The sequence below is a fragment of the Stenotrophomonas sp. 86428_Sma genome (assembly GCF_056481585.1).
The window spans coordinates 2,698,485-2,755,716 of sequence record NZ_CM151156.1 but is presented as its reverse complement, the minus strand read 5'-3'; the positions used below and the strand labels follow the sequence as shown (position 1 = coordinate 2,755,716).

The following is a 57,232-nucleotide window of genomic DNA, read 5'->3' as shown; positions in this document are numbered from 1 at the left end:
ACCGAGCCGATGCGCTACGACGCGTCCACCGATCATTACGTTCCGTACAGCTGGGACGAGGCGTTTGCCTTGATCGGCCGTCATCTGCAGGCGCTGGACAGCCCGCACCAGGCCGAGTTCTACACCTCCGGCCGTACACCCAACGAAGCCGCGTTCCTGTATTCGATCTTCGTGCGCGAGTTCGGCACCAACAATTTCCCGGACTGCTCGAACATGTGCCACGAGCCGACCAGCCGCGGCCTGCCGCCGGCCATCGGCGTGGGCAAGGGCACCATCGTGCTGCAGGATTTCGAGCACGCCGAGGCGATCTTCGTGATCGGCCAGAACACCGGCACCAATTCGCCGCGGATGATGAGCAACCTGGTCGAGGCGCGCAAACGCGGCATCCCGATCGTGGCGGTCAACCCGATGCCCGAGCGCGCGCTGATCCGTTTCGCCGAACCGCAGGACATGGTGCAGATGGCCACGTTCGGTTCGACCGAGATCACCAGCGAGTTCGTGCACATCCGCATCGGCGGCGACCTGGCCCTGATCAAGGGCATGATGAAGGTGATGTTCGAGCGCGAGGCGCAGGGTGAGCGCGTGCTCGACCATGAGTTCCTGTCAGAACACACGGTGGGCCTGGAGGCGCTACGCGAAGACGTGCTGGCGCAGGACTGGGACGAGATCGTGGAGGTCTCCGGCATCACCCAGGCGCAGATCCGCCGCTGCGCCGAGATCTACATCCGCTCCAAGGCCACGGTGATCTGCTATGGCATGGGCCTGACCCAGCATCAGTACGGTTCGACCCTGCTGCAGCAGGTGGCCAACCTGCTGTTGCTGCGTGGCAACTTCGGCAAGCCCGGCGCAGGCATCGGACCGATCCGTGGCCATTCCAACGTGCAGGGCGACCGTACCGTCGGCATCGACGAGAAACCCAAACCGGCCTATCTGGACCGCGTGCAGCAGGTGTTCGGCTTCGATCCGCCGCGCGAGCACGGTCATCACGTGGTCGAATCGATCGAGGCGATGCTGGACGGCAGCGCCAAGGTGTTCATCGGTATGGGTGGCAACTTCATCCACGCCGTGCCCGATACACCGCGCGCGTACGAGGCCATGCGTGGCCTGGAGCTGACGGTCGGCATCGCCACCAAGCTCAATCGGGGTCACCTGGTGCATGGTCGCGATGCGCTGATCCTGCCGGTGGTCGCGCGCTCGGAGCGCATCGTTACGCCTGCCGGCGAGCAGTTCGTCACCATCGAAGACGCGATGTCGAACGTGACCGCTTCGCGCGGCGTGCTCGAGCCGGTCAGCACGGACGTGCTCCCGGAGGTCGAGATCGTCTGCCGCATGGCGATGGCAACATTGCCGCACAGCAAGGTCGACTGGGCGGGGTGCATGCATGACTACGCTCCCATCCGCGAGCTGATCGCGGCGGTGTACCCGGAGATCTACACCGGCTTCAACGAGCGCATCCAGCAGCCGCACGGCTTCCATCTGGACATTCCACCGCGCCGTCGGGTGTGGCCCACGCCCAACGGCAAGGCCAACATCCTGGTGATGCCGGGCCTGGACGTGGACGCGCCGGTGGACGACCCCGAGATGCTGCGGTTGGCCACAGTGCGCTCGCACGACCAGTACAACACCACCATCTACAGCTACAACGACCGCTACCGCGGCGTGTACAACGATCGCATGGTGCTGTTCATGAACATCGAGGATCGGCTGGCGCGCGGGCTGGAGAAGGAAGCGCTGGTCAGCCTGGAGACGATCAGTGGCGACGGCGTGAACCGGCGCATCGAGGGCCTGACCGTGCTGGACTACCCGATGCCGCGCGGCGCGCTGGCCGGTTACTACCCCGAGTTGAACCCGCTGCTGCCGCTGGACTATTACGACCGGGTCAGCGGCACGCCGGCGGCCAAGTCGATTCCGGTGCGGATGCGGGCGATGGCCGAGGCAATTGCGTGATGCGTTCATCGGCTATCATCGTCCGGTGAACCTGCCTGGCCTGCTGCTGCGATGGATGCTCCTCCTTGCCCTGGTGCTGAACGCACCGGCGCTTGCGATTGCCTCATCCTCGTACGCGGCGCAGTCCAGCGCGGACCATTGCGCCGCACCGCATTCGGCGGCCATGGCCGGATGCTGCGACGAGGCAGCATCAACGGTCTGCCAGAGCAATGAGTGCGAATGCCCGCCGGCCAGCGTCGGCATGCTGGCCACCCTGAGCGGATCGCCGGCGTCACCCTGGCGTGAGGCACCTTTACCAGCCAGCGCCCAGCAACGCGCACCGCCGCCGTTGCCGGACCCGCTACGGCCTCCCATCGTGTGATTCCCTGCAGGCCTGAAGCGCCTGCCGTAGCTGCTCGTCTTACTTACGACCCTGCCTGCGCCTTCGATGCGTGGGCGGCGGGCCGCATTGCCCGCATCTGCAAAGGAATCAACACCATGAACCGTTCTCTCTCCCTCGGCCTGCTGCTGGGCACCGTGCTGGCCACCACCGCCTGCGCACGTGCTGCCGAAGAATCCGCCGCAGCACCGGTCGCCAGCGAGGCACCGGCCGCGCCCATCAAGGCCAGCCCGGCCAGGCTGGACCCGGCACTGCCCATCGCCATCGTGCACAAGACTGCCAGCTGCGGCTGCTGTGGCATCTGGGTGGACCACCTCAAGGCCGAAGGCTTCCAGGTGGATGTACGCGATACCGATGACATGAACCCGATCAAGGTCCGGCTGGGTGTGCCGGTTGGCAAGGCGTCCTGCCACACCGCCGAGATCGGTGGTTACGTGGTTGAAGGCCATATCCCGGCCGAAGACATCAAGCGACTGCTGGCCGAACGTCCGGCGGCGCGTGGGCTGGTGCTGCCCGGCATGCCGGCCGGTTCGCCGGGCATGGAAATGCCGGACGGCTACGTGCAGCCGTACACCGTTGAACTGGTGCGCACCGATGGCACCACCGAGCCGTTTGCCCAGCACGGCCAGGGCGGCTGACAGGCGGCGGTGCCGGCCGTCCTGACCGGCACCCTTCGGAGAGCCGAGCCCACCCTCGGCGTGCTCTTTGTAGAGTCGAGCCATGCTCGACTTGCCCCTTGCAGAGTCGAGCCACGCTCGGCTTGCCCTTTGTAGAGTCGAGCAAGCTCGACGCTACAGAATCAGCGGGCGCGGGCTGTTTCCTTGGCCAGCTGTGCGTCGAACTTCTGTTCGGCCGCATCCGCGTAGGCCTTGCAGGTCAGTGCCTTGGCGCTGGCCTTGCTGCCGGAGGCGTAGTCCCAGTTGCTGGCACCCGGATGAGGGGTCAGCAACACGTCACAGGGCAACGCCCGCACCGTCGCGAAGCTGCGTTTGTAGTCATCGACCAGGCGCGGATAGCGCGCATTGCCCTGCAGCTGGTAGCCCGGTGCACTCAGGCTGTCGGCATAGGCGATGCGCACCGGCTTGCCCTCGCGGGTATCGCTCCAGGTCCACGCGGTGCTGCCCGGGGTGTGCCCGGGCATGAAGTGCGCTGTGAATTCGATGCCGCCCACCTCGACCACCTCGCCATCCATCACGATGCGGTCTGCACTGGCAGGCGGGTAGGTGATGCCATCGCCGAAGTGCAGATCGTCGCTGCCACCGCGCGCCAGCAGCACCGCCGATTCGGCGTTGGCCGCTACTTTGGCGCCCGTACGGCGCTTCAGCTCCGCCACCGGCCCGGCATGGTCGGCGTGTGCGTGGCTGAGCAGGATCAACCGCAGGTCCTGCGGGGCCACGCCGCGCGCCTTCATGTTGTCCAGCAGGTGGCCGGCCATCTGTGGCATGCCACCGTCCAGCAGCACGGCGCCCTCGGAGGTCTGCACCAGCAATGCGGTCAGGTTCTCGGTGCCGATCTGCCAGGTGTGGTCGGCAATCTGCAGCGGTGCCATCGGCTGCAGCCAGGAAGCATCCACGGTGTAGGCCCGCAGCTGCGGCAGTGGTGTCTCGGCGCCACTGGCGTGCGCGATCGGGAGAGCAGTGACCAGGGCGAAGGCGAGCGGGGAAAAACGCATGGTTCACGTCCGTTTGAAGGAGGCCCAGAAACTAGCATGGGCCTCCTTCATCGCGTCGCGCATAGATTTCATGGCTCCCATAAGGGCGCCATGGATCAGTACCGGTACTGCCACCCCAGCGTCACCACCCGGCCACGGCCCGAGAAATAGCTCGGGTTCGACGGCGTGGTCTGCGAGTAGTAGCTGATGTACTGCTTGTTCGCCAGGTTCTGCACGCCCAGCGTGAAGGCGTGCTTGTCCAGCGTGTAGCGTGCGACCAGGTCCACCGTGGTGTAACCCTTGAACTCCGCCACCCGCGCGCCACGCAGGTCGAAGTCGCGGTCGAAGGCGTGGCTGGCCTGCAGGCGGGTGCTCAGCTGCGGCGTCCAGTTCTGTTCCCAGAATGCCGTCAGCCGGTTTGGCGCGATGTTGACGCCAGCCAGGTCGCTGTCGAGACGCCCATCGACGTTGGCGTCGTAGCGGCCGTTGGCGCGCGCGTAGCCCAGGCCCAGCCGGCTGTCGCTCAGGCGCAGGCGCAGGTTGCTTTCGAAGCCCTCCACGCGCGTGGCCTGGCGCTGCACCGCATAGGCATCGATGCCCGGATCGTAGATCAGCACCGAGCCGAGCTTGGATTCGGACGTGTAGTAGGCGATGTCGCCGCTGAAGCAGCCATCGTCGTACTCCAGGCCGATCTCGCGGTTGTCGGACACCACCGGTGACAGGTCGATGAGATTGTCGACGCGTTGGCCGTCGCGATTGATTGCACGCAGCACACGGCCGACGTCGGCCACGGTGTAGCCTTCCGAATACGAGGCGTAGGCGTTGAGGCGGTCATTGATGTACCAGACCGCGCCGAAGTTTGGCAGGGTCTCGCTCATGGTCGGCTTGCCGCCAGCCACCTTGCGTGCGCCGTAGCGGGGCAGGGTGGTGTAGTCGCCTACTTCCAGCTCGCCCTTTTCGTAGCGCAGGCCGCCGGACAGCATCAGGTGGTCGGTCGGCCACCAGTGCAGCTGCAGCAGCGGCGACAGGCTCTGGTAGGTGGTCTGCGGCACCCAGTTCATGCCGCTGGCCAGCAGCACCTGGTGGGTGCGGTCGCGCAGGCCGTCCAGGCCCAGGGTCACGTCCAGCGTGGTGTCGGCGATGCGGGCCCAGCTCTGGGTCAGCTTGAAGCCGCGCTTGTCCGATTCGTTCTGGGTCTGGTCCCAGGCGGCGTTGGCGCCGGTGTTGCCCCACGGGTCCCACTGGCTGGCGCCATAGCGGCCTTCGAAGTCCACCGCGAAGGCCTGCGCCTGGAAGCGGCCACCGAGCAGATCGGCGGCGCTGTAGTCCAGCGTCAACGAACGCGAGCGGTTCATCGGCGGCTCCAACGGGGTATCGCCGGGCACCGAAATGGTCGGGCGACCGGTGCGGTAATCACCGTTCACCGCAAGGTAGTTGTCCAGCCCGCGCAGCTCGTAGCGGTTGGCCATCAGCTGCAGGCGGTGGCCCTCGGCAATGTTCCAGCCCAGCTTGGCGAACACGTTCGACGAGGTCGAATCCATCAGTTCGCCCTGGGCGTTGGTACCGATCGAACGGCCCTCGCCGTCGTGGTACAGGCCCTGCTTCTCATAGGCCAGGCCGGCCACCAGATCGAACTGCTCGCCGCGCACGCCGACCAGTGCCGAGCCGCGCTGGCCGTTGTCATCACGGCGGCTGGGCAGCGCCGAGCTGTAGCTGACGTTGGTGTCGAGCAGGAAGGCGCCCGGCTCGCTGGGCGCGCTGCGGGTGATGATGTTGACGATGCCACCGGTACCGCCGATGCCCTGCAGTGCGTTGGCACCGTGGATGACCTCGATGCGTTCGATCATCGCCGGATCGATGGTGTGCGAATCACGTGAGCCATCGCGCAGCGGCGTCGACTGCGGCACGCCGTCGACCATGTACAGGATGCCGCGGCCACGCATGGTTTCGCCGTAGTTGGACATCTTCTCGCGCGCCGGGGCAAATGCCGGGATCTGCGCCGACAGCACGCGCGAGACATCCGAGCCCAGCGCCAGCTGCTGCGCGATGTCCTCGCGGGTCAGCACGGTGATGGTGTTGGGCATCGCGGTCTCGCCCTGCGGCATGCGCGCGGTCGAGGCCGATACCGTGACGCGCGCCAGCGAGGTGGTCGTGGCCGGGGACGCTGCCGATGACGCGGCCCGGGCCGGAGCGCGGGGCTTGGGGGGTGCCGGCGCGGCACTCACCACGAACACCCCCGGCGAGCGCTCCTGCATCGCCAGGCCTTGCCCGGCCAGCAGGCGCTGCAGGGCGTCGTGCGGGGTGTAGCGGCCGTCGAGGGCGGGCGCGTTGCGGCCGCTCACGCTGTCGGCCGCGAACAGCAGCTGGATGCCACTCTGGCGCGCCAGCGAGTTGAGCGAAGCCTGCAGCGGGCCGCCCGGCAGGTGCAGTTCGACAGGTGCGGACGCAGCGGTCTGCGCGGTGGCGGGCAGCGCCGCACACAGGCAGGCGGCGAGCAGGGTGGGGGCCAGCCGACGCAGCGCGGCGGGCGGAACAGGGCGGGTCATGCGGGGGTCCTTCGGAAGGGTTCAAGCACTTGCCGGATGGGACGGCGCGCAACCCACCCTCGGCGTGGCAATCAATCGCGGGCGCGCAGATGCAGGCTGCCGTCGGCGGCGGTATGCACCTGGACCGGCAGGATCTCCGGCAACAGCGCGACCGCCGTCTCGGCACGATCGGCATCGAACACACCCGACACCTGCAGCGGACCCAGTGCTGGGTCGTCCAGCACGATCGGACGGTCGTGATAGCGCTGCAGGATGCGCAGCACCTCGCTCAGTGGCATGCGGTCGAACTGCAGCCGGCCGGTGGTCCAGTCGGCCCGGTCCGGATCCACGGCTTCCGGCGGAGACAGCGACCCCGGCTGGGCCAGCAGGCGCTGCCCCGGTTTCAGCCGCTGCTCGGTGCCGCCGCCATTCACGCTGACACCGACCTCGCCGCGCCACAGCGTGACCTCGCTGAGATCGCCCTGGCGGTCAACATCGAACACCGTGCCGTAGTTGCGTACCTGTACCTGCCCGGCATCGACCTGGAAGCGGCGCCACGCCGAATGCTGCACCTCGAAGCGCGCATGGCCCTGCGCCAGCAGCACCTGCCGCGAACGCAGATGGCGACGTACCTGCAGGTGGGTTCCCGCGTCGAGCAGCACGCGGCTGCCGTCCGGCAGCTCGATGTCGCGGCGCTCGCCGACGGCGGTCTGGTAGTCACGCACCTGCCAGGCCGGGTCGGCCAGCAGCAGCGCGGCAGCCGCCAGCAACAGCACCGGCAGTACCCGTTTCGCGCCAGATCCGCCGCGGCGCCGCTGCAACTGCTCCGGGCCTGGCAACGGGAAACGCTCCTTCAGTGCCTCCCGGTGTTGGTCGAGCATGTCCTCGGCGGACGGTTCGGCGGGCGCCGACGGCGGTGCCGGATCGGGTGATGCAGGGCTCACCGCAGCGCACCGTGCAGCCGGCAGTCGGCCATGGCCAGGCGCAGATGACGTTCCACCGCCTTCAGGCCGATGCCCATCCGCTGCGCCACCTCGGCCTGGGGCAGCTCGTGGATCTTGTGCAGGATGAACACCTGCTGCCGACGGCAGGGCATGCGCTCGATGCTGGCGGTCAGCCGCTGCAGCGCCTGCTGGCCCTGAGCCTGGCGCTCGGGTCCGGGGCGCTCACAGGCGCCTTCGGGAAGCTCGGCGCGGGGCTCTACCCAGTGCCGGCGCAGGTCCTCGGCGCGGCAGCGGTCGACCGCCGCATCGTGGGCGATCCTGCGCAGCAGCGCGATCGGTTGGCGGGCGTCATGCGCGGCCGGGCGTTCCAGCAGGCGCACACAGATATCGTGCACCACTTCGCGGGCCAGCCCGGGCGAGCGGAACCGGCGATGCAGGTAGTCCACCAGTTCCTCGTAGTGGCGCACCAGCGAGGTCACCAGCGGCAGCGCAGGTGGGCGGGGAAGTGTCGGCTGGGACATCCGGACGGGCAGCAAGGGTGAAAGGCGGGTGCCGGGAGGTCATCCCTGCGTAATGACGCAATACTAATGGGAACTGTTCTCGTTTGCCATGCCGCGATCGCCAGGGCGATTGTTCGCCGCGTCTGGAAAGTGAATCCACGATCATCGGCTGGAGCGCAGAATCGCCCACGGCTAGCCTGCCTGCAGGCTCAAGGAGGTGGACCATGCATGTGCTTCTGGTGATGGTGGGCGGCATTGTGCTGTTGGGAGTGTTCCTGTTGTTCGGACGGCTGTGGAGCGTAGGCACCTCACAGCTGCCCACGGCCCTGATCGCGTTCATTGCCACCTGGCTGTTGGTGACGGTGGCCAACCTGTGGGTGGGCGTCAGCAAGGCCGGCTACGGGATGCGCGAAGAACTGCCGATCCTGCTGCTGGTGTTCGCGGTGCCGGCCCTGCTGGCCGGTCTGCTCTACTGGCGCCTGGCGCGCTGAAGGAAAGCCATGAGTACACGACTGCGATTGCCGGCCCTGCGCCAGCGCGACGGCCACCATGCGCGCGTGACCTACGAAGAGCTGTTCTTCGACCTGGTCTACGTGTTCGCGGTCACCCAGCTCAGCCACCATCTGCTGCATCACCTGGATCTGGCCGGCGTGCTGCAGACCCTGGTGCTGTGGTTTGCGGTGTGGCTGGGCTGGCAGTACGCCTGCTGGGTCAGCAACTGGTTCGATCCGGAAGCGCCGCGCATCCGCGGACTGCTGTTCGCCACCATGCTGCTGGCCTTGTTGATGTCCTCGTCCATACCCGAGGCGTTCGCTGACCGCGCCTGGGTGTTTGCCGGGGCCTACGCCACCATGCAGGTCGGGCGCACCGCCTTCGTGTTGCTGGAGGTCGGTCGCACGCATCCACTGGCACCGAACTTCCGTCGCATGCTGGCCTGGGTGAGCGTGTCGGCCTGCTTCTGGCTGGCAGGTGCGGCAGCCGAGGGCAATACGCGGTTGGCGCTGTGGGCGGTGGCGGTGGCGTGCGAATACGTTTCACCGATGTTCGGCTTCGCGTTCCCGGGGCTGGGCCGCTCGCACACCCGTGAGTGGACCATCGAAGGCGGGCACCTGGCCGAGCGCTGCCAGCTGTTCGTCATCGTCGCACTGGGCGAGACGTTGCTGGCCACCGGTGGCGTGCTCAGCGAGGTCGAACAGTGGAGTGGGGCGGTGGTGTCCGCAGTGCTTGCCACCTTCGCCGGCACGATCGCCATGTGGTGGCTGTACTTCGGCATCTCCAGCCGCGACGCCACCGAGGCCATCAGCCATGCCGAAGACCCGGGCCGGATGGGCGCCAACTTCCACTATGTGCACGCGTTGCTGATCGCAGGGATCATCGCTACGGCGGTGGGCAATGACCTGGTCATGGACCACCCGCATGCTGTGGTGACGCCGGTGTATGCGGCCGTGCTGGTGGCCGGCCCGTTGATCTACCTGCTGGGCAGCGCGCTGTACAAGCGGGTGGTATACGGGTGCGCACCGTACTCGCATCTGATCGGCGCGGTGGCGCTGGGCGTGCTGGGCGTGGTGTTGCCGCAGACCCATCTGTTGGCCGCTGGCTGGTTGACCAGTGCGGTGCTGCTGGCGGTGGGGTTGATGGATACGCGGTTGAAGCACCGTCTGCAACGGGCGTGATCAGCCCTCTGCCGGGCAGAGCCGAATGTTGGTCGACTGCTCTTCCACAAGGTTGTGGAAAATCCCGCGCTGCGCGCGATAGTCGACTGACAGTCGACTCTACCGCCGCCCTCTACCGCCTGAGGTGGCTTGGCCGAGCGCGGCGGCCATTGCCGCAAGCTTGCCGACCGTGTTGAGGTTGCGGGCGGTGCCTTGCTGGGTATAGGGAATCCGCAGGCGTGAGTCGGCCATGCCGTCGCCATAGTGGACGAAGATCTCGCGGGTACCCAGCGCCAGCTGCTCATCGCGCAGGCCGGTCACCCCGGTCAAGGGATCAGTGGGCAGTGCCTCATCCACGAACAGCGCGACCACGCGATTGCCGGCGGCGTGCGGGAACGGATTGCCGGCGGCAACCGCCGCGATCTCGGCTGCCGAGCGCACCAGCACACCCACCGGTTTTCCTGCATAGGCCTGCAGCCGTTGGCCAAGGGCTTTCCGCACGCCGGCTTCGTCAAGTCCGCTGCGGAACACCACGTTGCCGCTGGCGATATAGGTGCGGACGTCGGTGAAGCCCGCGTCCTCGCACATCGCCACCAGTTCAACCATCGGCAGCTTACCGGTACCTCCGACATTGACTGCTCGCAGCAGTGCGACATGCACGCTCATGGGGAACCTGCCTGCAGGCGGTCGTACATGCGTACCAGATCGACCAGCGTACGCGCGCCCATCTTGCGCATCACCTGCGCGCGGCGCACCTTCACCGTGATCTCGCTGACCCCGAGGTCGCCGGCGATCTGCTTGTTGAGGCGGCCGCGCACCACGCCGTCGACCACCTCGCGCTCGCCGGCGTTGAGGGTGTTCCAGCGCTGCTGCAGGGCGTCCAGCGCCTCGCCGTCACGGCGGCGCTGGCGGTCGATCTCAATGCCCTTGTGGATCGCATCCAGCAGTTCCTGGTCACGGAACGGCTTGGTCAGGAACTCGATGGCACCGTCCTTGATCGCATTGACGCCCATCGCGATATCGCCGTGGCCGGTGATGAACACCACCGGCAGCTGCAGGCCGTGGCTGCCCATCGTGCGATGGAACTCCAGCCCGCTCTGGCCGGGCATGCGCACGTCCAGCACCAGGCAGGCCGGTGCATCTTCCAGTTCGTGTTCGAGGAACGCCTGGGTGGAAGCGAAGGCCCGTACCTGCAGGCCCATCGAGGCGAGCAGGTCTTCCAGCGCGGCGCGCACCGACGGATCGTCGTCGATCACGTAGACGATGGGCGCTGGATCGGCGGCGGGTGCAGCGGGCTTACGCATGACGGCGTTCCGTGGCAACGGGCAGGTCAAACACAAAGCAGGCACCTCCGCCGCTGGGGCGCTCGGCTCGGATCCTGCCTTCGTTGGCCTCGATCATCGACCTGCTCAGGCTCAATCCCAGCCCCAGCCCGTGTGATTTGGTGGTCCAGAACGCATCGAACACACGCTCGGGATGATCGGCGGGCAGGCCGACACCGCGGTCACGCACGCTGAGGCTGATCCGCTGTCCGTCGCGTTGGGTCAACAGGGACAGGCGGCGGTCAGCAGCCGGCACTGCTTCCATCGCGTCCACCGCATTGAGGATCAGGTTGCCGATCACCTGCTGCACCTGCACGCGATCGGCCTGCACCAGCGGCAGGTCGGCATCGAGCAGCAGGGCCACGGCCACGCCGTGTTGGTCCAGCTCGCTGCGCGACAGCGCCAGCATTTCCTCCACCGCCTGGTTCAGGTCGAACGCGCGTCGTTCCGGCGCTGCACCCTGGGTCAGGCCGCGGATGCGGGCGATCACGTCACCGGCGCGATGCGCATCGGCCAGGATGCGGGCCACGGTCTGGCGGGCCTTGTCCACGTTCGGTGGGTCCTGTGCCAGCCAGCGCTGGCAGGCTTCGGCGCTGCTGGCGATCGCCGCCAGCGGCTGGTTCACTTCATGTGCGATGGAGGTGGTCAGCTCGCCCACGGTCGATGCGCGCGCCACTCGCAGCAGGCGGCCCTGTGCTTCCTGCACTGCGGCCTTGGCCGCTTCCATCTTCAACGCGAGGTAGGTGGTGATGCCGATCACCAGCATGCCGATCACCGAGTTGACCAGGCCGATGCGGTAGGTGCCGAAGCGGGTGAGGAAGAAGCTCAGGGCGGTGAGTGCGATGCAGGCGATGGCCAGGCTGATCAGCCCGCGTGCGGCGAGTACGCGCGATGCGGCGAGGATGACCGCTGCGTAGAAGCAGGCCGCCGCCACGGCGTAATCGGTGACGGTGTCGACCAGGAAGATCGCCGCCATTACGACGATCAGGGCCAGCAGCACCAGCGGGCGGCGGGGCGACAGCGATGGCATCGGAACGGCTCCCTGGCGTGGGGGGAAAGGATAGCAAAGCCGCCTCTGGCAGGTGCCGACCGTGCTTGGCGTGCTCCTGTGCTGTCGGCACCCACCAAAGCGATGCCTGGTAGTGCCGGCCGCTGGCCGGCAGCTGCAGGATCGTCCCGGAGTTCATGAGGTTGCCGGCCAGCGGCCGGCACTACCCAGGTCTGTGCCGACCCAGGTCGGCACCTACCAATGTGGTGCATGCGGGCTGTTGGTAGATGCCGACCTTGGTCGGCAGGCTCTGGCAGCAGTCGTGGCATCTGAGGGTTCTGTGCCGACCAAGGTCGGCACCTACAAAGCGGTGCACGATGTTGCCGGCCAGCGGCCGGCACTACTCCTCCAGGCTGGCGTTCCAGAACCCCTGCAGCACGCCGGGGGTGGTCGCCAGCGTGGCCAATACCGCATCCAGTTCACCGGCATCCACCGTGGTGGCATACAGCACCGCCTCGATCTCCACGTCGCGTTCGCCGAACGGGCGCTGGTCCACCGCGCGCACCGGGTAGTGCGCCTGTTCCAGCAGCAGCAACAGCTGGTCCAGCACCTCGGCCTGCTGCTCACGCTGGCAGACCACGTTGATCGCATAGGTCGCCTCGCTGAACGCCTCCGGCAACGGCTGCCGCTGGATGCGGTTCACCACCGGCCGCAGCAGGGTGTTGGCGGCCAGCACGAACACGGCCGCCAGCACCGCCTCCGGCAGCAGCTTGATACCCGCACAGGCGCCAACCGCTGCCGAGCCCCACAGGGTGGCGGCGGTATTGAGGCCAGACACCTGTGCGCCGTCCTTCATGATCGCGCCGGCGCCGAGGAAGCCGACACCGGAGATCACATAGGCCACCACATGCAGCGGTGAAGGTGGGCCGCCGTACAGGTCGTGGAAGCGCACGGCCAGGTCCACGAACACCGCCGCACCCACCGCCACCAGCGTATTGGTGCGCAGGCCGGCGGTGCGTTGGCGCAGCTGCCGTTCCAGGCCGATGGCCGTGCCCAGCACGAACGCCACCGACAGGCTGATCAGCGAGCTCAGGGTCGCGCCGGCGTTGAACGCCGGCAGGTTCGGATTGATGTCCATTGTGTTTCTCCCTGGACCAAGCGGCGGGCGCTTACTGCCAGCCGTAACGACGGATGTAGATCTTCTTCAGCAAGGTCGTCAGCACCGCGTAGCCGAACAGGATCGCCACCAGGAACGGCCAGTAGCCGGTCGGCAGGGCCTGCAGCTTGAAGTAACCAGCCAGCGGGCTCATCGGCAGGGCCACGCCAATGGCCATGATCAGGCCGGTCATCACCAGCAGCGGCGGCGCGGCGATGCTCTGCAGGAACGGCACCTTTGGTGTACGGATCATATGCACGATCAGGGTCTGGGTCAGCAGGCCCACCACGAACCAGCCGGACTGGAACAGGCCCTGGTCGGCCGGCGTGCGTGCATCGAACATGTACCACATCAAGGCAAAGCAGGTCAGGTCGAAGATCGAGCTGATCGGCCCGAAGAACACCATGAAGCGGCCGATGTCCGCCGGGTTCCACTTCAGCGGCCTGCGCACCAGCTCCTCGTCCACGTTGTCGAACGGAATGGCGATCTGCGAGATGTCGTACAGCAGGTTCTGTACCAGCAGCTGCAGTGGCAGCATCGGCAGGAACGGCAGGAAGGCCGACGCCACCAGTACCGAGAAAACGTTGCCGAAGTTGGAGCTGGCGGTCATGCGGATGTACTTCAGCATGTTGTTGAACGTGCGCCGGCCCTGGATGACGCCTTCCTCCAGCACCATCAGGTTCTTTTCCAGCAGGATGATGTCGGCCGCCTCCTTGGCGATGTCCACCGCGCTGTCCACGCTGATGCCGATGTCCGCCGCACGCAGCGCCGGTGCATCGTTGATGCCATCGCCGAGGAAACCGACCACCTTGCCCTGTGCGCGTAGCTCGCGTACGAGGCGCTCCTTGTGTAGCGGGGTCAGGCGGGCGAACACGCGGTGGTGGTGCAGCGCCCGTGACAGCGCACCGTCATCCATGCGCTCGATCTGCGGGCCGGTCAGGATGGTGTCCGCGTCCAGCCCGACCTGGGCACAGACGCGGGCGGTCACCAGCTCGTTGTCGCCAGTGAAGACCTTCACTTCCACGCCATGCGCGGCCAGCGCCTGCAGCGCCTGCGCAGCCGATTCCTTCGGCGGGTCGAGGAAGGCCACGTAGCCGACCAGGGTCAGGCCGCACTCGTCAGCCTGCGAATACACGGTCTGGCTGGCGGCGGTTTCCTTCATCGCCACTGCCACCACGCGCAGGCCCTGTTCGTTCAGTTCTTCCGTGGTCTGCCGCACGCGCGCCAGCCGCTGCTCATCCAACGGCTTGTCCTCGCCGTTCTCGCGCACGGTGCTGCACACCGCCAGCATCTCCTCCACTGCGCCCTTGCAGATCAGCTCATGGTGGTCCTCGCGCTCGGACACCACCACCGACATGCGGCGGCGTTCGAAGTCGAACGGGATCTCATCCACCTTATGGTAGTCCTGCGACAGCCGCAGCGAACTCTGCAGCTCGACATGCTCCAGCACTGCGCGGTCAAGCAGGTTGATCAGGCCGGTCTGGAAGTGGCTGTTGAGGTAGGCGAACTTCAGCACGTCCTCCGAATCGTGGCCGAACACATCGGTATGCCGCTCCAGGGCGATCTTGTCCTGGGTGAGGGTGCCGGTCTTGTCGGTGCACAACACCTCCATCGCGCCGAAGTTCTGGATCGCATCCAGGCGCTTGACGATCACCTTGCGCCGTGACAGCAGCACCGCGCCCTTGGCCAGGGTGGAGGTGACGATCATCGGCAGCATTTCCGGGGTCAGGCCTACCGCCACCGACAGTGCAAACAGGAATGCCTCGGTCCAGTCGCCCTTGGTCCAGCCGTTGATCAGCAGCACGAACGGCACCATCACCAGCGCGAAGCGGATCAGTAGCCAGCTGACACTGTTGACGCCGGCCTGGAACGCGGTGGGCGCACGGTCGGTGGCGGTGCTGCGCTGGGCCAGCGTGCCGAAGTAGGTGCGGTTGCCGGTGGCCAGCACCACGGCGGTCGCAGTACCGGACACCACGTTGGTGCCCATGAACAGCAGGTTGTGCTGCTCCAGCAGGCCGGCCAGGCCATCGCCCGGGTGCGCGAACTTCTCTACCGGCAGCGATTCGCCGGTCATCGCGGCCTGGGCGACGAACAGGTCCTTGGCGGTCAGCACGCGGCAATCGGCCGGAATCATGTCGCCTGCCGACAGTACGATGTGGTCGCCGGGCACCAGCTCGCGGATCGGCAGGTCCAGCAGGCGCGCCGGGCGCCGGCTGTGCAGGTGTGCGCCGAAGTACTGGTCGGCCACATCCGCAGCCTCGGTGCCGGGATTGCGGCGAAGCACGCGTGCGGTGTTGCCGACCAGCGCCTTCAGCCGTTCGGCGGCACGGTTCGAGCGGCCTTCCTGCACGAAGCGGATCAGCGTGGACAGCAGCACCATGGCGCCGATCACGATAGTAGCCTTGATGTCCTCGGTCAGCCAGGACACCGCCGCCAGTACGGTCAGCAGCAGGTTGAACGGATTGCGGTAGCACTGCCACAGGTGGCGCCACCACGGCAGCGGCTTTTCGTGATCCACCTCGTTGGGGCCGAGCGTAGCCAGCCGCTCCTCGGCCTCATGCGGGCTGAGGCCATCGGCATGCGACTCCAGTGTGGTCAGCAGTTCGGCTTCCTCCTGCTGGGCGAGGGTGACCAAGCCGGTGGTGAGCGCGAACGGCGCTGCTTCGGCGCTACCCCGGCCGAACCCGGCCTCGGGCATCGCACGGCGGCGGAACAGGTTGCCTGCGCGACGGCTGCGCAGGAAGGCGTTGAACCAGGCGTTGAGCAGGCTCATGGGACTCTCCTCGAATGTCAGAGCCGGCCGCGGCCGGAACACGAACGGAACGGATGGAACAGGTCAGGCGTGGCGCATCGCCAGCACCGCGGGCGACCACGGCTGCATGTGCAGGCGCTGGCTGCCACCGATGCACAGCGGCTTCATCGCATCGCGCAGCGGGTAGGGCAGGTGGCGCAGCACATTGATGCGCTCGCTGATCGGCAGCAGCGACAGCGCGTCGGCCACTACGCGTGGCGAGCCGAGCGACAGCGAACGGGCAAACGTGATCGGGCCATGCTGCAGCAGCTGGCTGCGCAGCGCGGCAACATCGCGCTCGCCGATCAGGCGGCGCAGGGTGATGTAGAGGATCTTGTAGGACATGGGGGCGATCTCCAGGCAGGCGGCACCTGGCGATCCCCCGTCACTCAGGCAGGCAGGGACCGGCTGGCAGGCGCCAGGAACAGGCAACAAGCGGGCATCCGGGGCGCGGTGCGCCCGGCAGGGTCAGGGTCCATCTGCGTCTCCATGAGGGGAGGGGGCCAGCCAGGGTTGCCCTGGCCAATGGCGCTATTGTCCGCCCCTGAATGGGGCAGGCCTAGAGGCCCGTGGGTTAGCCTGGCTATACCTTGGTATAGCCGGGCATGCGTCGCGCCAATCGATGGCGCATCACGGGATCAATGCGCGGTGCTGGTCTGCTTGCACACGTCGTACTCGCCTGGGCTCAGTTTCTTGTCGCGATCGGTATCGCAGGCGTGCAGGCGCTCGGCCCAGTCGGGTGCCACGGCATCCACTTCGGCCAGGGTGACGATGCCGTCCTTGTCCTTGTCCAGCGACTCGTAGGACGGAATCAGCTTCACTTCGGTCACGTCCTCGGCGGCAGTGGCCTTGCTGGCCTCCTGCGGCTTGGAGCAGGCCCCCAGCAGCAGGCCGGCGACAACGACGAGGGCGGCGGGAAGGTAGCGGAAACCGGTCATGGCGTGCTCCTGTAGAGGATTGGGTTCGCCACCGTGGCGCCCATGGCCGGATCATCGGCAGCGGTCTGTAAGGGAGGTGCGAAGAATGCAGGTGATCCTGCGGGCGGGTGGGGCGCCGTTCACGGGCCGCCTGCCGCTGCGCCAGCTGACGAAATTGTCAGGCAGGCGACAGCAGGGCGCCGGAACCCACCGGTAAGGAGGGCACCAGGCCCGCGCAGGTCCCGCGCCGGGTGCGTTGTCACGGATTGGTGTCAAACACCACCGTCATGTTGCCTTCCCAATGCGAGCCGGGTGACTTCAGCATCTCGTCCACCGCGTCTTTTTCGGCGATGAATCGAAGCGTTGAGCGACGCTGGACCATGTATGCATCAGGCGTAAGGCGAGGCGCGCGCACGTCACCCGGCGGAAGACGCATTCCCTGTACTGGCATGCCATCGCCCCGGTTGCGCATACCCGGAATGGTGACATCCACCGCAACGGGAACGACATCGTTACTGCGCGCATTACGGATCCCACATTGATTGTCCAGTTCGTGCTCACAGCGCAGCTTGAGGCTGAAATCCATGGACGACGTGAGGTAGAACGGCAGCTCCTGCGACATGCTGGGCGGACGGATGCCATGTTCGACCCAGGCACGCCAGCCCCCTTCCGGCACCAGGGTCACCCGTGGCGCCTCAGAAGGGAACAGCACTTCAAGGTCGTGGGCAACCTCAAACACAAAGTTCATGCGGATCATCTTGACCCCTGTGATGTTGTCCCCGAGGTCGATGTCGGCCTCTGCGCCGCCCGTAGTCCAGTCCTGCTGTGCAACGTAGCGGCCGTTCTTCAGGGTAATCGCATCCGGCAGTTCGACCTGGATGCCAATCCCCACGTTCTGATAGGAGTAGGTTCGTCCGTTGCGGCGCTGCGTGCTGAAGCATTCCCGGGGATTGGAGGGATCACGCACGCCCCATCCGCCAAACGACCATCCCACACCACCTGCGCCACGTATTGCGGCACAACCACCAGTGACACCGTAGTACCACGGATCCGCCCCATTCTTGAAGTTCAGCCGCAGCGAGATGGCAACAAAGCTGACGCGCGCCTGTGCAGTCTCCCCCGTCATCTCATCTCGAAGCATGAACGCACGCGGGGCCGGAAATCGAACGTAGGTGGTGTCGCGCGCGGACTCGTTATCGCCATCACCGGTCTTCTGCCAGAACTCTCCGGCCCCGATGTCGAAGATGTAAGCTCCCGCCTTGTCGCACTCTGTTGGTCGCCAGTTGCAGAACGCGCCTCGAGGCGTGGTGTTCACAAATGCGGTGTTTCCGGGATTGGCGGCGTTCGGTCGAAATTCACCGGTAACGGTGGTTTCAATGACCTGGGCCGCGGCAGGCGCCGGCGATATCCAGAGAGCTGCCAGCAACAGGTACAGACCACGAATCATCGGCGCTCCTCACTATTTTTCAGCCTGGATGCGATGGGATGCGCGCAACTCACGCCGCCCACCATCATTACATCTCCTTCCCGGACATAGCGTCCCTCTTCCATCGTCAGCGTGCAGCTGATCCTGTTCGGATAGCGCAGCTCGACCACTGGCGCACGAGCGCTCAGTTCCAGGGTAAAGAACCCTTCTTCCTGACTGACACTGCGGCCAGCGTGATTGATCACCTGAACACCGCGCACGCCATTGCCGTCGGCATCGAGCACCTGGCCCATCACGGTGAAGGTGCGCAGCACATCAACGGTGGCGTGCATCACGCCCCCTTTGTTGAGGTGGTAGCTGACGGCGGACGGCTGCAGGGTGGCAGCCGGTGCGTGCCGGCCCTGGAAATCGAACTGCACGTGCCCTGCCCGATAGGCCGTTACGGGTACGAAGTTGCGTCCCGCCTTCAGCTGTACGCCGCCGCCCTGGCTGTCGTCTGCGCGCAGCGCTACTCCAGGGTAGTCACTGCGCACCTCGACGATGATGCCGGTATCCACGCTGCCGCTGCGGCCTTGGCCGATGACCGCAGCATGGCCGCCACCCACCACCAGCGTACTGTCCAGATTGGCAGTGCCACTGACGTGCCTCGAAGCCGTGCTGCGGTACAGCTGCACGTCACCCTCCAACAGTGAACCCTGCAGGTAGGCACCCACGCCGCCGCCGACGCCGCTTCGCTCGGCACTGATCATGCCATTCACACTCTGCAGCAGCTTGCCATCCACGCGTTGCGTCGCTGCCGCGCTGACATAGGTATCGCGCTGCCCGGCCTCGCCAGTACGACTGCCCAGGCTGCCGCTGTAGCTGCGGCGCTCGCTGCCCAGCGACACGCTGACGGTCAGGTCGATGCCGCGTTGCCTTCGGTAGTGGGTGAAACGGCTGCCGGGGCGGTCGTAGGCGGAAACACGCCAGTTCACATCATGCTTGCCGAACAGGGTCTCGCGACGACCGTAAGACACATCAATGCCAGTGCCCTTGGTAAAGCCCGTGCTGCGCGCCAACCGCAGGCTGGCGTTGTCGCGGTGGCTGAAACGATGGGTAATCGAGACGGCAGTGGTGTCCTGCCAGCCGCCGCGGGTTTCCCAGCGCGGCGCCGAACCGTTGCCTGGCAGCACGCGGTGACGTTGCTCGGCCCAGCTGCGGGCGTGGTTGGCCACCACCGAACCTGCGCGATACCGGTACAGGCCCTGCAGGTCAATGCCGCGCCCGGCATCACTGGATGTATAGATATTGGTGTAGGTGCTGAAGCTGTCACTGGCCTGCCAGTCCATCGACAGGCCTGCCGCGTGGCGCGTACCGATCTGCTGCACCGTGGCACCGGCCACGGCACGTGGGTGCAGCAGGTAATTGACCACCGCGCCGGCCGCGACCTTGCCCCCCTGGCTTGGGCTGCCACTGTCGAGCAGGCCACGCTGCTGGCCGGCAAACACGCTGTAGCGCCAACGCCGGGAGGGGTCCCTCCAGCGGCTGGGTTTGTGGATTGATGCGGTTTCGCGCGAGGCTTCGCGGCCGTCTTCGATGACGCGCAGTTCCACATCGTAGATGCCACCCGGCAGCCGCCGCGTGTCGATCTCCTGGATGCCGGGCGTGACCGCCTGCGTGGACAGCAGGTTGCCGTCACGCAGGATCTCCACCACGCCCTCGCGGCTGGCAGTGACATAGACCGGGTACACACTGGGGCTGCGGGTGTCAGCCAGCAGCACGTCCGACGAGCCGAGCATGAAGCCCAGCGCGGTATCGTTCTGCGTGCCGGGTGCACGCGGCTGGCGGATGATGCCCTCGAAGGTGGGCAGGAAGTAGCCGGCACGCACGAAGTGATCGCCCAGTTCGCGCTGTGCATATAGCGCGCTGAGATAGTGCTCGCGACTGCCCGGCTGGGCGTAGTACTGGTAGCTGCCGACCGTGCTCCAACGGCCGACACTGCCGCGCAGTTCGGCGCTGTAGCGCGCCGTCGCCTGCTGATCCTGGCCGCCATGCATGGCCAGGCTGTTGCGCACGATCAGGCCATGGCTGCCCGCATCGGGCAACGCGACGTGGCGCTCTTCCTTGTGCGCTCCGCCTGGGGTCAGCAGGCTGAGCAATGAGCTTGACAGGCTGTAGTGCAGCGCGGCCAGGCCGCGGCACTGCTTGCTGCACACTCCCAGCGCCATCGGCTCGGCCAGTGCCTCGGCCCAGCGCGTGCGTTCGGTCTGCGGCCAGGGGCTGTCGTGGCTTTCACCGAAGCCGACCAGTTGCACGCGATTGTCTTCGTGCAGCAGCACCTCGGCATCACCCAGGTAGCGTCCGTCCAGCTCCACGCGCACGGTGAGCGGATTGCCGAACAGGTGCGCGCGGAACTCGGCGGGCATACGCTCGCGCTGCTCCAGCAGGCTGGGCAGGTCATCCAGGGTGAGACCGGCTGCCTGGCTGGATGCAGCAAAGACAGCGGCACCGATAGCGGCGGCCAACTGCGCCAGCGGCAGGCGGGTAGGAGATCGTAAGGAGCGCATGGAGGCGATTCCGGCCTGCCTGCGGCGCGCGTGGCGCCACAGGCAGAACGCGGCTTACGGAATGTCGCTTTCGAAGATCATGTGGAACTGGCCGCCGTAGCTGCCCTGCTTATAACCATCGGCCGGCACGGTCGGAGAGATGGCAAACGCCAGCGACTTGCCCGCTGCGGCCTGTGCGGCGTTGGCCACTTCGATCTTCGCCGCCGAGGTGGCCGGCACAACGACGTTGTCGATCTTCACGTCGAGATTCACCACATGCGCCGCCGATGCCATCTGCGCCGGCGCCGTCAGATAGGCACTGACCGCAGCCGGCGACTTGACATTGATGACGCGGCCCGTCAGTTCGCTCAGGGTCTGGCGGGCCGTATCCCACGGCAGGTTCTGCGGCAGGCCTTCCCAGCCGTCCGGGGTGGACACCTGCAGGCCGGCGCTGTTCGGCACGTCGGCGGTGACATTGATGGTGATCGACTTGGTCTCGGTGGCGGCCAGGGCAACGGCCGGGGTGATCAGCAGGGCGGTGGCCGCTGCCAGTAAGGTGGTCTTCAGGGACATGGATGCACTCCAGGTTCAAGGGTGGAAATCAAGGTGCCAGGCAAGGGCAAAGCAATCCCAGCGGGCGCCCGGCAGGCCCGTTCGGGATAGATCCATGGATAGGGCCGTTGCCTAGCGGCGCGAGTCGATGCTGCGTTGGCTGTCGCCCTCGCGAAGCTCGAAACGCAGGAACTGGTGCTCGGCGGCCTGCAGCGCATAGCTGTTGCCGGGACGCACATGGGCGATGATTCCCGGCGTGCAGGTATCAGGACGGTCGCGCTCGCACTGGCGCAGGTTGTCCAGCACCACGGTGGCGTTGCCGCGATTGCGCACCTGCTGTTGCTCAATGAGCGTGTCGTAGTGCGGGTTCTCCGGCGCGACGAAGAAGATCGTGCCGTAACCGGTGAATACGCGGATGGCAGAGGTGAGCTCCACTGCCTCCCGGGCCTGGTCTTCGCTGAGCGAGAATTCCTCGGCTGTCGGCGCCACCGGGATGAAGCGCAGCCGGTAGTAGCGCTCCTGGTCACGCGCACCGCGATACACCAGGCGTGTGGCCTGCTGCCCATTGCCTGCGATGATCAGGCGGCTGGGACTGGCGATGACGCCTTGCGTGTCCGGTGCATTACGGACCAGCGCGGCGGTATCCACTGGTGTTTCGCTGGCCTTGCCCTCCGCATCGAAGTGCATCTGGGTAACTTCAACCCGTACGTAGGCCGTGGCGTCACCGGTGTTGCGGATGCGCTTGAGCAGATTGCTGCGCGTGGGTTGCAGGTAGTCGAACAGTACGCCGACGTTGATCTGCGGGGTGGATGCGTGCGCGCTACCACACAGGATGACCGACAGAATCAAGGACAGAAGACGATGCATGGCGAGCCCGGAGGGGGATGGCAAGCGGGAATTCTCACGGCTTCATCACAACCCCGAAATACAAGAAGTTGCAAAAGTCGGACTTGTCCTACAGGTTTGAAGCGATTCCTATGCGTCAGCCGCAGGATGTATCCGCTGGCGATTCAATGCCGGTCAGCCCACTGGTCGGCGAACGCGGCCATGGCACGCACCCGCGCATCAGCCATCACCTTCATGTTTCGAACCGGTCTGATGGAAGCATGCCGCAGTCGCGACGACGATGCGGGCTACCTCATCAACCATCAGACGAATGTCCACATCTCCGCATCGCACCTTGTTGGCCATTTCCGTGGCCAGCGCGCTCTTCGCAGCAGGTCCGGCCATCGCGGGCCAGCTGATCGCCGATGGCACCGTGGAAACGCCAACCGCCACGGCATACGAAACGACCCTGGACAATGAGCACGCCTTCCATGCGCGCAATCGTGGTCAGATCATCGCAACAGGGGAGCTCGAACTATCGACGTCGGGCGATGGCGCGGCAGGCGTGTTCCTGGAGGGAATGAGTCACGTCTCGATGCTTGGGGCGGAAGGCAAGCGCATGTCCGTGCGCACCACGGGTCTCAACGCTGCAGGCATCCATATCAATGACGGCACGCTTACCGAGGCCAGCTACCTGGACATCCAGACCGAGGGAGATGGTTCTGCTGGGATGGAAGTAGAGCATGGCCAGATGCTGATACGGGACAGCACCATCAAAACCCTGGGTGAGGCCGCGCACGGAATCCTCAAACAGGGGGTTGGATCGGGTACGGTGGAACGCGTCCTGATCACCACCGGGGGGGATCACGCGATTGGCATGAAGGTGGTCTCCAGCCTGGTCAACGTCAATGACGGTACCCGCATCGAAACTGCTGGCGAGCAGGCGCACGGGCTGGTGATCGAAGGGGTAGGGAAGGTCAATCTGTGGAACAGCCAGGTCATTGCCAACGGTTTGGACGCCTGGGGGGCTGTGGTCGACGACGCGGGAAGCCTCGCGCTTGACGGCGCCCTCATTGAAAGCTCGTTGGCTGGGCGCGGGGGAGTGCGTGTACGTGGTGGCGCTGATTCCCGCCTTGCATTGGCCAGAGGTTCTCGCATTGCCGGGTTGAACAACATCGCCGTCTCGCTCGATGCTGCCGTGTCCGGGCGATTTGCTCTTGATCTGGCAGGTTCCTACCTGGAAGGCGACATTGTGCATACCCGTGAGGACCTTGAGGCCGGGCGGGTTTCGACAGCGAAAGTTCACGTATCGCTCACCGGCAATTCGGTGTGGACCGGCGCCTCCACGCTGCTTGAAAGTGTGTCGCTGACGGACAGCTGGTGGGTGATGGGCCGCGGGTCAGCAGTGGGCGAACTGCAGGTAAGGGACGGTCTTGTTGCTCTCATGACCCCTGCGCATGCGGAGAACACGGTACTCAGCGTGACCAGCGATCTGCACGCCAGCAACGCTGTCTTCCATTTTTCAGGCGCGCTCGACGGCGACGACTCACGGATCGGTCGCATTCACGTGCAGGGTGATGCGTTTGGCGATGGCAGGGTCTCGGTGGACAATATCGGCGGGTTGGGTGCGGAGACCATCACCGGCATCCCGTTGTTCCAGATCGATGGAGCATCCCTTGCGGATTTCACGTTGAATGGGCGTGTGGTTGCCGGCCTGTATGAGTACTTCCTGCACAAAGGCGGCGTGCCGGGCGGAGAAGGCAACTGGTACCTTCGTTCGGAGATTCCTGCGCCTCCTGTGGACCCGTGTGAGTCTGATCCCACGGTACCGGGGTGCCCGGTCGATCCGATGGATCCGGGCGAACCGACAGCCCCGGGGAATCCTGGCGGCCCCGGGATTCCAGGCGCGCCCGGCGACCCGCAGGACCCCAATGACCCGACCGGGCCCTGGACACCGGGTGACCCGATTGGCCGCCCAGGGCCGCTGCTGCGATCGGAAGCGGGCGCGTATCTTGCCAACCAGCAGGCCGCGCTGAACATGTTCGTTCACCGCCTGGCCGAGCGCCGTGGCGGCATGCGGGCCGAGGACGACCGCACGGTCTGGGCACGGCTTGACAGCCAGCAGGCCGACTTTGATGCATTGGGGGGTCAGTTGTTGGTGGACGGTGGATCGTCGGTGCTGCAGGTCGGCAGCGACCTGCTGCGCGCTGGCAATGCGATCTACGGCGTGATGCTCGGCGTTGGTAATGCCAACAGCACCGTTGTATCGGAGCGGACCGGATACAGCGCGAAGGGACAGGTACGTGGCAGTGCGATCGGCGTGTACGGCACGTGGCAGCAGGACGCGGGAGGGGATCAGGGCTTCTACGCAGATGGCAGCCTGCAGCATGGGCGGTTCAAGAACCGCGTGCAGGGTATGGGGCTGCATCGCGAGTCCTATGATTCGCGGGCGATCATCGGTGCCTTGGAGGGCGGCTACATTGCTCCGGTCTGGCGAGGGGCATCGGCGACGCTGTTCGTACAGCCGCAGGTGCAGCTCATCTACAGCCGGTTCCACGCAGGGCAGCATGTGGAACGAAACGGGACGACGGTGGGCAATGCCAAGGCGGGGGGGGTGGCTGGGCGCATCGGTGCGCGCGTGTTCGGTCACTCGATGGCACTGGGCAACCGCGTGCAGCCCTATCTGGGCGTGAACTGGTTGCGCGGCCCAGCGACCAATGCGCTGGATTTCAACGGTCAGACTCTTGCGGTCGGCATGCCGCGCGATCGCGTTGAAGTGCAGGGCGGCGCCGAACTGGAGCTGGGGGAACGCGTAGGTGCCTGGGGTGGAGTAAGCCTGCAGCGCGCCGACCAGAACTATCGGAACATCATTGGGCAGGTCGGCATCAGGGTGGCCTGGTAAGGAATGGCGGAGCAGGGCGGCGGAGAGGCCGCCCTGTCCACTAGCGACGGTATGCCGGCCAGCGGCCGGCACTACCTCATGTTTCAGAACCCTTCCGCAAACGCATCCGTGGCCCGCACCAGCGCGTCCACTGTCGCCGGCTCATTCGCACTGTGGCCGGAGGTCACCATCTCCAGCCTGGCTTCCGGCCAGGCCTTGGCCAGGTCCCAGGCGCTGCGCGGCGGGCAGATGATGTCGTAGCGGCCCTGCACGATCACGCCGGGCAGGTGGCGGATGCGGTCGATGTCGCGCAGCAGCTGGTCTGGCTCCAGGAAGATACCGTTGCGGAAGTAGTGCGCTTCGATGCGGGCCTTGGCGAGCGTGTCCAGCGGGTCATCCGTGGAAACAGCATCCACATCGTGCTGCAGGGTCGCCGCATTGTCTTCCCAGCCCAGCCAGGCCTGCGCAGCTTCGATGCGGGTCGCCTCATCCGGGCCGTCCATGCGCGCCCAGTAGGCTGCGATCATGTCGCCACGCTCGGCCTCCGGGATGTAGGCCTCATAGCGGTCCCAGCGCTCTGGGAAAATCCAGCGCGCACCGCCGTTGGCCTCGGCGAACCAGCGGTTCTCGACCTCACGACCGAGGAAAACGCCGCGCACGATCAGGCCGGTGGCGCGTTCGGGATGTGCCTGCGCGTAGGCCAGCGACAGGGTTGAGCCCCAGGAGCCGCCATAGACCAGCCAGCGCTCGATACCCAGGTGCTCGCGCACCTTCTCGATGTCGGCCACCAGGTCCTGCGTGGTGTTGTCGCGCAGTTCGCCGAACGGCGTGGAGCGGCCGCTGCCGCGCTGGTCGATCAACACGATGCGGTAACGCGCCGGGTCGAAGAAGCGGCGATGGGTGGGCGAGATACCGGCGCCGGGGCCGCCATGCAGGTACACCACCGGGATGCCCTCGGGCGTGCCGCACTCTTCGATGTGCAGCGTGTGCAGATCGCTCACCTTCAGGGTGAACTCGCGGTAGGGCTCGATGGCGGGGTAAAGGGTACGCATGGGGGCGCTCACAAACAGGGGCGGCCAGCATAGCGCCGCAGCCCGATGCCTGCAGTGGCACATGCTTTCGCGGTGCTGGAAATGGGCTGGCCGATGCGCATAAGCTGCCGCGATGCAATCGACCACGACAGGGATGTCCACGCCCGATCCCAGCCTCAGCAGTGGCGCACGCGAGCTGCTGAAGTGGATCGCGCTGCTGACCATGACCGGCGACCACGTGGCAAAAGTGGTCTACGGCGGCTACCTGCCGGTCGTAAGCGAACTGGGCCGCATCGCGTTCCCGCTGTTCGCGCTGGTGATGGCCTGCAACCTCGCCCAGCCGGGCGCGGACCTGCGCAAGTCGATCCGTCGCCTGGTCGCATGGGGCGTGATCGCGCAGCCGTTGCATGCACTGGCCTTCGGTTCCTGGCTGCCGCTCAACATCCTGCTCACCTTCGCCTTGGCGGCAGCGGCGGTGCATGCGCTGGCGAACAATCGGCCGCTGCTGTTGCTGCTGGCGGCGGGCATGGCGCCGATGCTGGTGGACTACCAATGGGCGGGCGTCGGCTTCGTGCTGCTCGGGTGGCTGGCGTTCCGCCATGGTGCGTGGTGGCTGCTGCTGATCGGGTTTGCTGCAGTGTGCTGGGCCAACCACAATGGTTGGGCGCTGCTGACCATTCCCGTGGTGCTGGCGGTGGCGCGCGTGCGTTGGCGGCTGCCGAGGTGGCGCTGGACGTTCTATGGCTATTACATCGGGCACCTGGCGCTACTGGCGTTGTACGTACAGCTGCGCGGTCAAGGGTGATGGCCGCAGCGGGGCCGCGCTATCGTCGCTGTCCGATGGAAGCGGCGCTCATCGCCCGGGAGGATGGTTGGGTGGCGGAACGTACCGCCACTCCACTCAGTCAACCGACCGGAGCAACCCATGAGCATCGAATCGATCCTGTACTCGGCCCAGGCTACGGCTGTCGGCGGCCGTGAAGGCCGCGCCACTTCGTCCGACAAGACCCTGGACATCGCCCTGTCCACCCCGGCCGAACTCGGTGGCACCGGCGGCACCGGCACCAACCCGGAGCAGCTGTTTGCCGCTGGCTATTCGGCCTGCTTCCTCGGCGCCCTGAAGTATGTCGCCGGGCAGGACAACATCGCCATCGCAGACGATGCCGCGGTCACCGGCCGCGTCGGTATCGGTGCGGTCAGCACCGGCTTCGCCATCGATGTGGCACTGACCATCTCGCTGCCGGGCGTGCCCACCGCGCAGGCCGAGGAGCTGGTGCGCAAGGCGCATGTCGTCTGCCCGTATTCGCATGCCACCCGCAACAACATCAACGTGGCACTGGTCATCGCATGATGCCATCGGCCGCAGCCGGCGGCTGCCTGCTGCGGCCTCTGCGTTCTGCCTAGCGGTCCAGGTCATGCCAGTCATGCGGTGCCGCCGCCAGGAACGCGTGGGCGGCGGCATACAGCGCAGTTGCGCCCTCGGCCAGCGACTCGGCACTGAACTCACCCAGCACGGACAGGGTGCCGGCCTCGCTGCCATCGCGCCGGTGACCCAGTACCAGCACCGGTACGTTTGCCAAACGGGCCAGGCGCAGCGGTGCAGGTTCTCTGGTCACGCCGGTTTCCCGCCACGGGCAGGGGTCCAGCAGGGCCACCACCGTCGCTCCGCGGCGCAGCTGCCGCCAGGCCTCGCCCCGCTGCTGCGCACGGCCGATCTCCAGGCGATGCCCTTGGCGCTTCAGCGCCAGTAGTGTGCGCAGTTCGGGCGAATCGTCGCGGTGATGGGTGTTGACGAAGTAGTGCGCGGGCGCGCCCGGACGATCGAGCACGGCGGCCAGCGCCAGCTCGACATCGCCAGTGGGCAGCAGGCAGACAACACGGCGCCGCCCAGCCGCCGCCGCCCACAGCGCACCCGGGTCCTGCCAGGCCATGCCACGCAGTACGTGTTGCAGGGCGCTGAAGGGCAGGGACTGCAGGCGTTGGAAATGGGCCTGACGCAACCACCGCCCGGCCAGGAAACGGGCGCTCAGTTCCGCCGCAGCCGAGGGCGCGTGGCCCAACCGCTGCAGGGTGTCGAAGGCGCGGCCATGGCGTTCTGCCTGCAGTAGTGGCCCGAGTGCGGAGGCCGCACCCTCGGTTAGAGAGACCCGCGCAGGTGCCGGCAGCAGTGGCAGCAGGACCGCGCCGAGCCGCAGGCTTGCACGGTGGCAGGCTTGCCGGGCCATCAGACGGAGTGCCCACAGGCGCTCGCGGCCTCTTGATGCTGTCATCGTGATGTCCTCGTCAACGGGGAGCGCCCAGCCTCGCCAGCCTTGAGCAGCCCGGAAACCGGACAAGTTCGAAATGTGGACAGAACTGTCTATACGGGCAAATGCGTCACGCATGGCCATCTTTTTGGACTTTGTCCTACATCGACGGCGGCGACCGCCACGCATGCTGGCGCTCCCATGTTCTTCACGCCGAGCGCTCGACGCCGCCCGATGCCATGCCGTCCGCCGCCCCTTCCATTGCCGATTCGCTGCGCCGCCTGCACTCCGCTGCCGGGCCGGCGCCTGCTGGTGCGGGCGAGCTGCAGGCGCTGCGGCGGTATCCGCGACGGCTGATGCTGGCGTGTGGGGCGGTGCTGAGCCTGCTCTCGCTGAGCGTGCTGATCACCCTCATCGTGGTCCAGGTCAACGGCTACGAGGCGCGTCGCATTGCCGAATTCCGCCGTGCGCACACGGCGCTGCAGTTCCAGCTGGCACGCCAGGACGCCGCCTACGCGCGGTTGGCCAACATGGCCGAGTACGCCTGGGATCGCGACGTCCAGCTGGGTGACGCCAGCGCCGAAGCCATGCGCAACGCCTACCTGCAGGGCGGCCAGCGGCTGGTGGTGGCCGCCGATGCAAGCAGCCGGCCGCAGATGGCGCTGGGCCTGGAGACAGCGCAGTGGCGCCCGCAGGAGCTGCAGCGTTATCTGCAGCTGACCACGGCGGTGTCGCTCATCCAGCGCCTGAGCGGAACCGCAGACGATGCCGAGCCCGCCGGTGCATCCTATTTCTTCGATCCCAGCGGGCAGTACCTGTCGCTGGACAAGGGTTTGACCGAGCGCAGCCTGATCACCGCGCTCGCGGCGAATTCACGTAGCGATGTATTCGAACACCTGCGTGCGCCGGCGCAGCTGCTGGCACCGGCCTCCGGCCACGACCAGGTGCCGCTGCTGGAAAGCGTGGAGCGCAGCGACAGCCCGCGGCGGACGTTCGGTCGCCACCCGATCACCGGCGAGCCCTCGCTGGTGTCGGTGTTCCAGGCCAGTGCGGGGGCGACGCCCATCGCCACCTTCGTGGCCTACGAGCCGATGGCACGCCTGCAGGCACTGCTGCGCCATAACAGCAAAGGCCACATCGCATTGCTGGACCGCGACGGCCTGCGCGTGCTGGCCTCGGACGGCGCCGATGCCACGGCCATGCGTACGTCCGCCGACACCGATTGGGTGCTGCTGGGCGACGCCACGCGTGCGCGCTTCCACAACGGCCGATTCACCCTGGCCCTGGCCGTGGCCGGTACGCCCTGGACGCTGGTGGAGACCTACTGCTGGCGGGATATCCTGCGCGGCATCGCACCGATGCTGCTCAGCGGCATTGCCTGTGTGCTGGTGGCACTGGCACTGCTCTGGTTCCTGTTGCTGTGGCTGCATCGGCGCATGTACACGCCGGCGTTCCGGCAGGTGAAAGCCATCTATGCCCGTGACCGCCGTCTGCGCCTGCTGCTCGATCACGTGCCCGTTGGCGTGGCACTGCTGGAAGCCAGCACCGGCCACGTACAGGACTGGAATGGTTCCTTGCAGCGCATGGATCGTGCTGCCGGTGCGCGACTGATGCCACAGCTGCGCGAGGCGATGATGCAGGCCGATACCCGCCATGGTGCGGTGAAGGTGGAGGGCGACATCGCACTGGCAGGCGATCCAAAGCAGCGCCTGTTCCATCGTACGCATATGCATTCAGGTGGTGATGCCTGGCCGGGCGGTGTGCTGCTGATGGTGGAGGACATCAGCCACGATATGCGTGAGCTCGTGGCGGAGCAGAAGCGGACTGCGGAAGCAGAAGCCTGCAGCCGCGCAAAATCCAACTTCGTGGCGGCGATGAGCCACGAAATCCGCACGCCGCTGCACGGCATCATTGGCCACCTGGAGCTGCTCGCACGCAGCCCGTTGCAGGCCGAGCCTGCCGAGCGTGTGCTGCGCCTGCGCCAGTCTGCCGATTCATTGATGGACATCATCACCGATGTTCTGGATCTGTCGCGCATCGAGTCCGGGCAGTGGACGCTCACCCCCGAACGGTTCGCCCCTTCGGCGCTGCTGGAGCGTGTTGCCGTGCTGTACGCCCCGGTAGCACAGGCGAAGGGCCTTCAACTGGATTGCGTGGTGGATGCCGATGTGCCGGCCGCAGCCGTGGCGCCGATGGCGGCCATCGAGCGGGTGCTGCGCAACCTGGCCAGCAATGCGCTGAAGTTCACCGCCTCGGGCCGGGTGCAGCTGCGGGTGTCCTGCCAGCGCGGTGATGAGGGCTGCTACCTGCGCCTTGAAGCCACTGATTCCGGCATTGGCCTGAGCGCTGTCGAGTGCCAGCGGTTGTTCCAGCCGTTTGTGCAGGCCGCGCCCAGCATCGTTGCGCGCTTCGGCGGCTCCGGCCTGGGTCTGGCGCTGTGCCAGCAGCTGTGCGAACGCATGGGGGGGCGCATATGGGTGGAAAGCACCGCCGGCGTTGGCAGCCGTTTCGTCTTCGAGGTGCCGCTGTTGACCTCGATCGCCATCCCGGTGCCGCTGCCGCTGACCGGGCAGCGGATCAATCTGCTGGCTGCGCCTGGCCCGTGGCACGGGGAGCTGGAACGGCGGCTGCAGAAGTGGGGGGCACAGGTGCAGCTGGTACGTGGCCCGGCGGTGGAGGGCGCGTGCGGGGGCGCGTGGGTCCTGTTCGAGGCGCCTGGCGAAGACGTCCGCTGGGTACGGCAGAGTGGCCAGCCGTGGGTCCAGGTCTCCCGCGAGGGGCCGCTGCGCCCACAGCCAGAACAGGGTGGCTGGACGGTGTCCTGCTATGCCAGCGAGGCCTTGTCCCAGGCAGTGCTGCAGGCGCTGGCTTCGGCTGGGCCAGATATGCCAGCTATTGACGCAATCGGATAAATTGCATGGGTACCCACCTCAGGATCACTGTCATGGCAGGCACCGAAGCAGTGCAGGGAACGGACGGCAGGGCCGTCGCCGCGCGCCTGGACGACCTGCGCCGGCTGCGTCGCCGCCTGCTGCTGGGAGGCGGTGCGCTGATCACGTTGCTGGTGCTGCTGACGGCCATTGTCAGCTCCATTGCCGATGTGGAAGAGTTCCACGCCCGCGAACGCCAGTCCTTCCTTGAAGCACGTGCCGCGCTGGACTATTTCCTCTACCAGCGTGACCGGGCCTATGCCACCTCGGTCAATGGCAACGACGTGCTGTGGCGTGACCAGCGGCCGGCCCTGCAGGCGGTCGGTGCGCCGCTGGCCGAGCGCTTCCATGCCCAGGGCGAGGAGGTGGTGGTCCGCGCTGAAGGGCGCACTGCCGTGCCATGGCTGGTGCTGGGTGCCCGCGACAATCCCTTGCCGCCCGGGGAGCTGAAGGCCTACCTCGGCATGATCGACATCTACTCGGCCTATACCGCCGATTCGATTACCTCGCAGGACGTGCCCGGCCCGGTGGCGATGTTCGCCTATGAGCCACAGGGGCGACTGCTGGCCGTGTCCAACGTCCGCGACGAGGCTCAGCTGCTGCAGACCCTGGGCGTGGCCACCCGCCAGCAGGCCTTTGCCCGCCTGCTGCGTGATGAGCCGGAGGTGCGCAAAGTGCCGCCGCGTCCTGGCCCCATCCGTGCCGCGTCTCGTGAGGGCAGGCTGCTGTCGCGCTTTGCAACCAACCCGCTCAATGGGCAGTCGTCGCTGGTGGGTGTGGTCACGATGGCCGAGGGCACCACGCCGTACTTCCGGCGCGTCGTCTTCGAGTCGGTCGACAACATCAAGTCCCGGCTGGAAGCGCGTGAAGAGGGGCGCTATCTGGTGCTGTCGTCCAAGCACGAGGTGGTGCTCAGCAGCGGCGGGCTGAGCAGCCAGGAGCAGGGCCTGCTGCTGCAGGCCTTGCCGGCTCGCATGGGCACCAAGCCTTCGCGGCAGTACGCGCAGGGTCGCTTCATCATCAGTTGCAGCCTGCCGGGCGTGGACTGGACGCTCAGCCATGTCTACGACTGGTCCGATATCTGGGCGGCGCAGGGGCCCTACCTGCTGGCACGCAGCCTCAGCGCGCTGCTGATCATCGGCCTGCTGTGGTGGCTGCTGCTGCGCATCGACCGCCGTGTATTCAAGCCGGCATTGGCCGATGCCTCGCGGGTCTACGAGAGCGAAGCGCTGAGCCGGGCCATCATCGGCACCGCACCGATTGGGCTGGCACTGCTGGCGCGCGACAGTGGCATGCCGCTGTTGCAGAACGAGACCGCACGAGCCCTGGTCGGCGAGGGCGCCGAGGAAGGCAGCGATGCGATCGCACCGCTGTACGTGAGGCTGGCCGAGCTGGGGCGCAGCAGCCATGGCGACGAAGCGCTGGAGCTGCAGTGGTCGCCCGACGACGAGGGTTGCGACACGCAGCTGCAGATCAGCATGGCACTGGCCACGTATCACGACCAAGCGGTCTGGGTCTGTGCCCTGCGCGATGTGACCGCCCAGGTGGAGCTGGAAGACACGCTGCGCCGTGCCCGCGAGGATGCCGAGGCCGCACGCCAGGCCGCAGAGGCTGCAACGCGTGCCAAGTCCGCGTTCGTCGCGACGATGAGCCATGAGATTCGCACGCCGCTCAATGGTGTGCTGGGCCACCTCGAGCTGCTGGCCCGTTCGCCGCTGCAGCCCGGCCAGCGCGAGCGGCTGGATCGCATCCGATTCTCTGCCGATGCGTTGATGCGGATCATCAGTGATGTGCTGGATTTTTCCAAGATCGAAGCCGGGCAGCTGGATGTGGAGCCCGCTCCCTTTGCGCTGCGCCCTCTTATCGAAAGCGTGGCACTGCTCTACGCTCCCGATGCGCTGCGCAAAGGCGTGCGCCTGTTCTTCGCCGTGGAGGCGCCGCTGGGCCAGGACTGCATTGGCGATGCACATCGCATCCGCCAGATCCTCAACAACCTGGTCAGCAACGCGGTCAAGTTCACCGAATCGGGTCGCATCATCCTGCGTGCCGAAGTGCAGGATGTGGATGGCATGGGCACCCAGCTACGCATGCAGGTGATCGATTCCGGCATCGGCATGAGCCTGCAGCAGGCAGGACAGCTGTTCCAGCCGTTCCAGCAGGCCGATGCCAGCGTCTCGCGCCGGTACGGCGGCAGTGGCCTGGGCCTGGCCTTGTGCCAACAACTGGCGCAGGCGATGGGTGGCCAGGTGGCGGTGGAGAGTACCGAAGGCGTGGGCAGCAGTTTCACCCTGCTGCTGCCGGTACGCCTGCAGCCTGCAGCGCTGCCTGCAGCGCAGCCCTTGGCGGGCCAGCGCATCACTGTGCTGTCATCCACGCCTGAGTGGCGAAATGAGGTTGGGCGTCTGATGGCGGAATGGGGCGCGCAAGCCCTGCTGTTGGATGCACCGCAAGCCGATGCCAGCGGCGAGGTGCTGCTGATCGCAGGCGATCACCGCCCATGGGGCCATGACGAGGAGCGGCAGTTGGCGGCTGCCCATCAGCGCACCGTATTCGCGCATGCACAAGGCCCGTTGACGCCGGAATTGCGCGGTGATCGTACCGAAGTGACCTGCTACGCGAGTGAAGCGTTGCTGGCGGCCATTGGCGCGCCGCAGCAAGGTCCAGCGCCCAGCGCTCAAGCCGAGCGGGCCGCCGCGCAATCACGTGGGCGCGTATTGCTGGTGGAAGACAATGCGGTGAACCGTGAGTTGATCCAGCAGCAGCTGGAAGAACTGGGTTTCGCGGTGGAGGCTGCAGAAGACGGTGCCGCCGCATTGGCGTTATGGCGCAATGACACCTATCTGGCAGTGCTGACCGACATCAACATGCCGGTGATGGATGGCTACGCCCTGGCGCGTGAGCTGCGCCAGCGCGGGCAGTCGCTGCCGATCCTGGCGATCACCGCCACCGCACTGGCCAGCGAGCGTGAGCGCTGCCTCGCGGCGGGCATCGATGATCTGCTGCTGAAGCCCTTGAATCTCGAACGCCTTGAGGCTGGATTGAACAGAACCAGTCGGCGCCCGGCCGCTGGGGCCATCGCAACCGCCAGCGTAAGCCGGCCATCCGCCGCCATCCGCCGCCTGTTCGTGGAGACCGGCGACAAGGATCTACAGGCGATGGCCGAAGCACGTGCCGGGAACGACATGCAGCGGCTGCTGGATCGCGTGCACGCGTTCAAGGGCGTGCTGCAGATGCTGGGCGAGCACGCGTTGGGCGAGCGTTGCGGCGAGGTGGAGCAGGTGTTGCGCGAAGGGATGGACGTTCCGGCATCGCAGCTCGATGCCCTGCACGCGGCGCTGCAGGCATGCCTGGATGACTACCGGCGCGAACTGGAGCAGGAATCGTGACGAATGCACCACGCGCCCGATCAGCGCTGCGGATCGGGCACCTTGAGGCCAAGATCGGCCGCGAACGAGAACAGCTCCGCATCGCGCTCGATGCCCAGCTTGCGCATCGCGTTGACCTTCTGCGTGCTGACGGTCTGCTTCTTGCGGTCCAGGCGTGCGGCGATCTCGGTGATGCTCAGGCCTTCCAGGAACAACCGGACCACTTCCACTTCCTTCGGCGAAAGCGCGGTCACCCGGCGCTGCTCCTTGCGGCGCAGCAGTTCCGCCACCGCCGGCGAGTGATAGCGGCGATGCGCATAGACCGCCATCACCGCTGCCTGCACCTGCGAAAGATCATCCGACTTGCTGACAATGCCGGCGGCGCCGCTGGCATCGAGCTTGTGGATCAGGCCGGGCTGGTCCAGGCCGGTCATCACCACGATGCGCAGGGAAGGGTAGTGCAGTGCGAGATAACCCAGCAGCTCCAGCCCATCGCCAAACGCACCGCCGGGCATCGCGTAGTCGGTCACCAGGACATCGCAGGGTTCGCGCTCAAGCAGGGCGACCAGTTCGGTGGAGTCGGCCGCTGCGCCGATGCACTGGATGGCAGGCGCCTCATCAAGCGCACTCCGCACGCCCAGGCGGATCACCGGGTGATCGTCGGCAAGGGCAACGCGAATGGCCAACGAGTTCATCAAGGCGAGTATCCGATGGAAGCGGGAAGGAACCCAGTGCCGGCAGCCGGCAGGGACAACACAGTAAAGAACCGCAAGGACATCATGTCATGAATATCCGCATTGTCATCGCCGATGACCATCCCGTCATCCTCGCCGGAGTGCGTGAGTCCCTGGCCCAGGAGCCGGGGATGGAAATTGTGGCCACAGCTGGAAATTCTACGGCATTGGTCGAGGCATTGAGCAAGCATTCGGTGGATGTGGTCGTAACCGACTTCTCGATGCCAGGGGGCGAGTATGGCGACGGCGTTGCCATGATTGGATTTCTTCGCCGGCGCTTCCCGAAATTGCCACTGGTGGTGCTCACCAGTATTTCGGGGGTGCAGGTGCTGGCCAGCATCGGGCGGGCGGGGGTGAACTGCATTGTCGGCAAGCTCGACCCCGCGGCCGACCTTGCCTTGGCGATCCAGTCGGCGAGATACCAGCGTGGTTTCCTGTCTGCCAGCATCGTGCAACAGCTTGAGCAGCTGTACGACGTTTCCCTGACCAAGCGTGAAGTGGAAGTGCTGCGCATGATTGCGCATGGAATGACCCAGAAAGAGATTGCTGAGCAGCTCAAGCGCAGCCGGCAGACGGTCAGCACGCAGAAGCACTCGGCCATGCGCAAGCTGGGGCTCAAGCGCACCAGCGAGATCTTCGACTATGCCCTGGATCAGGGCCTGGTTTCGGCCTCGCAGGTGGCGCGCGGCCAGCCCGAGGGCAGCGACGATGGATGACGCCGCCGCAACCGGACATTGTCCGATGGAAACTCAGGATCAGGGCGATAGGGTGGAGGCATCGATTGCCGACACGCGCGGAGCCGCCATGCCCCCTCTACTTGACGCACGCATTGCATCGCTGATGTGGAGTTTTGCCCAGCTGACGCCGCATGGACAGAAGCGCTACATGGAACTTCTCAACGAGTACCTGTATGCATCTCCCAGCCAGCGCAAGCAGATGCGCAGCGATTGGATTGCGGCCTATGGCCGGAGCTGCGCATGTGGCGATGAACTGGAGCCGCACTGGCAGCAGGAACGACGCAAGGCCTGACGGCGAAAACTAGAACGAGTCAGACAGCATCAGGGAAGGAATCCGGTCACCTTGGCTGGGTCGGCTACAGCACAGAGTCCTCGTCCTCTCTGGCGGCCGGCATTCCCTTCAATGGAGCTGTCACGATGAACAACCTGCGTCACCTTTCCCTGGTGGCTGCCTTGCTGGCCGGCCTGTCTCCGCTGGCCGCAACTGCCGCCGAAGTTCACCTCTCGCCGAACAGCAATGGTGGAAGTGGTGCCATGCCGTCTGGCTACGGCACGTTGTACTTCAATCTGAAAGAAGGCGATTGGGCCGAAGAGATCACGTTGCCAGCGAATCCGCGGTCGGGCGACGAGGTTCTGTTGACCTCCGAATCGAATCGCATGGCGCGCCTGGATACATCAGGCACCAGCTTCAAGGATCTGGTGTACCTGCCGGTTGGCCGGGGAACTTCGCTGTGGCTGTTCTGGGATCCGAGCGTGAACAGCTGGCTTGTGCTGGGTGGGCATTCGGCTCAATTCGTGCAGCCGCAGTGGGGCATGCCGGAGCTGAGCATTCCGCCATCCGGGGCTCCGGTAACGCAGGTGCACGACAGCGGCTGGAAGTTCACCGCCATCAATCTGCCCGATGCTGCTCCACAGGGGGCACAGTTGGCGGTCACCAGCCGGCAGAGCAATGACATTCTGGTCCGCAGCGGTTCCTCGGTCATGGTCTGTGCTGCGGCGCAGGCCTGTGCCTATGTGTTCGACTTCCCCACGGGCCAGTGGCATCCGCGCAGTGGCGTTGTTGAGATCAGCGCATCGCAGGTCGACCTGCCAGCACCAACAAACCGCTGGACCACGGTCATGGTGGGCAGCCCTGCCGACGATCTGCAGACCCCGGGCATGTTGCGCCTGCCGGCCTCCGGCGTGGATGGCGATGTCTATCAGGTGAAGAATCCTTCGGGGGATCACTTTGCCTACATCCTTGCCGACAACACCGATCTGGGCGAGGTGGTGCCGGTCAGTAGTGGCGTGAACACGTTCTACTTCGATGCGGGCCGCCGCATCTGGATGCATCAGCCCAGGTAAAAAGCCTTGCCTGGCGTGCGGCCAGAAATCCTGGCCGCACGTATCGCCAGTGAATCAGAGTTTGTTAGTGAAGATCTGGTGAAAAATAGGACGAGTCAGACAGCTTGAACGGCGGATCTCCATCAGCCTGATGGGGCCGGGGCGCACGCGCGCGGGTGCGGGTGCGCTCCGGGTAATTCCATTCAAGAGAGAGCAGATCTGATGACGAAGTCGCATCGCAATACCCTGCTGGCCGCCCTGCTGGCGTGCCTGGCCCCGGCTGCTGCATCGGCCACCGAGGCCTACCTGACCCCGAGCAAGAACGGCGGGAGCGGCGTCATGCCGTCGGGCTACAGCAAGCTGTACTTCGAGCTGGCTTCCAGCGATTGGGTCAACCAGATGCAGCTGCCGGCGAACCCGCAGGGTGCCGACTTTGTCGTGCTCAGCTCGCTGGCCCACGGCAGCAGTCGCCTGGACGCAGCCAAGACGGCCTTCGCCGATCTGGTCTACCTGCCGATCGATACCTATGCCAATGTCGAGCTGCGCTGGAGCAAGAACTACAAGCGTTGGGATATCTGGGACGGCCTGAGCGCCCGCCGCGTGATCGCGCGTGGTGACATTGCTGTGCCGCAGTCGGAGCATGCCGTCACCCAGGTCTATGTCGGCAGCCAGCTCGGCCCGGTATCGATGCTGTTGCCGGCCGCTGCACCGAAGGGGGCCGTGCTGGCCGTGGCCAATGACAGTGCCCATGCCGTTGCCATCAGCGGCAATGAGATCGCAGGTGGTCGGGCTTTCGCGTGCCCGGCCACCCAGGCCTGCGCCTTCGTGTTCAACAGCGGCGACGGCAAGTGGCATGCCCGCCATGGTCGCGACCACATCAAGCCGACCGAGTACCAGCTGCCGAAGCCTTCGCAGCGCTGGACCGACCTGGTTACCGGCAGCCCCGCTGAGGATGTGACCACCCCGGTGACCATGCGCATGCCGGCCGATGCCATTGACGGTGACATCTACCAGCTGACCGATCCGTCGAACTCGAATTTCTTCAAGGTTGAAGGTGCTGGCGCCAAGGCGCTGGGCGCCACGCCGGTGACGCTGCGCTATGACGCCACGCAGCGCAGCTGGGTGCGCCAGTACGAGAAGTAATTCGCGTGGATCCCGCGTCCGGGCGAGCCGAGGTCATGGCCCGCCCGGTGATCCGTTTCACTCCACAGCAAGAGACACCCAATGAACGCAAACGCACTGCTCCTGGCGGCGACGGTCGCCTGCTGCCTGCCGCAGCTGGCCCACGCCAACACCAACGAAGGTTACTACGCCACTGTTCGCATCGTTGATGCCGATCACCGTGCCCGCAACATGGATGCCAGCGCCCGCCCGGGCATTGGCCGCTTTGTGGCAGGCGACGAACACCAGCGCTTCGTCACCGGTGCCGTGGGCCTGGGATACGCGCATGGCAACGGCTGGCGCACCGAGGGCGAGTACACCCTGCGCCGCAGTGACACCTACACCAGCGGATCGAGCACATTCGCCACCAGCTTCAACAACCATGACGTTACCTCGCAGCGGCTGATGCTCAATGTCTATCGCGACCTCGCCATCAACGAGGCGTGGTCGATCTACGGCAGCGCGGGTGCCGGTCTTGCACAGCTGAAATCTGCCGGCTGGCAGGGCAACGAGGGCCGTCGCTATGGCAGTACCACGCGTACTGGCCTGGCGTGGTCGGCCGGGGTAGGTGTTTCTGCCGTCGTTTCCAACGGTGTGCATATCGACCTGGGCTACCGCTACGTCGACATGGGCAGTACCGAAAGCGGCTGGAACACCTTTGGCAACGCACGCGGCCTGCAGGACGAAAAGATGCGCCTGGACCTGGCCTCCAGCGAGTTCCACCTGGGCGCCCGCTGGGCGTTCTGAACCGGGAGCTGCGATCCGGCAAGGGCTGACGCTTTTAGTCGTTGTCCTATGCCTGCCGGATAGCGGCATCCGTAGCATTTCCTCTCGAAGGGAATGCCCTTCGCTCAAGCCCATCAACGCGCGGCTTGAACGCAAACAACCAACCCTAAACAGGAATTAATCAACATGAACAAGCTTGCAATTGCTCTGTCCGCCGCGCTGTCGCTGGGCGCTGTTGCGTCGGCCAATGCGGCCGACGCCACCATCAGCTTCAGCGGCGCCATCAATGCCACATCCTGTTCGGTGGGCTTCGCTGGCGTGGCCAGCGGTCCGCTGAGGCTGGCGACTGTCACTAAGGCCACCGTCGAGTCGGGCACAGAGTCGTCCCGTACAACTCCGTTCACTTTGGAAGTTGGCAGTACGGCTAACACGTGCCCTGCCGGCACCATGGAGGTGAAGTTCGTGGATCCGTCGGGTTCGGTCGACGGCAAGATTGGCAACACCGCCGCCAGTGGCGCTGCCACCAACGTTGCGGTGGAGCTGATCCATAAGGATGAGGTGCTGACCCTCGGCGTTGACACGATCAATGAAACGCGGGCCACCGCGGGCGTGTACCAGTACGTAATGCAGGCACGCTACCTCCGCCCGAACCCCGCCGTGGATGTGGTCGCTGGTGACTTCGTAGGCAGCGTCGGCGTCGAACTGACCCTGCGCTGATCCCAACTGTAGCGTCGGGGCCGTCATTGGCCCCGGCGCAGCGCCGCCACACGCCTGCCGGAGTCCAACCATGTTGCGCACTATCTCATTCGCTGCTACTGCATCGCTTGCGCTGCTCGCGTCGAGCGGTGTGTCGACCGCGGAAGCCCGTATCTACCTCGACAGCACACGCATCATCTTCGCTGAGAACAAGCGTGAAGCCACTGTTCGCGTCACGAACGAGTCAAACAACCCGTCATTGGTGCAGACGTGGATTTCCGAGGAGGCGTCTGGCTCTGAGCCGAAATCCTCCACTGTGCCGTTTGTCATTCGGCCGCCACTGTTCCGTATCGATGGGGGCAGGAGCCAGGTCATTCGTATCATGCCTGCGGGGGTACAGCTTCCGCAGGATCGTGAAAGCCTGTTCTGGTTCAACGTCCGAGAGGTGCCCGCAGCTGCACGTGGCGATGGTGGTACCCAGCAGATGCTCCATCTCGTCCTCAACAAGAAGATGAAGCTTCTCTACCGGCCCAAGGCCCTTCGTGCTGACGGAGCCAGCCAAGCGCCCGCTCAACTGCAATGGAGCGTTGTCAAGGACGGCCAGGAGTGGGAGCTGCAGGCCACCAACGGTTCGCCGTTCTTCGTCAACGTAAACAGTGTCGACGTTACAAGTGGAAAGGTCGATGTTGGCACGGGCGCAGTTCCGCCAATGGGTTCGGCCCGCTATCGGCTGAGCCATGCACAACGTCAATCGCTCGGTCAGAGCATCACGTTCGAATATATCAACGATATGGGCGGTGTGCGCAGCATCAGTCTGCCGCTCTCCCAGCCCTGATCGTCGTCTGAATTCCCACCGCGTTTCAGCGGCATGGGCCTGCCTCGCGGGCTCCGAGCCCTCTTGTGCCCTTGAACTGGAAATTTCTCATGAACCGTCCATCTTCGACATCGATGCTGCGTCACCACCGCCTCGCTGCGGCCGTGCTTGCTGCACTGCTGCCGGTCGGTGCGATGGCGGCCCCTGCGCTGGAGTTCAATGCAGACTTCCTGCATGGAGCAGGTGCTGGCCTGGACCTGAGCCGCTTCCAGAATGATGGCCCGCTGCCCGGCACCTACAGTGCCGACATCGTGGTCAATGACGTGCTGGTGGGCCGTCACGATGTTGAGGCACGTGCAGGTGAAGATGGTGAGGTAATTCTGTGCCTGGATCCGGCGTTGTTTGCGCTGATGTCGCTGGACGAGACCAAGCTGGACGCCTACCGCCAGAAGGATGAAGGCCGCGATCTGCTGCCGTTGCCGGAGCAGGCAACATGCGAGGCGATCTCGCGCTTCATCCCGTCGGCCAGCGTGTACCTGGACAGCGGTGAGCAGCAGCTGCAAGTCTCCATTCCGCAGGCCTATCTGCGCTCGAACCGTAGCGGCTGGGTGGCTCCGGACCGCTGGGATACGGGCATCAATGCGGCGCTCATCAACTACAGCGTCAACCACAATCGCTTCGAGAGCGGCGGCCGCCAGAGTAGCCACACCGGCGCGACCATCGATGCCGGGCTGAATCTGGGTGCCTGGCGCTTCCGCCACAGCGGCTACTTTTCGCAGGACAGCAACGGCAATCGCAGCTACAGCGCAAGCCGTAGCTTTGCCGAGCGCGAAATCCGTGCGCTGAATGCCCAGCTGACGGTAGGGGAATCATCCACTGCGGGCGACCTGTTCGATTCGGTCAGCTATACCGGCATCAATCTACGCACCGATCCGCGCATGCTGCCGGAAGTGTTTGGCAGCTATGCGCCGATGGTTCGCGGCCTGGCTCAGACCAATGCGCGGGTAACCATCCGTCAGGCAGGCCGTGTGGTGTTCGAAACCACGGTGGCACCGGGACCGTTTGAGATCGACGACCTGCGCAATACGGCGGGCAGCGGCGATCTTGAGGTTGAGGTCACCGAAGCAGACGGTCGTGTGGAGACCTTTGTCGTGCCGTTTGCCTCGGTGCCGCAGTTGCTGCGTCAGGGCCAGCAGCGCACCAGCTTGACGGTCGGTCAGCTGCGCAATGATGCGATCGACGCGCCCGCGTTCGTTGAGGCGACCCTGCGCCGTGGCGTGGGCAGTGGCTTCACCGCGTTTGGTGGCGCGACCGTTGCCGATGGCTACAACGCGATCATTCTTGGCGGCGCGCTGAATACCCGTCTCGGTGCCTTCTCTGGCGACGTGACCTTCTCTGATACGCGGCTGCCGTCGCCGATGGAGGGCTTCGGCAAGCGCATGCAGGGCCAGTCCTATCGCCTGGCGTACAGCCGCAGCTTCAATACGGCCACCAGCTTCACCTTGGCGGCCTACCGCTACTCGACGGAGGGCTATCTGTCCTTCAGCGATGCGGCGCGCCTGCGCCACGATCTGGCCAACGGTAACTCAGGCTCCAGTGTGACGCGCCAGCGCAGCCGGATCGACCTGACCGTCAACCAGCGCCTGCCGAAGGGCTCGCTGTACCTCAACGGCAGCACCACTGACTACTGGAGCGAGAACCGCCGCACCACCAACTTCTCGCTGGGCTACAACGGCCAGCTGGGCCGTGCTTCGTACAGCATCAGTGCCCGCCGCACGCTGGAATCGTCGCTGTTCAACCGTGGAAGCCAGAAGCAGAGCACGGGTGCCTATCTGAGCGTCAGCGTGCCGCTGGGCCGTGCGCCAGCCGCACCGCGCCTGAGTGCCAGCGCCAGCAGTGACCGCAACGGCGGTAGCTACCGCGCCGGTGTCAATGGCAGCTTCGGCGATGGCATGCAGGGCAGTTACAACCTGTCCTACGGCCAGGCACCCGGCAGCACCAACATTGGCGCGAACGTCGCCTATGCCGCACCGGTTGCGAACCTCAACGCGTCGTGGAGCCGCAGCGACACCAGCCAGCAGCTGGGTCTGTCTGCATCCGGTGGCGTGGTGCTGCACGGCGACGGCGTCACATTCTCGCAGCGCCTGGGCGACACGGTGGGCCTGGTCCACGTTCCGGATGGCCCGGGTGCAGGTGTCGGCAGCTATCGCGGCGTCAAGACCAATAAGCGTGGCTATGCGGTGGTGCCGTACCTCAGCGCCTATCGCATGAATGAAATCGCGGTCGATCCCACCGGTCTGCCGATGGATGTCGAACTGAAGAGTGGCTCGGTAACGGCGGTGCCCACCGCCGGTGCGGTGGTCAAGGCGGTCATCCCGACCGCCAGCGGCCGCACTGCGTTGATCGAGGCGCTGGACAACCAGGGCCAGCCGCTGCCATTCGGCCTGGACGTCTATGACGAGGCCGGCCAGGTGGTCGGTGTGGTCGGGCAGGGTAGCCGCCTGTGGGTGCGCGGTATCAATGACAAGGGGCAACTGCGGGTGAATCCGGGTGCGAATCCGGCGCAGAGCTGCACCATCAGCTATGACCTTGGTGCTGCGGCCAGTGACCAGCTGTACATCAGCAGTTGCCTGCGTGCCAACGTTGCTGAGCGCAATGAACATTCCGAAAGCGAGATGGCGCCTGGCGCCCCGAACTGAAGCAGGTAGCGCTATGAAGAGCATGCAATCGATCACAATGATCTCTACCCATCTTGGTGGGGCGGGCCGAGCCACGATGATGAAACTGGCCTTTGTCGTTGGTGGGTTGCTGCCCTTCGCTGGAGCAATGGCGTGCACTGCGGACCCCAATGAGCTTATCGAGAGCCGGAACCTGGTGTACCAGGATGGCTTTTCCGTGGGCGCTGTGATTACAGATTGGTCCAATGGCGCTCAGGGAAACTATCTTGAGGGTTGTGCCCCGAACGTATGGGTCTCGCTATCCATTGTCGCAACGTCTGTGCCGGTCGGTACCGTCGATGAAATGCCGGTTTTTGCTACCGACAACGCCAACGTCGGTGTTCAGTTCCAGTATCAGTACAATAGGGGAAGAGGGGAAGGTGGCGGCCCGTCTTGGTCGGCTTGGTACGATCTGAGCACGACCGCCGCGACCCATGTCACCAGAAGTTTCGTAGGGACTCACCCCATCACTGAGTATGTTGGCCTGAATTACCGCGCGCGCTTTGTGGCACTTAGGGCCTTCAGCGGGGATCAGCGGGTCGGAAGGGTGCAGGTTGCCGATGTAACGGACCTGACCTACGGAAATGCGCTCAACCAGCGGGTCTTTACAGGGTTCCGGCTGGATGCGCCCATACAGCGCAGTTGTGCGTTCACAGGGGCGGTTGACGGGCGAAAGGTCGAGCTTCCGTTTACGCATGTTTCATCCCTGAAGGATGAAGGCGACGTTGGGCGAGCGGCCGAATTCAGCTGGAGCTTCCAATGCGACTAAGGAAACCAGGGTGAAGAGGAAGCAATGGGGATTAAATACGAAGCCGGCACCACACTGGTGAATGCAGAACAAGGCTTGATGAGTGTCACTGGAGGCGCAACGGGAGTGGACCTGCAGGTGAGGCGTCGTGATGGTGGAACGATGGTGCCTGTTGTGTTCAGCACGCCCGGCGAAAGACCCCGATGGATTAAGTACGAGGCAGAGGAAGGCACCGAGTACCTCGACGTGCGCTATAGGCGCAATGCGGATCCTCTGGTTGCCGGCGAGGCGAATGGTTCGCTGCTGATCTACATCGAGCCATGGTGAGGGCAATCAATGCGCAGATTCATATACATCATGGTTGCTGGCCTTCTGGCAGTTTGCCCCTTGGCACAGGCCGATCTGGGCGTGGAGCACAGCCGTGTGGTGCAGGCTGGCGACTCACCGGTTTCCGTGCGGGTGTGGAACGACGGTGTCCGTGACTCCCTGGTGCAGGCATGGATCGATGTGGGAGACGGGGCCGCGCGTCCGGAGCAGTTGAAAGTTCCGTATGTGGTTGTCCCGCCGATGTTCAAGCTGTCACCTGGCCGGAATCGCGACATCATGATTCGTGCAATCTCCGGCCAGTCCTTGCCTCAAGATCGCGAGTCTGTGTTCTGGCTCAATATCCTTGATGTTCCTGCCGGGGTTCGACAGGACACGGCGCCGAAGCTTGAGTACGCCGTAAACTGGCGGATCAAGGTCTTTCATCGTCCGAAAAACCTGAAGGGCTCGGTTGACACGGCCGCATCCGTGGTGGACTGGCAGATCGAGAGTAGCGGTGAGACGTCTCGCTTGATTGCGCGAAACCCAACGCCCTTTCACGTTAGTCTGGCACGGCTCGATCTAGACGGACGACAGCTGCTGCTTGAGCCAAGCAACGCATTGATTGCGCCCTTCTCTGAGTGGTCATTGCCATTGCACGGCGATACCGAGGGCGTGCAGTTGAACTTCAGATGGGTTGATGATGCTGGAAGGGCGCGTAACGGCCAGGCAAGCGTTTCCGGTCGGTAGTCGAGCGCGTACGGTCGCCAGCAAACGGAGCGGCTTGAGCCGGAATCAGTGAGACAGATCAAGCGGGCGCTGAGCGCTGTGTTCGATCCCCGTGTCGTCGACCCATGTCATCTTCACGTCGAGCGCATTTGCAGGGACGCTGGGTTTCTCTGGCAATGTTCGTGACCATTCGCCGAATGGGGGGACCTGGGCGCGATCTGCTTCAATGGAGAGGGCCAGGGCTCCCAGCTTGAGGTCGGCCAAGCTGACGAAATAGGGCGTGGGGTTCGTCACATGCAACGCGATCTGGCCAGTAGCATTGGTCCTGACGCTCCACCGCAGTGCCGCAGGTGCTTCCTCGGGGCTGCCAGTCAGCCCCGCAGGGCGATGAAAGACTTTCAGCCGCCAGCGCATCGCAAATTCGAGCGTCGGCGCGTTGGCGCCAGTTGTGCGGGCAGGGACATCGGCGATGTTCAGCCACAGCAGTGATTCTCGATCAGTGGGCAAGGTGCGGGTCTCCGCTTCGCGGATCTGAATGTCACGGGTTTTGCCTGCATCCAGCCGGAACAGTGGGGGCGTCACAAAGTAGGGGGTTCGCAGTGCCTCCAGTGGCAACTCCCCGTTGCCTTGGTCCACCCACGCCTGAATGAGCGATGGGTCGCTGCCGATGTTGCGCACCCGGATGCTGGTTGCTGCGGTGCTGCCTTGCTCATGAACCACGCGAGTAGCATTGACCTGCAGATCTGCGCTAGCCGGCAGGGACAGCGAGGCCAGGAGCAGCGTCAACAGCGTGCGATTCAACATGGGTCTGCGCCTAGAAGGGAATGGCTTCGATGGTCAGGGTGCTGCTGGCTGTTCCCGGCACCAGGGGGCTGGCGTTGCGGATGAAGCGCACCTGCATGGCCTGGCTGCCGCTGCTGGGTAGGCCGCCCGTACCCGGGCTCAAGTGGTTTGCGTACCATGTCTCAAAAACGATGGGCTCCTGGGTTCCGTCGGAGCGCTCCAAGGTCACCAGCATGTCCACGCCTTTGGCGTCGCCGCTGGTAGCCAGGTGTCCAGCTGAGTCAGTGATGGCGTCGGCCGACCTGAAAAGGAAATCGCCCCTGCCGCTATGGCCCTGATTGCCGGCGCGACAGCTCCAGCTGAAGGAAAAATCGGCCGGCTCTCCCATGTCACCCGTATTCTTCAGGAGGGAGGTGTGGGTGTCTGGCAGGCGCAGCGAGGTGGGCGGCCTTGCGCTGAAGCTACAGCTGGCTATCTCGCGCAGCCTTCGTTGGGGGCCCTCTACCGACAGTTGCTCCAGCGAAAAACCGTAGCTGCGGTCCGACGCCACCAAGGGTTCCAGATCGCCCATGGCAATGGTTTCCCCGGAGAATTCACGCAGCGCGATGAACCGGTAGTCCACTTCAACAATGATGGGTGCCGTGGGGGTGCCTTTCACGTAGTGCGCATGCGCTGTGATGGGGGTGCCTGCTGTTCCTGGCTCCTGCCATTCGGAGTAGACCGGCTGGCCCGCGCCGTTGATGGATTGCACATAGCGGTACTCCATCTGAATGCCAATACCTTCATGGTCCGTCCGGAACGTGGTGCGCCCCTGGTGGAACCCGGCAAACCCGGTTGCGGAGCGAAGCATCATCTGTGCGCTTGAAATGGGATCGCAATCCACGTAGTACGCGACCGGCGCTGTCATCCAGTCGACTACAACATCGCCTGCCTCGTAGGAATCGTAATAGCCTGCCAGCGCCGCCATCCATTTTTGCGGCCCGGCCGAGCAGGCCGCCTCCACCGCCCCCGCGGGTGCCAACAGGCACAGCAGTGCGACGTATCGCCAGATGAAGACGGTCCTTTTCATGGTGTGGGCCTCCGGGCCGCATGGCGCCTGTGGTGGAGAGTAAGCGACGCACAGGAGCACTGCCAATGGCCTGCGGGAGGGACTGCTCCAGGTGAAGATATTGTGAGGGCGTCCGCGTTTGGTACATGTCCTATATATGCTCACCTGCCTGTTGCCGATCCTGTCAGCCTCTTCTTTTGCCTGTGGGGCAGTACCGTATGTGTACGCCAAATACCGTGGGACGTGCCTTGGGCGCCGCCAAGGCCATCGTCGCGATGACCCGCCATTGGGTTCCCCGCGCGGAGCCCTTGCCTGTGTCCCGTACGGTGTGGAACATTCGCGCATTGCTGGCGCAGGTGCTCGTCATGCCTGAACTCTTCCGGTCGTCCTTGCGCCTCGCAGCCTGGGTGTCCTTGGTGCCTCGTACCCGTCGTCGGCTCTTGGCGGCAGCGTGCGCCTTCCTATGCTGCCCGTTGTTGGCGCATGCAGCCTGCAGCGGCGGAGGCGTCAACCCTCGCTTCTCCGCGCCAGCGAATGTCGAATTCAGCGGCAGGGATGTGCCATTGAATGGCGCTCTTACACCGTGGCTGGTGGCAAATGGCGGCGCCCCCACCGCGGAGTTCCATTGTTCGTCCAGTGATGTCATCAGCCATAGGGTGGAAAGCCATGGTGGCTTCAACATCGAGCGTTACCACGAAAGCGGTGCTTCCTATGTGGTGTACCCCACCGGTGTGGAAGGCGTGGGCTTTGTGTTCCTGGTCGAATCGTCGCGCGGTGGACAGGGCAGGCCTTCTGCCTTGGGCTTCGACGAGGTCTTGCTCAGCGAGGGTGACACCCCTGCCGGGGATGTCGGCACCCGCATCATGGTCAAATACATCCGCACGGGTAATCTGCCCAGTGGCAGCAGGACCACTTCGGCAAAGATGATCATGCAGTCCCGTTTGTACAATGGTTCGGGTGGGCCTTTCACTGACGAAAATCTATGGATTGGCTCGGGTGTTCTGACAATCCGCGATCGTCCCAGCTGCACGATGCGGGGCCAGGATGTACCGATGGGGTCTATTCCGGTATCGGAGTTCAAAGGCGTGGGTTCGCATGCGGGCGAGCGCCGCTACGAGCTCGTGCTGGATTGCGAGGCGGGTGTTGGGCAGGTGAACTATCAGGCCGTACCAACCACCGTGGTGATCAACAGCGAACAGGGCCTGGCAGAAGCCAGCGGTGGCGTAGTGGGCGTGGCCTATCAGTTCCTTGATGGCGACGGCTCGCCCATGGGGTTCTACGACACGAAGGAGTTCGGGCGTGGCTCCTCCAGCACGGAAGTGCTGACCAAGACATTCGGTGTGCGTTACCAGCAGACCCTGCCCACCATCACGCCAGGTGATGCCAATGCGGGCCTGGTGTTCAGCCTCACTTTCCCTTGAAGCAAAGCGAAACGCGCGGAGCGAGCATGGCCATGAGTACAACCTTGCGCTGCCTGATTGCTGCACTGCCGCTGCTGTTTGGTGTGGCAGCAAAGGCGGAAGTCTCCGTGCAGGGGACGCGTGTGATCTATCCGGCAGGGCAACCGGAAGTAGCAGTTGTTCTGAAAAATGAAGGACAACGTGCCTCGCTGATCCAGGCATGGGTCGCCGATGGCGGCATTGAGCAGAAGGCCGAAGCCTCCCGGGCGCCATTCGTTCTCGACAAGCCCTTGTTCCGGCTGGATGCGGGGCAATCGCAGGTTCTGCGCGTGCGCGGCCTCCCGGAGCGAGCACCGAAAGGAGATCTTGAGCACCTTTATTGGTTGAATGTAATGGACGTGCCCCCGCGCGAAACCACCACGGGAGAGAACACCGTGCAGCTGGCGATTCGTTTCCGTATGAAGGTGTTCTATCGGCCTGCTGGCTTGGGCGCGCCAGAGAACCCCGCGGCCAAGGTCCGCTTCAACCAGACGCAGGATGCACTGACGCTACACAACGATTCCCGGCACTACTTCAATGTTGCGGAGATGACGCTGGTATCTGCAGCAGGCGAGCGTCCACTTGACAGCTTCTATCTCGCGCCGGGAGAGACGAAGACGCTGGCCTATCCGGCTGGGTACACCGGGCCACTGACAGCGGTGCGCTACAGCTGGGTGGATGATGACGGCATTCTGCACCAGGAAAATCCTGTTATTAAGCGCCCGTAGCGTCGAACGTCGTTCGACGCTGAGCCTGAATCCAGGTGAAAGGTGCGTGAATTCAGGCTGAAAATTCGTCGTTATCCTATACCGCTGGCGTTGGTTGCGGAGGAGGCTGAGCCTTCCACCAACACTGGAAACAGGCCGCATGTTCAACAAGAAGACAGTTGCTCCCCTCCTCGCCGCACTGGCACTCGCTACCGCTCCCATCGCCGCCCAGGCCGCAGACCACGAAGGCTTCTACGCCTTTGGCGGCATCGGTGCCACCGGTATCGAAGGCGAGCTGTCCACCAAAGAGAAATCCGTCAAGCAGAACGACACGGTGTCCAGCCTTCAAGCCGGCGCAGGCTATCGCTGGAACCGGCACCTGGCCGTGGAGGTTGAAGCGCATTCAACGCTGGGCAAGGCGGATCTGCTCGAGCTCGGCGAGGTGAGCAGCTACGGCATGCGCGGCGCGGTGGTGGGCATCGTGCCGCTGGGCGACCGCTTCGAACTGGTCGGCAAGCTCTATGTTGGCAATGAGCGCAGCCACTGGCGCGAGGGCAGCGTCAAGCCGTACTGGGTGAAGACGAACGAGATCAACGTGGGTGTGGGCGTGGGCGCCCGCTATTGGTTCAACGACGCCATGGCCCTGCGCCTGGATCTGGACAATCTGGGCAAGAGTGACTACCGCGCCGGTCCGAGCAAGGGTGAGCTGAAGGTCAGCGCGATCAACCTGGGCCTGCAGTACCAGTTCTGAGGCCTGTCGCCGCTGGCGCGCTGTGGCGTCCGGTCGGGGCGCCACAGCGAAGGTCGGGTGACCCGCATAGCCGCGAGGCGGAGGCGGGTTGAGCGCTGAAAACAAGGCGTATTCGCCGCTTCGGCAGTATGCGACAATGCCGCCCGTTACATGATGTCTCCGTCTGTGCCGCTGCGGCGCTTGATGTCTGCCGCGCAGTTGTGCCCATGATGGGGTGCCACCGAAAAAGGGTGGCCGGGTGTGGAAGCCCGTTGACTATGTGCTGGTAACACTTGCCAGCCGGCGCCGCCTTGTGTGGCGCCGGCTGGCAATCCGTTCGCGTTCCATGGCGGGCGGTACGTGGGGTGCGCGCAAGCGCATCCGCCGGCCAATAGCACTAGTCACCGGTTTCCACACACGTACCGTCCGCCGCCTTTGTTAAGGGCGGTGCCGTAGCCTTGCACGGAGACCTGCCATGAACGCAACCGATATTCCCCCTCTGCGCGCCCAGTACACCCCGGCCAATACCGATGAGGGCACAGCGGAGACGCCCGATCCCAACAGCCTGATCGCCTTGCTGCACCAGATTGGCCTGGGAGCGGCGGCCGACGGGCAACCCTGGCCCGAACGCCATCAACTGCCGGGCCGCTGCCTGGCGCTGGCCGATGCCGATGGTGCGTTGGCCGGCCTGCGCGTGGTGCAGGAGATCCTGCTGGCGGCCGAACGCGCCCGGCAGAATGGTGGCCCCGAGCACTACGTGGGCGACCGGGTGATGGAAGGGTTGAAGCTGGCCGCGTTGGCGCTGACCAACCAGGCCATCTATCGCCTGCATCCGGAATGAAAGCGTAGGCCGACGTTCAGTAGATCCACGCCACGCGTGGATGCTCTGGCATGGCCGTTTGTGGAGTCGAGCCATGCTCGGCTCATTCCATCATCGCGCGAACGGCAGCCGGGCATGGTTCGGCTCTACAGGACGGCAGGCACAATCAGTGTAGCCGCATCAGTGGCAGTTCAACCACGTAGCTTTTCATAGCAGTCCTATGGAAGAAGCGCCTGCCTGCAGCGAGGCTGTATTGGCTCTCTAGGCCGTACTTCTTCAACCATCCAGAAGGCTTACATGAATCGCTCACGCACCACGCTTGGCTTGGCTCTGTGCCTGGCAATCACGCCTGTACTCGCGGCGGGTTCGAACTGCAGAACCACCTATTGGACGCCGGAAACAATCGGCTTCAAGGAGCAGCTGCCCAATACCTCCACGCCGCCAGGCGTTGGTTGCATGCTCACAGAGTTCTCTGTCAATGACAGGAGCTGGATGGACAAGATACGTCTTCCGCATGCATTCGGGCCGCTGGACATCATCAACAATGCAGCTTCCAGTGAAAAGACGCTGGAAATTCATGATTCAATCAGCGGCGTCCCCGGCAAACCACTCAAGCTGGCTGCTGGTCGTGCCATCTCCTTTCTTTCGCGCAAGAGCGGCCAGTCCGTGTATACCTGGGATAGCTCGTCGCAAAGCCCACCAAACACATCACGATGGCAGATTCCACGCAATAGCCAGCTGATTTCCATCATCGACCTGCGGAATGGCAAGCATGCTGGTGAGTTGATCCTGCCCTCTGTTGGCAAGGCATTCGACACGATCACCATCGAGAACAATGCAACTTCGGCGACCAAGGTGCTGGGAACACATACGCCATTCCCCGGCCAGCGCATGGATGTTGCATCGGGGGAGGCCGTCCGGGCCGAATTCGATCCCTTCGCACGTCGATGGATGTGGGTGCATGCACCTTACAGAGAGAAGAAGGTGAAAGACCGGTACCACCGTGTTGCATCCCGTACTGTCATGGAACTCCAGGATGGCGAGTGGGCTTCTCCCGTAACCCCGCCGAGCGTTGCGCATGACCGGGATCGGATCATTCTGCGCTCCAGCGCAACCTGGGACTCAGAGATCAAGGTGAACAAAGGCGACCCGGCCAGCAAGCATCTCCCCCTGCGCCGCGGCGATGAGTACGAGTTCGTCTTCGTGGCCGAACAGAACCGCTGGCATCTGCTGCGCCAGTCGATTCGCCCGGTTGACACAACCAATCAGAAGGAAGTACGGCTGAAGGACGAGGGCTATGACGTGATCGAGGTGACTGCACCGGTCGGCGGCTCGACCACGCCCAACGTCATCCTTCCCAAGCCGCGGCAAGGGCTCCGTGTCATTGCGGTGGGTCATCCTGTAATGACGATGAACATCATCGCCGACAACCTCAATGTTCCCGTACTCCAAAACGAGAAGATCGCATTCCGCGTGAACGACCGCGGCCTTTGGGAGCGCGAAACCACCACCATCGACCTGTTGTGGGTGCTTGACAGGAGCGCCGGGGAGTTTCTGTACAGGTGGGATGCACTGGTGCTCATGCGCGAGAACATCCGGCGGGCCAACGAGGCACTGGAGAACTCGGGTGCCACGTTCCGGTACAGGCTGGTTGGCAACCCCATCGAGGGCTTCACCTACCCCGGCGTGGACCTCAAGGACGTGCCTGCCGATCTTGCGCGCGATCGGAACCTGCAGGCGCTGCTCAAGCAACACCGCGCTGACGGCATTTACTACGGCGGAAGCAACCGCTGGACAAAATCCGAGGTCTGCGACTGGGCCGACTATTCGTACACCGAGAAGTCCTTCGTCATCGCCACGGCGCTCACGTGCCCCACGTCTGCGTTCAGTCGTCGGGCAGGCTTCGCATTGGGACTTCCGGACAACAGTGTTTCAAAGCCTGTGCCGGTTATCGGCTCCGGAGATCAGCTCCCCTTCTACCCGACACCGCACCGGATGCTGCCGGATGGCCGCTGGGCCTTCAATCCAGGGCAGGAGACTGTGCTCGATAACATGAACTCAAGAGCCAAATCCGTCGCTCGATTCTCCGACAAGTGGTGAGCCCTTGTTGAGCGGAGATTGACCCTTCAGATGCCTGGGTCCCTGTAGAGCCGAGCCGTGCTCGGCTCTACAGAGTGAGGTGCCAGGCATTCTGTAGGGTCGAGCCACGCTCGACTCTACAGGTGGTGCGTGCGTGCCGCCCGCCTCAGAAATCCATCGTGGCCGACAACAGCACCGTCCTCGGTGCGCCCAGCGCCAGGCTCGACAACAACGGCATGCCCCAATACGCCTTGTTGGTCACGTTGTTCACGCTGGCGCGCAGGGCAAGCGGTCGTCCGGCCATCGTGGTGCTGTAACGCGCACCCACATCAAACAAGGTGCGCCCCGGCACCGACAGGCGGTTGTCTGCGCTGATGTACTGCTTCGACATCGCAGTGGCATTGCCGGTCAGGGTCAAGCCCTCCAGAGTAGGCACATCCCATTCCACGCCCAGCTTCGCTTGCCGCTGCGCAACCGCTGTGGCGATGCGGCCTTCATTCACGCCACCGGCCGTGCGGGTCAGCTTCGGTTGCACGTAGGCCACGCCGCCCAGCAGGCGCACGCCGTCCAGCGGTGTGCCAAAGAAGCCCCATTCCACGCCGCGGTTCCGCTGTTCGCCACTGAACGAGAAGATATTCGTGACCGGGTCGGTGTAGCTGCTCGGGCGCTTGATCTCGTACACGCTGAAGGTATGCGCGAAGCTGCCCAGGTCCAGCTTCAGGCCCAGCTCCTTCTGTTTGGTGCGGAACGGTGCGAACACATCGCCGGCATTGGCAGCAGTCATCGGCGCGGTGGCGCCCTGACTGAGGCCTTCGATGTAGTTGGTGTAGACCGAGATCGTGTCGGTGGCCTTCACCAGCAAAGCCGCTGCCGGGGTGGTGGCGCTCTCGTCATAGCGCGAGGTGCGCGCACCGCTGGCCACGTTGAAGGTCTCGCTGACTACCTGCTGGCGGCGCACGCCCAGCGTCAACTGCACGCGGTCATCGGCGAAGGACAGGGTGTCGGCGAAGCCGAGGCTGTCCAGCTTCAGCTCGGTATGCGAGATGTGCGGTGCCACGAACGGTGCCGCAGGGCCCCACACCGGGTTGTAGAGGTTGGTGGTCCAGTCCCAGCCCGGCACGCTGCGGCGGCCGTAGTCGTTCTGCGTGTGCTGGTAGTGGGTCACGTTGGCGGCCCACTGATGGCTCACGCTGCCGGTACGAAAGCTGCCGCGCAGTCCAGCATCACCGGACTGCTTTTTGATGTCGAACGCCAGCTGGCCCATCACCGTGGTGAAGTCACCGGCCGGGTTGAGGATCTGCGCGCTGATCGAGCCGTTGTAACGGTAGTCGGTCTTGCTGGTGCCATAGGCCAGGTAGGCCAACAGGTGTTCGTTGATGTCCAGCTCGCCGCGCAGCATCGCGCCCTTGTCCTGGCTGTCCACGTAGGCCCAGTCCGGGTTGATCAGCGTGTCGCCACGCGGTGGCCGCGGAATCGCCACGCCCGGTGCCAGGCCGACGCCACGGGCCGGCCCGTCCACGCGGTCGTCGGCGCTGTACAGATCGGCCGACAGCCGCGCACGCTCGCCACGCCAGTCCAGTGCCAGCGAACCCAGCTGCACCTTCTTGCGCTGCTTGCCGACCGCACCGTCGCCATCACGGTAGGCACCGTTGAAACGGATGCCGAACTGCTTGTCGGCACCCAGGCGGCGGCCCACATCCACATGGGTGCCGAACTGCGCGTCGGAGGCGAAGTTGGCGCTGACCCGCAGCAACGGCTGCTCGCCCGCACGCTTGGGCACCAGGTTGACGCTGCCACCGACCGAGCCGCCCGGCGGCATGCCGTTGAGCAGGGCGGACGGGCCCTTCAGCACCTCGATGCGCTCGAACATTTCCGGCGAAGTGCGGTAGTACGGCGCCATGCCGCTGAGGCCGTTGAAGGTGGTATCGCTGGTGCTGGAGGCGAAGCCGCGGATGGCGTAGTTCTCGCTCCAGGCGCCGGTCACGCCGTTGCTGAATACCGTGGGGTCGGTGGCGGCGATGACGTCGGTGAGGTCCTTGGCCTGGCGGTCTCGGATGAAGGCTTCGGTGTAGCTGACCGTGCTGAACGGCGTATCCATGAAGTCCTTGTCGCCGAGCAGGCCGACCCGGCCACCCGAGGCCACCTGGCCGCCGGCATAGTCGCCGGTCACCCGACGCTGTTCCTGCACCTGCACCGAGGGCAGGGTGGACGGCGCGGAGTCGGCCAGCGCTGCAAACGAGGCCAGCAGCCCCAGTGCCAGGGCCGACACGCGGTAGCGCCGGGCCATCGGCGGATGCATCTGCACGCGGATCATGTCGGCCGCTGCGGGCTGCAGCGGAGAGGGAAGGTGGTACACGGTCATGCCAGGTTCCTGTAAATCGCAGGTGCGAACGCGCCTGGCGCGCTGCCGACGGCAAGCACGGGGGAGGGCGCAGCGCAGGGTTGTCGGCTGGGTGGGGACCTGGCGGGAAGTGAGCCATGGGCTCGATCGCGGACGGCGGCGGGGTTGCGAACCACACGCATTCCGAATTAGTTGAGTAAATTAAACTAAACCATATGAAGCGGACAAGAGGGTCCCTTTGCTGGCACCCTCGCTACGGTATGAACATGCACCCTGAAACCCCGGCGTCGGCCCGTGGCCGTCCGCCCACCATCACCCCCGATCGCCTGGCCGACATCGGTATCAAACTGGGCCTGCCGAACCTGACCATGGCCAACGTGGCCGCCGAACTGGCGGTGACCCAGGCCGCGCTCTACAAGCGCGTGGCCAACCTGGAGGCCTTGAAGCGGCTGGTGGCCGACACGGTGTTCCAGCGCTGGCAGATTCCACGCGCCTCGGCCGATGCGCCGGGTGGGCTGCAGGCTTACCTGCTGGGGTTCGTGGATTCGCTGTGCGAGGTGGTGAGAGCGCACCCCGGGCTGCCGCCGTACCTGCTGCGCCGTTCGGTGGCGACTGCACCGATGCTGGACAAGATCGCCTCGCACCAGGCGCATGTGGCCGAGGTGTTCGGCCTGCCGCTGGACAAGGCGCGCTGGCTGCTGGCCACGATCGCGTTCTACTGCATTGCCGGTGCGGACACGGTCTACGGGATTGCCGACGACGAAGAGGGCCAGGTGATCACCGAGTTCAAGCAGGGCATGCGTGCGCTGGTGATCGGTTCGCTGGAGGTGTTGGAGCTTCGGTAGCTCCACGCCATGCGTGGATGCCGTTGCACGGTTCGCCACGGCCCCATCCACGCATGGCGTGGATCTACAATGCGGCCATGCCTGCCACGCCCACCCTCGATGATCTGCGCCGCCATGCGGTGGCGCGTACGCTGTTCAAACCGACTACGCTGCTGACCGCGATCCGGCGCCTGGGCTTCGTGCAGGCCGACCCGATCCGCGCACCGGCACGCGCACAGGACCTGACCCTGCGCCACCGGGTGAAGGACTACCGCGCCGGTGATCTGGAGCGGCGCTATGCGCGCCTGCCGGTGGAAGAAGATTGCCTGGTGAACTACGGCTTCCTGCCACGCGAACATCTGGCGCTGATGCACCCGCGTGTGTCCAAGCGCGCGTGGGACACCGAGACCCAGCGGCGTGCCGCGGACGTGCTGGCCTTCGTGCGCGAGCGCGGCAGCGTGCATCCGCGCGAGGTTGATCAGGCGTTCGCGCATGGCCGGGTGACCAACTACTGGGGCGGCACCAGCAATGCCAGCACGCACCTGCTGGATGGCATGCACTACCGTGGCCTGCTGCGCGTACAGCGGCGCGACAGCGGCACCCGCATCTACGCGGTGGCCGAGCACGCGGAAGCCGATGCCAGCGCGCAGGCGCAGATCGAACGCGCGGCTGCTTTGATCGACCTGGTGGTACGCAAGTACGCGCCGCTGCCGTCGGGCAGCCTGACTTATCTGGTGCGCCTGTTGGGCTACGGGGCGCCACATCTGGCCGAACAGACCCGGCAGGCATTGAAGCTGGCCAAGCAACAGCTGGCCAGCTGCACGCTGGACGGCACCACTTGGTACTGGCCGGCAGACGAGAACCCGCGCTCGCGCCGTCACGCACCGGATGAGCAGGTGCGCCTGCTAGCCCCGTTCGATCCCGTGGTGTGGGACCGCCGCCGCTTCGAGCTGCTGTGGGGCTGGGTCTACAAGTTCGAGGCCTACACGCCTGCGCCGAAGCGCCAGTACGGTTACTACGCACTGCCCGTGCTGTGGCACGACCAGGTGGTGGGCTGGGTCAATCTCAGTGCGCGCGATGGTGAACTGGCGTCCAGCGTGGGCTACGCCGGCAAGTCACTGGCCCGCGACAAGGTGTTTCGTGGTGCGTTGGAAGACGAACTGCAGCGCATGGCAGCTTTTCTGTAGAGCCGAGCGGCGCATGGGTGCCTGTAGGTCCAG

General features: G+C 65.1%; 49 protein-coding genes (1 of these 49 running past the window's edge). 28 read left to right on the top strand and 21 right to left on the bottom strand.

Annotation, left to right across the window (positions count from 1 at the left end; translation table 11 throughout):
- From ACZK3J_RS12655 to ACZK3J_RS12645, 3 genes are all read left to right on the top strand, one after another.
- Positions 1-1,947, top strand: the 3' portion of a protein-coding gene (locus tag ACZK3J_RS12655; protein ID WP_478475886.1) for an FdhF/YdeP family oxidoreductase. The gene continues 339 nt to the left of window position 1, outside the view; 1,947 of the gene's 2,286 nt are visible here — the last part of the coding sequence; its start codon lies off the left edge, out of view; its stop codon occupies positions 1,945-1,947.
- 25 nt (positions 1,948-1,972) lie between these two features.
- A complete protein-coding gene (locus ACZK3J_RS12650) occupies positions 1,973-2,308 on the top strand; it encodes a hypothetical protein (RefSeq protein ID WP_478476984.1) in 336 nt (111 codons plus the stop codon).
- 116 nt (positions 2,309-2,424) lie between these two features.
- Complete coding sequence (locus ACZK3J_RS12645; RefSeq protein WP_478475885.1) at positions 2,425-2,964, top strand: DUF411 domain-containing protein; 540 nt, start codon at positions 2,425-2,427, stop codon at positions 2,962-2,964.
- A gap of 161 nt (positions 2,965-3,125) precedes the next feature.
- Here ACZK3J_RS12645 and blaL1 read toward each other — a convergent pair whose 3' ends face one another.
- From blaL1 to ACZK3J_RS12625, 4 genes are all read right to left on the bottom strand, one after another.
- Positions 3,126-3,998, bottom strand: coding sequence for a L1 family subclass B3 metallo-beta-lactamase (gene blaL1 / locus ACZK3J_RS12640; RefSeq protein WP_180845269.1), 873 nt, complete (start codon positions 3,996-3,998; stop codon positions 3,126-3,128).
- 95 nt (positions 3,999-4,093) lie between these two features.
- The gene (locus ACZK3J_RS12635; protein WP_257471457.1) at positions 4,094-6,523 is read right to left on the bottom strand and encodes a TonB-dependent receptor; all 2,430 of its coding nucleotides are present in this window, start codon (positions 6,521-6,523) and stop codon (positions 4,094-4,096) included.
- 71 nt (positions 6,524-6,594) lie between these two features.
- Positions 6,595-7,446: a FecR family protein gene (locus ACZK3J_RS12630; protein WP_478475884.1), complete on the bottom strand. Its 852-nt coding sequence runs from the start codon at positions 7,444-7,446 to the stop codon at positions 6,595-6,597.
- Positions 7,443-7,967 (bottom strand): RNA polymerase sigma factor, encoded by a 525-nt coding sequence (locus tag ACZK3J_RS12625; protein WP_049462641.1) that lies wholly within the window; start codon positions 7,965-7,967, stop codon positions 7,443-7,445. Before ACZK3J_RS12625 ends, ACZK3J_RS12630 begins: the two co-directional genes overlap by 4 nt.
- Before the next feature lie 203 nt (positions 7,968-8,170).
- On the opposite strand from ACZK3J_RS12625, the gene ACZK3J_RS12620 reads away from it, so the two are divergent.
- Both ACZK3J_RS12620 and ACZK3J_RS12615 read left to right on the top strand, forming a co-directional pair.
- Positions 8,171-8,437 (top strand): hypothetical protein, encoded by a 267-nt coding sequence (locus ACZK3J_RS12620; protein WP_006369821.1) that lies wholly within the window; start codon positions 8,171-8,173, stop codon positions 8,435-8,437.
- A 9-nt stretch (positions 8,438-8,446) separates the two neighbouring features.
- Positions 8,447-9,619: a low temperature requirement protein A gene (locus ACZK3J_RS12615; protein WP_149908522.1), complete on the top strand. Its 1,173-nt coding sequence runs from the start codon at positions 8,447-8,449 to the stop codon at positions 9,617-9,619.
- Positions 9,620-9,718: 99 nt separating this feature from the next.
- Here the strand turns inward: ACZK3J_RS12615 and ACZK3J_RS12610 are convergent, their stop codons facing one another.
- The 11 genes from ACZK3J_RS12610 to ACZK3J_RS12560 all read right to left on the bottom strand — a co-directional run bounded on the left by ACZK3J_RS12610 (position 9,719) and on the right by ACZK3J_RS12560 (position 22,142).
- Positions 9,719-10,264, bottom strand: coding sequence for a DUF1697 domain-containing protein (locus ACZK3J_RS12610; protein ID WP_478475883.1), 546 nt, complete (start codon positions 10,262-10,264; stop codon positions 9,719-9,721).
- Positions 10,261-10,902, bottom strand: coding sequence for a response regulator transcription factor (locus ACZK3J_RS12605; RefSeq protein WP_049462638.1), 642 nt, complete (start codon positions 10,900-10,902; stop codon positions 10,261-10,263). Before ACZK3J_RS12605 ends, ACZK3J_RS12610 begins: the two co-directional genes overlap by 4 nt.
- Positions 10,895-11,950, bottom strand: a complete 1,056-nt coding sequence (locus ACZK3J_RS12600; RefSeq protein WP_329893662.1) for a sensor histidine kinase — start codon at positions 11,948-11,950, stop codon at positions 10,895-10,897. Before ACZK3J_RS12600 ends, ACZK3J_RS12605 begins: the two co-directional genes overlap by 8 nt.
- A 358-nt stretch (positions 11,951-12,308) precedes the next feature.
- A complete protein-coding gene (locus tag ACZK3J_RS12595) occupies positions 12,309-13,046 on the bottom strand; it encodes an MgtC/SapB family protein (RefSeq protein ID WP_005413576.1) in 738 nt (245 codons plus the stop codon).
- A 31-nt stretch (positions 13,047-13,077) separates the two neighbouring features.
- The gene (gene mgtA, locus ACZK3J_RS12590; RefSeq protein ID WP_478475882.1) at positions 13,078-15,837 is read right to left on the bottom strand and encodes a magnesium-translocating P-type ATPase; all 2,760 of its coding nucleotides are present in this window, start codon (positions 15,835-15,837) and stop codon (positions 13,078-13,080) included.
- 63 nt (positions 15,838-15,900) lie between these two features.
- Positions 15,901-16,200: a hypothetical protein gene (locus tag ACZK3J_RS12585; protein ID WP_049462635.1), complete on the bottom strand. Its 300-nt coding sequence runs from the start codon at positions 16,198-16,200 to the stop codon at positions 15,901-15,903.
- Between the two features lie 293 nt (positions 16,201-16,493).
- Complete coding sequence (locus ACZK3J_RS12580) at positions 16,494-16,793, bottom strand: EF-hand domain-containing protein (RefSeq protein ID WP_049462634.1); 300 nt, start codon at positions 16,791-16,793, stop codon at positions 16,494-16,496.
- 238 nt (positions 16,794-17,031) lie between these two features.
- Entirely contained in the window at positions 17,032-18,219 is a 1,188-nt protein-coding gene (locus ACZK3J_RS12575; protein ID WP_049462633.1) for a hypothetical protein, read from the bottom strand.
- Positions 18,216-20,744, bottom strand: coding sequence for a TcfC E-set like domain-containing protein (locus ACZK3J_RS12570; protein ID WP_478475881.1), 2,529 nt, complete (start codon positions 20,742-20,744; stop codon positions 18,216-18,218). Before ACZK3J_RS12570 ends, ACZK3J_RS12575 begins: the two co-directional genes overlap by 4 nt.
- 54 nt (positions 20,745-20,798) lie before the next feature.
- On the bottom strand, positions 20,799-21,296 hold the full coding sequence (locus ACZK3J_RS12565) for a CS1 type fimbrial major subunit (RefSeq protein ID WP_049462631.1): 498 nt from the start codon (positions 21,294-21,296) through the stop codon (positions 20,799-20,801).
- Positions 21,297-21,407: 111 nt separating this feature from the next.
- A complete protein-coding gene (locus tag ACZK3J_RS12560; RefSeq protein WP_049462630.1) occupies positions 21,408-22,142 on the bottom strand; it encodes a CS1 fimbrial subunit B flags: Precursor in 735 nt (244 codons plus the stop codon).
- 313 nt (positions 22,143-22,455) lie between these two features.
- On the opposite strand from ACZK3J_RS12560, the gene ACZK3J_RS12555 reads away from it, so the two are divergent.
- Complete coding sequence (locus ACZK3J_RS12555) at positions 22,456-25,002, top strand: autotransporter family protein (RefSeq protein ID WP_223224628.1); 2,547 nt, start codon at positions 22,456-22,458, stop codon at positions 25,000-25,002.
- Positions 25,003-25,085: 83 nt separating this feature from the next.
- On the opposite strand, the gene pip is transcribed toward ACZK3J_RS12555, so the two are convergent.
- Positions 25,086-26,033 carry a prolyl aminopeptidase gene (gene pip / locus ACZK3J_RS12550; protein WP_049460972.1) on the bottom strand — a complete coding sequence of 316 codons (948 nt, stop codon included), beginning with the start codon at positions 26,031-26,033 and terminating at the stop codon, positions 25,086-25,088.
- Positions 26,034-26,145: 112 nt separating this feature from the next.
- Here pip and ACZK3J_RS12545 point away from each other — a divergent pair, with 112 nt between their 5' ends.
- Positions 26,146-26,817: a TraX family protein gene (locus ACZK3J_RS12545; protein WP_134950872.1), complete on the top strand. Its 672-nt coding sequence runs from the start codon at positions 26,146-26,148 to the stop codon at positions 26,815-26,817.
- A gap of 120 nt (positions 26,818-26,937) precedes the next feature.
- Entirely contained in the window at positions 26,938-27,363 is a 426-nt protein-coding gene (locus ACZK3J_RS12540) for an organic hydroperoxide resistance protein (protein ID WP_032129483.1), read from the top strand.
- Positions 27,364-27,412: 49 nt separating this feature from the next.
- Here the strand turns inward: ACZK3J_RS12540 and ACZK3J_RS12535 are convergent, their stop codons facing one another.
- Positions 27,413-28,282, bottom strand: a complete 870-nt coding sequence (locus tag ACZK3J_RS12535; RefSeq protein ID WP_049460977.1) for a hypothetical protein — start codon at positions 28,280-28,282, stop codon at positions 27,413-27,415.
- 215 nt (positions 28,283-28,497) lie between these two features.
- Here ACZK3J_RS12535 and ACZK3J_RS12530 point away from each other — a divergent pair, with 215 nt between their 5' ends.
- Positions 28,498-31,170, top strand: a complete 2,673-nt coding sequence (locus ACZK3J_RS12530) for an ATP-binding protein (RefSeq protein ID WP_478475880.1) — start codon at positions 28,498-28,500, stop codon at positions 31,168-31,170.
- Between the two features lie 32 nt (positions 31,171-31,202).
- A complete protein-coding gene (locus tag ACZK3J_RS12525; protein WP_478475879.1) occupies positions 31,203-34,574 on the top strand; it encodes a response regulator in 3,372 nt (1,123 codons plus the stop codon).
- Positions 34,575-34,594: 20 nt separating this feature from the next.
- On the opposite strand, the gene ACZK3J_RS12520 is transcribed toward ACZK3J_RS12525, so the two are convergent.
- On the bottom strand, positions 34,595-35,248 hold the full coding sequence (locus tag ACZK3J_RS12520; RefSeq protein WP_049460981.1) for a response regulator: 654 nt from the start codon (positions 35,246-35,248) through the stop codon (positions 34,595-34,597).
- Positions 35,249-35,337: 89 nt separating this feature from the next.
- Here ACZK3J_RS12520 and ACZK3J_RS12515 point away from each other — a divergent pair, with 89 nt between their 5' ends.
- From ACZK3J_RS12515 to ACZK3J_RS12465, 11 genes are all read left to right on the top strand, one after another.
- Positions 35,338-36,003: a response regulator gene (locus ACZK3J_RS12515; RefSeq protein ID WP_049460983.1), complete on the top strand. Its 666-nt coding sequence runs from the start codon at positions 35,338-35,340 to the stop codon at positions 36,001-36,003.
- Positions 35,996-36,316, top strand: a complete 321-nt coding sequence (locus ACZK3J_RS12510; protein ID WP_149908512.1) for a hypothetical protein — start codon at positions 35,996-35,998, stop codon at positions 36,314-36,316. The genes ACZK3J_RS12515 and ACZK3J_RS12510 overlap by 8 nt, the downstream gene beginning before the upstream one ends.
- A 125-nt stretch (positions 36,317-36,441) precedes the next feature.
- Complete coding sequence (locus tag ACZK3J_RS12505; protein ID WP_049460988.1) at positions 36,442-37,368, top strand: hypothetical protein; 927 nt, start codon at positions 36,442-36,444, stop codon at positions 37,366-37,368.
- Between the two features lie 201 nt (positions 37,369-37,569).
- The gene (locus ACZK3J_RS12500; protein ID WP_049460990.1) at positions 37,570-38,490 is read left to right on the top strand and encodes a hypothetical protein; all 921 of its coding nucleotides are present in this window, start codon (positions 37,570-37,572) and stop codon (positions 38,488-38,490) included.
- 81 nt (positions 38,491-38,571) lie between these two features.
- Positions 38,572-39,255, top strand: coding sequence for an outer membrane protein (locus tag ACZK3J_RS12495; protein ID WP_277778350.1), 684 nt, complete (start codon positions 38,572-38,574; stop codon positions 39,253-39,255).
- Positions 39,256-39,420: 165 nt separating this feature from the next.
- On the top strand, positions 39,421-39,951 hold the full coding sequence (locus ACZK3J_RS12490; RefSeq protein WP_277778351.1) for a fimbrial protein: 531 nt from the start codon (positions 39,421-39,423) through the stop codon (positions 39,949-39,951).
- 70 nt (positions 39,952-40,021) lie between these two features.
- Positions 40,022-40,765 carry a fimbrial biogenesis chaperone gene (locus ACZK3J_RS12485; protein WP_049460995.1) on the top strand — a complete coding sequence of 248 codons (744 nt, stop codon included), beginning with the start codon at positions 40,022-40,024 and terminating at the stop codon, positions 40,763-40,765.
- A gap of 89 nt (positions 40,766-40,854) precedes the next feature.
- Entirely contained in the window at positions 40,855-43,443 is a 2,589-nt protein-coding gene (locus ACZK3J_RS12480; RefSeq protein ID WP_277778352.1) for a fimbria/pilus outer membrane usher protein, read from the top strand.
- Between the two features lie 13 nt (positions 43,444-43,456).
- Positions 43,457-44,230, top strand: a complete 774-nt coding sequence (locus tag ACZK3J_RS12475; RefSeq protein ID WP_478475878.1) for a hypothetical protein — start codon at positions 43,457-43,459, stop codon at positions 44,228-44,230.
- 24 nt (positions 44,231-44,254) lie between these two features.
- On the top strand, positions 44,255-44,536 hold the full coding sequence (locus ACZK3J_RS12470) for a hypothetical protein (protein WP_478475877.1): 282 nt from the start codon (positions 44,255-44,257) through the stop codon (positions 44,534-44,536).
- A gap of 60 nt (positions 44,537-44,596) precedes the next feature.
- Positions 44,597-45,262 (top strand): fimbrial biogenesis chaperone, encoded by a 666-nt coding sequence (locus ACZK3J_RS12465; RefSeq protein WP_161802561.1) that lies wholly within the window; start codon positions 44,597-44,599, stop codon positions 45,260-45,262.
- Between the two features lie 45 nt (positions 45,263-45,307).
- On the opposite strand, the gene ACZK3J_RS12460 is transcribed toward ACZK3J_RS12465, so the two are convergent.
- Together ACZK3J_RS12460 and ACZK3J_RS12455 are read right to left on the bottom strand one after the other, a co-directional pair.
- Positions 45,308-46,045 carry a fimbrial biogenesis chaperone gene (locus ACZK3J_RS12460; protein ID WP_478475876.1) on the bottom strand — a complete coding sequence of 246 codons (738 nt, stop codon included), beginning with the start codon at positions 46,043-46,045 and terminating at the stop codon, positions 45,308-45,310.
- A 10-nt stretch (positions 46,046-46,055) separates the two neighbouring features.
- Complete coding sequence (locus tag ACZK3J_RS12455) at positions 46,056-47,093, bottom strand: fimbrial protein (protein WP_414576734.1); 1,038 nt, start codon at positions 47,091-47,093, stop codon at positions 46,056-46,058.
- A gap of 227 nt (positions 47,094-47,320) precedes the next feature.
- On the opposite strand from ACZK3J_RS12455, the gene ACZK3J_RS12450 reads away from it, so the two are divergent.
- The 5 genes from ACZK3J_RS12450 (at position 47,321) to ACZK3J_RS12430 (ending at position 52,868) form a co-directional block, all read left to right on the top strand.
- On the top strand, positions 47,321-48,493 hold the full coding sequence (locus tag ACZK3J_RS12450; protein WP_277778355.1) for a fimbrial protein: 1,173 nt from the start codon (positions 47,321-47,323) through the stop codon (positions 48,491-48,493).
- Positions 48,494-48,525: 32 nt separating this feature from the next.
- Positions 48,526-49,239, top strand: coding sequence for a fimbrial biogenesis chaperone (locus ACZK3J_RS12445; RefSeq protein WP_080356495.1), 714 nt, complete (start codon positions 48,526-48,528; stop codon positions 49,237-49,239).
- Positions 49,240-49,378: 139 nt separating this feature from the next.
- Positions 49,379-49,969, top strand: a complete 591-nt coding sequence (locus tag ACZK3J_RS12440; protein WP_478475875.1) for an outer membrane beta-barrel protein — start codon at positions 49,379-49,381, stop codon at positions 49,967-49,969.
- Positions 49,970-50,423: 454 nt separating this feature from the next.
- Complete coding sequence (locus ACZK3J_RS12435; protein WP_049461010.1) at positions 50,424-50,789, top strand: hypothetical protein; 366 nt, start codon at positions 50,424-50,426, stop codon at positions 50,787-50,789.
- A gap of 276 nt (positions 50,790-51,065) precedes the next feature.
- Positions 51,066-52,868, top strand: coding sequence for a hypothetical protein (locus ACZK3J_RS12430; RefSeq protein ID WP_134950858.1), 1,803 nt, complete (start codon positions 51,066-51,068; stop codon positions 52,866-52,868).
- Positions 52,869-53,013: 145 nt separating this feature from the next.
- Here the strand turns inward: ACZK3J_RS12430 and ACZK3J_RS12425 are convergent, their stop codons facing one another.
- Complete coding sequence (locus tag ACZK3J_RS12425; protein WP_414576730.1) at positions 53,014-55,209, bottom strand: TonB-dependent receptor; 2,196 nt, start codon at positions 55,207-55,209, stop codon at positions 53,014-53,016.
- Positions 55,210-55,448: 239 nt separating this feature from the next.
- On the opposite strand from ACZK3J_RS12425, the gene ACZK3J_RS12420 reads away from it, so the two are divergent.
- Together ACZK3J_RS12420 and ACZK3J_RS12415 are read left to right on the top strand one after the other, a co-directional pair.
- Complete coding sequence (locus ACZK3J_RS12420; protein WP_049461018.1) at positions 55,449-56,033, top strand: TetR/AcrR family transcriptional regulator; 585 nt, start codon at positions 55,449-55,451, stop codon at positions 56,031-56,033.
- 53 nt (positions 56,034-56,086) lie between these two features.
- Entirely contained in the window at positions 56,087-57,199 is a 1,113-nt protein-coding gene (locus tag ACZK3J_RS12415; protein ID WP_478475874.1) for a DNA glycosylase AlkZ-like family protein, read from the top strand.
- Positions 57,200-57,232 lie beyond the last annotated feature (33 nt).

What these genes read in the sequence shown, in the direction of transcription:
- ACZK3J_RS12645 (WP_478475885.1), top strand. Translation starts at nt 2,425, where the DNA reads ATGAACCGTTCTCTCTCCCTCGGCCTGCTGCTGGGCACCGTGCTGGCC.
- blaL1 (WP_180845269.1), bottom strand. Translation starts at nt 3,998, where the DNA reads ATGCGTTTTTCCCCGCTCGCCTTCGCCCTGGTCACTGCTCTCCCGATC.
- ACZK3J_RS12635 (WP_257471457.1), bottom strand. Translation starts at nt 6,523, where the DNA reads ATGACCCGCCCTGTTCCGCCCGCCGCGCTGCGTCGGCTGGCCCCCACC.
- ACZK3J_RS12625 (WP_049462641.1), bottom strand. Translation starts at nt 7,967, where the DNA reads ATGTCCCAGCCGACACTTCCCCGCCCACCTGCGCTGCCGCTGGTGACC.
- ACZK3J_RS12620 (WP_006369821.1), top strand. Translation starts at nt 8,171, where the DNA reads ATGCATGTGCTTCTGGTGATGGTGGGCGGCATTGTGCTGTTGGGAGTG.
- ACZK3J_RS12615 (WP_149908522.1), top strand. Translation starts at nt 8,447, where the DNA reads ATGAGTACACGACTGCGATTGCCGGCCCTGCGCCAGCGCGACGGCCAC.
- ACZK3J_RS12610 (WP_478475883.1), bottom strand. Translation starts at nt 10,264, where the DNA reads ATGAGCGTGCATGTCGCACTGCTGCGAGCAGTCAATGTCGGAGGTACC.
- ACZK3J_RS12605 (WP_049462638.1), bottom strand. Translation starts at nt 10,902, where the DNA reads ATGCGTAAGCCCGCTGCACCCGCCGCCGATCCAGCGCCCATCGTCTAC.
- ACZK3J_RS12600 (WP_329893662.1), bottom strand. Translation starts at nt 11,950, where the DNA reads ATGCCATCGCTGTCGCCCCGCCGCCCGCTGGTGCTGCTGGCCCTGATC.
- ACZK3J_RS12595 (WP_005413576.1), bottom strand. Translation starts at nt 13,046, where the DNA reads ATGGACATCAATCCGAACCTGCCGGCGTTCAACGCCGGCGCGACCCTG.
- mgtA (WP_478475882.1), bottom strand. Translation starts at nt 15,837, where the DNA reads ATGAGCCTGCTCAACGCCTGGTTCAACGCCTTCCTGCGCAGCCGTCGC.
- ACZK3J_RS12585 (WP_049462635.1), bottom strand. Translation starts at nt 16,200, where the DNA reads ATGTCCTACAAGATCCTCTACATCACCCTGCGCCGCCTGATCGGCGAG.
- ACZK3J_RS12580 (WP_049462634.1), bottom strand. Translation starts at nt 16,793, where the DNA reads ATGACCGGTTTCCGCTACCTTCCCGCCGCCCTCGTCGTTGTCGCCGGC.
- ACZK3J_RS12575 (WP_049462633.1), bottom strand. Translation starts at nt 18,219, where the DNA reads ATGATTCGTGGTCTGTACCTGTTGCTGGCAGCTCTCTGGATATCGCCG.
- ACZK3J_RS12570 (WP_478475881.1), bottom strand. Translation starts at nt 20,744, where the DNA reads ATGCGCTCCTTACGATCTCCTACCCGCCTGCCGCTGGCGCAGTTGGCC.
- ACZK3J_RS12565 (WP_049462631.1), bottom strand. Translation starts at nt 21,296, where the DNA reads ATGTCCCTGAAGACCACCTTACTGGCAGCGGCCACCGCCCTGCTGATC.
- ACZK3J_RS12560 (WP_049462630.1), bottom strand. Translation starts at nt 22,142, where the DNA reads ATGCATCGTCTTCTGTCCTTGATTCTGTCGGTCATCCTGTGTGGTAGC.
- pip (WP_049460972.1), bottom strand. Translation starts at nt 26,033, where the DNA reads ATGCGTACCCTTTACCCCGCCATCGAGCCCTACCGCGAGTTCACCCTG.
- ACZK3J_RS12545 (WP_134950872.1), top strand. Translation starts at nt 26,146, where the DNA reads ATGCAATCGACCACGACAGGGATGTCCACGCCCGATCCCAGCCTCAGC.
- ACZK3J_RS12540 (WP_032129483.1), top strand. Translation starts at nt 26,938, where the DNA reads ATGAGCATCGAATCGATCCTGTACTCGGCCCAGGCTACGGCTGTCGGC.
- ACZK3J_RS12535 (WP_049460977.1), bottom strand. Translation starts at nt 28,282, where the DNA reads ATGACAGCATCAAGAGGCCGCGAGCGCCTGTGGGCACTCCGTCTGATG.
- ACZK3J_RS12530 (WP_478475880.1), top strand. Translation starts at nt 28,498, where the DNA reads ATGCCGTCCGCCGCCCCTTCCATTGCCGATTCGCTGCGCCGCCTGCAC.
- ACZK3J_RS12525 (WP_478475879.1), top strand. Translation starts at nt 31,203, where the DNA reads ATGGCAGGCACCGAAGCAGTGCAGGGAACGGACGGCAGGGCCGTCGCC.
- ACZK3J_RS12520 (WP_049460981.1), bottom strand. Translation starts at nt 35,248, where the DNA reads ATGAACTCGTTGGCCATTCGCGTTGCCCTTGCCGACGATCACCCGGTG.
- ACZK3J_RS12515 (WP_049460983.1), top strand. Translation starts at nt 35,338, where the DNA reads ATGAATATCCGCATTGTCATCGCCGATGACCATCCCGTCATCCTCGCC.
- ACZK3J_RS12510 (WP_149908512.1), top strand. Translation starts at nt 35,996, where the DNA reads ATGGATGACGCCGCCGCAACCGGACATTGTCCGATGGAAACTCAGGAT.
- ACZK3J_RS12505 (WP_049460988.1), top strand. Translation starts at nt 36,442, where the DNA reads ATGAACAACCTGCGTCACCTTTCCCTGGTGGCTGCCTTGCTGGCCGGC.
- ACZK3J_RS12500 (WP_049460990.1), top strand. Translation starts at nt 37,570, where the DNA reads ATGACGAAGTCGCATCGCAATACCCTGCTGGCCGCCCTGCTGGCGTGC.
- ACZK3J_RS12495 (WP_277778350.1), top strand. Translation starts at nt 38,572, where the DNA reads ATGAACGCAAACGCACTGCTCCTGGCGGCGACGGTCGCCTGCTGCCTG.
- ACZK3J_RS12490 (WP_277778351.1), top strand. Translation starts at nt 39,421, where the DNA reads ATGAACAAGCTTGCAATTGCTCTGTCCGCCGCGCTGTCGCTGGGCGCT.
- ACZK3J_RS12485 (WP_049460995.1), top strand. Translation starts at nt 40,022, where the DNA reads ATGTTGCGCACTATCTCATTCGCTGCTACTGCATCGCTTGCGCTGCTC.
- ACZK3J_RS12480 (WP_277778352.1), top strand. Translation starts at nt 40,855, where the DNA reads ATGAACCGTCCATCTTCGACATCGATGCTGCGTCACCACCGCCTCGCT.
- ACZK3J_RS12475 (WP_478475878.1), top strand. Translation starts at nt 43,457, where the DNA reads ATGAAGAGCATGCAATCGATCACAATGATCTCTACCCATCTTGGTGGG.
- ACZK3J_RS12470 (WP_478475877.1), top strand. Translation starts at nt 44,255, where the DNA reads ATGGGGATTAAATACGAAGCCGGCACCACACTGGTGAATGCAGAACAA.
- ACZK3J_RS12460 (WP_478475876.1), bottom strand. Translation starts at nt 46,045, where the DNA reads ATGTTGAATCGCACGCTGTTGACGCTGCTCCTGGCCTCGCTGTCCCTG.
- ACZK3J_RS12455 (WP_414576734.1), bottom strand. Translation starts at nt 47,093, where the DNA reads ATGAAAAGGACCGTCTTCATCTGGCGATACGTCGCACTGCTGTGCCTG.
- ACZK3J_RS12445 (WP_080356495.1), top strand. Translation starts at nt 48,526, where the DNA reads ATGAGTACAACCTTGCGCTGCCTGATTGCTGCACTGCCGCTGCTGTTT.
- ACZK3J_RS12440 (WP_478475875.1), top strand. Translation starts at nt 49,379, where the DNA reads ATGTTCAACAAGAAGACAGTTGCTCCCCTCCTCGCCGCACTGGCACTC.
- ACZK3J_RS12435 (WP_049461010.1), top strand. Translation starts at nt 50,424, where the DNA reads ATGAACGCAACCGATATTCCCCCTCTGCGCGCCCAGTACACCCCGGCC.
- ACZK3J_RS12430 (WP_134950858.1), top strand. Translation starts at nt 51,066, where the DNA reads ATGAATCGCTCACGCACCACGCTTGGCTTGGCTCTGTGCCTGGCAATC.
- ACZK3J_RS12425 (WP_414576730.1), bottom strand. Translation starts at nt 55,209, where the DNA reads ATGACCGTGTACCACCTTCCCTCTCCGCTGCAGCCCGCAGCGGCCGAC.
- ACZK3J_RS12420 (WP_049461018.1), top strand. Translation starts at nt 55,449, where the DNA reads ATGAACATGCACCCTGAAACCCCGGCGTCGGCCCGTGGCCGTCCGCCC.
- ACZK3J_RS12415 (WP_478475874.1), top strand. Translation starts at nt 56,087, where the DNA reads ATGGCGTGGATCTACAATGCGGCCATGCCTGCCACGCCCACCCTCGAT.